At 46.5% G+C, this 57671-nt stretch carries 54 protein-coding genes, 1 tRNA gene and 1 pseudogene (1 of these 56 only partly in view); 50 read left to right on the forward strand and 6 right to left on the reverse strand.

The genetic code is table 11. The features are described 5' to 3' along the window. Window positions 1-117 precede the first annotated feature (117 nt). The 11 genes from H8R94_RS11635 to H8R94_RS11685 all read left to right on the forward strand — a co-directional run bounded on the left by H8R94_RS11635 (window position 118) and on the right by H8R94_RS11685 (window position 11162). Window positions 118-297 (forward strand): hypothetical protein, encoded by a 180-nt coding sequence (locus H8R94_RS11635; RefSeq protein WP_004613323.1) that lies wholly within the window; start codon window positions 118-120, stop codon window positions 295-297. Window positions 298-303: 6 nt separating this feature from the next. Then, the gene (gene mobV, locus H8R94_RS11640) at window positions 304-1269 is read left to right on the forward strand and encodes a MobV family relaxase (protein ID WP_002596256.1); all 966 of its coding nucleotides are present in this window, start codon (window positions 304-306) and stop codon (window positions 1267-1269) included. Window positions 1270-1277: 8 nt separating this feature from the next. Beyond that, entirely contained in the window at window positions 1278-2132 is an 855-nt protein-coding gene (locus tag H8R94_RS11645; protein ID WP_002596257.1) for a ParB/RepB/Spo0J family partition protein, read from the forward strand. Between the two features lie 45 nt (window positions 2133-2177). Further along, entirely contained in the window at window positions 2178-2408 is a 231-nt protein-coding gene (locus tag H8R94_RS11650; RefSeq protein ID WP_002596258.1) for a YdbC family protein, read from the forward strand. Window positions 2409-2478: 70 nt separating this feature from the next. Further along, window positions 2479-2670, forward strand: coding sequence for a hypothetical protein (locus H8R94_RS11655; RefSeq protein ID WP_002596259.1), 192 nt, complete (start codon window positions 2479-2481; stop codon window positions 2668-2670). A gap of 54 nt (window positions 2671-2724) precedes the next feature. Then, window positions 2725-4587: a recombinase family protein gene (locus H8R94_RS11660; RefSeq protein ID WP_186854726.1), complete on the forward strand. Its 1863-nt coding sequence runs from the start codon at window positions 2725-2727 to the stop codon at window positions 4585-4587. Then, window positions 4584-4970 (forward strand): alpha-L-rhamnosidase C-terminal domain-containing protein, encoded by a 387-nt coding sequence (locus tag H8R94_RS11665; RefSeq protein ID WP_186854727.1) that lies wholly within the window; start codon window positions 4584-4586, stop codon window positions 4968-4970. Before H8R94_RS11660 ends, H8R94_RS11665 begins: the two co-directional genes overlap by 4 nt. Window positions 4971-4978: 8 nt before the next feature. After that, window positions 4979-5791, forward strand: coding sequence for an SGNH/GDSL hydrolase family protein (locus tag H8R94_RS11670; RefSeq protein WP_118281818.1), 813 nt, complete (start codon window positions 4979-4981; stop codon window positions 5789-5791). Between the two features lie 103 nt (window positions 5792-5894). Next, complete coding sequence (locus H8R94_RS11675; RefSeq protein ID WP_186854728.1) at window positions 5895-7271, forward strand: MFS transporter; 1377 nt, start codon at window positions 5895-5897, stop codon at window positions 7269-7271. 23 nt (window positions 7272-7294) lie between these two features. After that, window positions 7295-9550, forward strand: coding sequence for a beta-glucosidase (locus H8R94_RS11680; RefSeq protein ID WP_186854729.1), 2256 nt, complete (start codon window positions 7295-7297; stop codon window positions 9548-9550). 418 nt (window positions 9551-9968) lie between these two features. Continuing rightward, the gene (locus H8R94_RS11685; protein ID WP_186854758.1) at window positions 9969-11162 is read left to right on the forward strand and encodes an ATP-binding protein; all 1194 of its coding nucleotides are present in this window, start codon (window positions 9969-9971) and stop codon (window positions 11160-11162) included. 200 nt (window positions 11163-11362) lie between these two features. Here H8R94_RS11685 and H8R94_RS11690 read toward each other — a convergent pair whose 3' ends face one another. Together H8R94_RS11690 and pyrB are read right to left on the reverse strand one after the other, a co-directional pair. Further along, window positions 11363-11791, reverse strand: a complete 429-nt coding sequence (locus H8R94_RS11690) for an aspartate carbamoyltransferase regulatory subunit (RefSeq protein ID WP_118281822.1) — start codon at window positions 11789-11791, stop codon at window positions 11363-11365. Further along, complete coding sequence (gene pyrB / locus H8R94_RS11695) at window positions 11785-12705, reverse strand: aspartate carbamoyltransferase (protein WP_118281823.1); 921 nt, start codon at window positions 12703-12705, stop codon at window positions 11785-11787. The genes H8R94_RS11690 and pyrB overlap by 7 nt, the downstream gene beginning before the upstream one ends. Before the next feature lie 204 nt (window positions 12706-12909). Here pyrB and H8R94_RS11700 point away from each other — a divergent pair, with 204 nt between their 5' ends. The 12 genes from H8R94_RS11700 (at window position 12910) to H8R94_RS11755 (ending at window position 26185) form a co-directional block, all read left to right on the forward strand. Then, complete coding sequence (locus H8R94_RS11700) at window positions 12910-14382, forward strand: UDP-N-acetylmuramoyl-L-alanyl-D-glutamate--2,6-diaminopimelate ligase (RefSeq protein ID WP_186854730.1); 1473 nt, start codon at window positions 12910-12912, stop codon at window positions 14380-14382. 24 nt (window positions 14383-14406) lie between these two features. After that, window positions 14407-16635 carry a replication restart helicase PriA gene (priA, locus tag H8R94_RS11705; protein ID WP_186854759.1) on the forward strand — a complete coding sequence of 743 codons (2229 nt, stop codon included), beginning with the start codon at window positions 14407-14409 and terminating at the stop codon, window positions 16633-16635. Between the two features lie 24 nt (window positions 16636-16659). Further along, entirely contained in the window at window positions 16660-17136 is a 477-nt protein-coding gene (gene def / locus H8R94_RS11710; protein ID WP_186854731.1) for a peptide deformylase, read from the forward strand. A 12-nt stretch (window positions 17137-17148) separates the two neighbouring features. Further along, a complete protein-coding gene (gene fmt / locus H8R94_RS11715) occupies window positions 17149-18105 on the forward strand; it encodes a methionyl-tRNA formyltransferase (protein WP_118281826.1) in 957 nt (318 codons plus the stop codon). A 38-nt stretch (window positions 18106-18143) separates the two neighbouring features. Further along, window positions 18144-18857: a zinc metallopeptidase gene (locus H8R94_RS11720; protein WP_178010095.1), complete on the forward strand. Its 714-nt coding sequence runs from the start codon at window positions 18144-18146 to the stop codon at window positions 18855-18857. Next, complete coding sequence (gene rsmB, locus H8R94_RS11725; RefSeq protein ID WP_186854732.1) at window positions 18850-20130, forward strand: 16S rRNA (cytosine(967)-C(5))-methyltransferase RsmB; 1281 nt, start codon at window positions 18850-18852, stop codon at window positions 20128-20130. The genes H8R94_RS11720 and rsmB overlap by 8 nt, the downstream gene beginning before the upstream one ends. A gap of 8 nt (window positions 20131-20138) precedes the next feature. Further along, window positions 20139-21179 (forward strand): 23S rRNA (adenine(2503)-C(2))-methyltransferase RlmN, encoded by a 1041-nt coding sequence (gene rlmN, locus H8R94_RS11730; RefSeq protein ID WP_118535974.1) that lies wholly within the window; start codon window positions 20139-20141, stop codon window positions 21177-21179. A 14-nt stretch (window positions 21180-21193) separates the two neighbouring features. Continuing rightward, a complete protein-coding gene (locus tag H8R94_RS11735) occupies window positions 21194-21931 on the forward strand; it encodes a Stp1/IreP family PP2C-type Ser/Thr phosphatase (protein WP_118281830.1) in 738 nt (245 codons plus the stop codon). A gap of 2 nt (window positions 21932-21933) precedes the next feature. Beyond that, window positions 21934-23892, forward strand: a complete 1959-nt coding sequence (gene pknB / locus H8R94_RS11740; protein ID WP_186854733.1) for a Stk1 family PASTA domain-containing Ser/Thr kinase — start codon at window positions 21934-21936, stop codon at window positions 23890-23892. Window positions 23893-23901: 9 nt separating this feature from the next. Continuing rightward, on the forward strand, window positions 23902-24780 hold the full coding sequence (gene rsgA, locus H8R94_RS11745) for a ribosome small subunit-dependent GTPase A (protein ID WP_186854734.1): 879 nt from the start codon (window positions 23902-23904) through the stop codon (window positions 24778-24780). Between the two features lie 34 nt (window positions 24781-24814). Then, the gene (gene rpe, locus H8R94_RS11750) at window positions 24815-25462 is read left to right on the forward strand and encodes a ribulose-phosphate 3-epimerase (protein WP_118281833.1); all 648 of its coding nucleotides are present in this window, start codon (window positions 24815-24817) and stop codon (window positions 25460-25462) included. A 66-nt stretch (window positions 25463-25528) separates the two neighbouring features. Then, complete coding sequence (locus H8R94_RS11755) at window positions 25529-26185, forward strand: thiamine diphosphokinase (protein ID WP_118281834.1); 657 nt, start codon at window positions 25529-25531, stop codon at window positions 26183-26185. Window positions 26186-26304: 119 nt separating this feature from the next. Here H8R94_RS11755 and H8R94_RS11760 read toward each other — a convergent pair whose 3' ends face one another. After that, window positions 26305-28740 carry a GH36-type glycosyl hydrolase domain-containing protein gene (locus H8R94_RS11760; protein WP_186854735.1) on the reverse strand — a complete coding sequence of 812 codons (2436 nt, stop codon included), beginning with the start codon at window positions 28738-28740 and terminating at the stop codon, window positions 26305-26307. Window positions 28741-29151: 411 nt separating this feature from the next. Between H8R94_RS11760 and H8R94_RS11765 the strand changes: the two genes are divergently transcribed. The 19 genes and pseudogenes from H8R94_RS11765 (at window position 29152) to H8R94_RS12235 (ending at window position 46905) form a co-directional block, all read left to right on the forward strand. Then, window positions 29152-30171 carry a LacI family DNA-binding transcriptional regulator gene (locus H8R94_RS11765; protein WP_118281836.1) on the forward strand — a complete coding sequence of 340 codons (1020 nt, stop codon included), beginning with the start codon at window positions 29152-29154 and terminating at the stop codon, window positions 30169-30171. Window positions 30172-30251: 80 nt separating this feature from the next. Further along, on the forward strand, window positions 30252-31646 hold the full coding sequence (locus H8R94_RS11770; RefSeq protein ID WP_186854736.1) for a hypothetical protein: 1395 nt from the start codon (window positions 30252-30254) through the stop codon (window positions 31644-31646). Between the two features lie 66 nt (window positions 31647-31712). Next, entirely contained in the window at window positions 31713-32705 is a 993-nt protein-coding gene (locus tag H8R94_RS11775; RefSeq protein ID WP_118281838.1) for a carbohydrate ABC transporter permease, read from the forward strand. Next, window positions 32695-33567, forward strand: a complete 873-nt coding sequence (locus H8R94_RS11780; RefSeq protein ID WP_118281839.1) for a carbohydrate ABC transporter permease — start codon at window positions 32695-32697, stop codon at window positions 33565-33567. The genes H8R94_RS11775 and H8R94_RS11780 overlap by 11 nt, the downstream gene beginning before the upstream one ends. A gap of 5 nt (window positions 33568-33572) precedes the next feature. Beyond that, entirely contained in the window at window positions 33573-34217 is a 645-nt protein-coding gene (locus H8R94_RS11785) for a DUF624 domain-containing protein (RefSeq protein WP_118281840.1), read from the forward strand. A 65-nt stretch (window positions 34218-34282) separates the two neighbouring features. Continuing rightward, window positions 34283-34429, forward strand: a pseudogene (locus H8R94_RS12460) (fumarate hydratase C-terminal domain-containing protein); the annotation flags it as partial. A 146-nt stretch (window positions 34430-34575) separates the two neighbouring features. Beyond that, on the forward strand, window positions 34576-35409 hold the full coding sequence (locus H8R94_RS11795; RefSeq protein ID WP_186854737.1) for a TrmH family RNA methyltransferase: 834 nt from the start codon (window positions 34576-34578) through the stop codon (window positions 35407-35409). A 100-nt stretch (window positions 35410-35509) separates the two neighbouring features. Next, window positions 35510-37000 carry a methyl-accepting chemotaxis protein gene (locus H8R94_RS11800; protein ID WP_186854738.1) on the forward strand — a complete coding sequence of 497 codons (1491 nt, stop codon included), beginning with the start codon at window positions 35510-35512 and terminating at the stop codon, window positions 36998-37000. A gap of 387 nt (window positions 37001-37387) precedes the next feature. Further along, window positions 37388-38485: a redox-regulated ATPase YchF gene (gene ychF, locus H8R94_RS11805; RefSeq protein ID WP_118281842.1), complete on the forward strand. Its 1098-nt coding sequence runs from the start codon at window positions 37388-37390 to the stop codon at window positions 38483-38485. A 68-nt stretch (window positions 38486-38553) separates the two neighbouring features. After that, the gene (locus tag H8R94_RS11810; RefSeq protein ID WP_118281843.1) at window positions 38554-38808 is read left to right on the forward strand and encodes a YlmC/YmxH family sporulation protein; all 255 of its coding nucleotides are present in this window, start codon (window positions 38554-38556) and stop codon (window positions 38806-38808) included. Between the two features lie 112 nt (window positions 38809-38920). After that, complete coding sequence (gene nrdR, locus H8R94_RS11815; RefSeq protein WP_118281844.1) at window positions 38921-39373, forward strand: transcriptional regulator NrdR; 453 nt, start codon at window positions 38921-38923, stop codon at window positions 39371-39373. An 84-nt stretch (window positions 39374-39457) separates the two neighbouring features. After that, on the forward strand, window positions 39458-39853 hold the full coding sequence (locus H8R94_RS11820) for a hypothetical protein (RefSeq protein WP_186854739.1): 396 nt from the start codon (window positions 39458-39460) through the stop codon (window positions 39851-39853). 172 nt (window positions 39854-40025) lie between these two features. Then, entirely contained in the window at window positions 40026-40565 is a 540-nt protein-coding gene (locus H8R94_RS11825; RefSeq protein WP_178010261.1) for an isochorismatase family protein, read from the forward strand. Window positions 40566-40591: 26 nt separating this feature from the next. Further along, window positions 40592-41035 carry a ribose 5-phosphate isomerase B gene (gene rpiB, locus H8R94_RS11830; RefSeq protein ID WP_186854740.1) on the forward strand — a complete coding sequence of 148 codons (444 nt, stop codon included), beginning with the start codon at window positions 40592-40594 and terminating at the stop codon, window positions 41033-41035. A gap of 13 nt (window positions 41036-41048) precedes the next feature. After that, window positions 41049-43346: a GGDEF and EAL domain-containing protein gene (locus H8R94_RS11835; RefSeq protein WP_186854741.1), complete on the forward strand. Its 2298-nt coding sequence runs from the start codon at window positions 41049-41051 to the stop codon at window positions 43344-43346. A gap of 147 nt (window positions 43347-43493) precedes the next feature. Then, the gene (locus H8R94_RS11840) at window positions 43494-45263 is read left to right on the forward strand and encodes a methyl-accepting chemotaxis protein (RefSeq protein ID WP_186854742.1); all 1770 of its coding nucleotides are present in this window, start codon (window positions 43494-43496) and stop codon (window positions 45261-45263) included. A 91-nt stretch (window positions 45264-45354) separates the two neighbouring features. After that, entirely contained in the window at window positions 45355-45912 is a 558-nt protein-coding gene (gene efp / locus H8R94_RS11845) for an elongation factor P (RefSeq protein ID WP_118281850.1), read from the forward strand. A gap of 15 nt (window positions 45913-45927) precedes the next feature. Next, entirely contained in the window at window positions 45928-46137 is a 210-nt protein-coding gene (locus H8R94_RS11850) for a hypothetical protein (RefSeq protein WP_118281851.1), read from the forward strand. Window positions 46138-46218: 81 nt separating this feature from the next. Further along, the gene (locus H8R94_RS12235; RefSeq protein ID WP_186854743.1) at window positions 46219-46905 is read left to right on the forward strand and encodes a lytic transglycosylase domain-containing protein; all 687 of its coding nucleotides are present in this window, start codon (window positions 46219-46221) and stop codon (window positions 46903-46905) included. 51 nt (window positions 46906-46956) lie between these two features. Here the strand turns inward: H8R94_RS12235 and H8R94_RS11860 are convergent. Beyond that, window positions 46957-47029, reverse strand: a tRNA-Thr gene (locus H8R94_RS11860). A 149-nt stretch (window positions 47030-47178) separates the two neighbouring features. Here H8R94_RS11860 and H8R94_RS11865 point away from each other — a divergent pair. The 3 genes from H8R94_RS11865 (at window position 47179) to larC (ending at window position 50366) form a co-directional block, all read left to right on the forward strand. Next, complete coding sequence (locus H8R94_RS11865; RefSeq protein ID WP_186854744.1) at window positions 47179-48726, forward strand: ASKHA domain-containing protein; 1548 nt, start codon at window positions 47179-47181, stop codon at window positions 48724-48726. A gap of 67 nt (window positions 48727-48793) precedes the next feature. After that, complete coding sequence (gene larB, locus H8R94_RS11870; protein ID WP_118281854.1) at window positions 48794-49534, forward strand: nickel pincer cofactor biosynthesis protein LarB; 741 nt, start codon at window positions 48794-48796, stop codon at window positions 49532-49534. A 22-nt stretch (window positions 49535-49556) separates the two neighbouring features. Next, window positions 49557-50366, forward strand: a complete 810-nt coding sequence (gene larC, locus H8R94_RS11875; RefSeq protein ID WP_186854745.1) for a nickel pincer cofactor biosynthesis protein LarC — start codon at window positions 49557-49559, stop codon at window positions 50364-50366. Here the strand turns inward: larC and H8R94_RS11880 are convergent. Then, window positions 50363-51592 (reverse strand): DUF4317 domain-containing protein, encoded by a 1230-nt coding sequence (locus H8R94_RS11880; RefSeq protein ID WP_186854746.1) that lies wholly within the window; start codon window positions 51590-51592, stop codon window positions 50363-50365. The genes larC and H8R94_RS11880 overlap by 4 nt on opposite strands. Window positions 51593-51729: 137 nt before the next feature. On the opposite strand from H8R94_RS11880, the gene asnS reads away from it, so the two are divergent. The 4 genes from asnS (at window position 51730) to H8R94_RS11900 (ending at window position 55147) form a co-directional block, all read left to right on the forward strand. Then, window positions 51730-53112 carry an asparagine--tRNA ligase gene (gene asnS / locus H8R94_RS11885; RefSeq protein ID WP_118535938.1) on the forward strand — a complete coding sequence of 461 codons (1383 nt, stop codon included), beginning with the start codon at window positions 51730-51732 and terminating at the stop codon, window positions 53110-53112. A 70-nt stretch (window positions 53113-53182) separates the two neighbouring features. After that, window positions 53183-54193 (forward strand): aspartate--ammonia ligase, encoded by a 1011-nt coding sequence (asnA, locus tag H8R94_RS11890; protein WP_118281858.1) that lies wholly within the window; start codon window positions 53183-53185, stop codon window positions 54191-54193. Window positions 54194-54211: 18 nt separating this feature from the next. Continuing rightward, window positions 54212-54508 (forward strand): YerC/YecD family TrpR-related protein, encoded by a 297-nt coding sequence (locus H8R94_RS11895; RefSeq protein ID WP_118281859.1) that lies wholly within the window; start codon window positions 54212-54214, stop codon window positions 54506-54508. A gap of 3 nt (window positions 54509-54511) precedes the next feature. Continuing rightward, a complete protein-coding gene (locus H8R94_RS11900; protein WP_118281860.1) occupies window positions 54512-55147 on the forward strand; it encodes a DUF1836 domain-containing protein in 636 nt (211 codons plus the stop codon). A 79-nt stretch (window positions 55148-55226) separates the two neighbouring features. Here H8R94_RS11900 and H8R94_RS11905 read toward each other — a convergent pair whose 3' ends face one another. Then, the gene (locus tag H8R94_RS11905; RefSeq protein WP_158573070.1) at window positions 55227-56069 is read right to left on the reverse strand and encodes a lipase family protein; all 843 of its coding nucleotides are present in this window, start codon (window positions 56067-56069) and stop codon (window positions 55227-55229) included. 289 nt (window positions 56070-56358) lie between these two features. On the opposite strand from H8R94_RS11905, the gene pcrA reads away from it, so the two are divergent. Next, window positions 56359-57671: the 5' portion of a DNA helicase PcrA gene (gene pcrA, locus H8R94_RS11910; protein ID WP_186854747.1), read on the forward strand. It continues 925 nt past the right edge of the window; 1313 of the gene's 2238 nt are visible here — the first part of the coding sequence; its start codon is at window positions 56359-56361; its stop codon lies off the right edge, out of view.

The raw sequence follows: 57671 nt of genomic DNA on the forward strand, positions 1-57671 counted from the left end.
ACACACTACACTTTGCCCTGCAAAGTCGTGTGCCAGACGTTCCCTCTGGACTCCCTTATGGCAGGTCTTACGCCCTGCTTATCCTACGCTCCACGCTTCGGATAAAAGAATGGCAGCATGACGGTGACGGCTCTTGCGAGGGGGTATTCCAAAAACACCGTCATCATCGACATGACCGTCATGCAGGGAATAAGGGTGACAGTTGAGGCAGTCGGTAGGGGGTATCCCAAAACTGCTGTCACCGCCGTCACCGCTGTCACCCAAAGGGCAGTTTACCCGCCGAAGAAAGGAAGATGATGAATTATGCCCTATGCAATCCTGCGTTTCCAGAAACGCAAAGCGGGCGGCGTTGCGGCTTGCGAACGCCACAACGAGCGTAAAAAAGAAGCCTATAAAAGCAATCCAGATATAGATATGGAACGCTCGAAAGATAACTACCATCTTGTGAATCCGCCGAGGTACACCTACAAGAAAGAGATTAACCGCATGGTAGCCGAAGCAGGGTGCAGGACGAGGAAAGATAGCGTGATGATGGTGGAAACGCTTATCACGGCTTCGCCAGAATTTATGAACAGCCTGCCGCCCAAAGAACAGAAAGCGTATTTTACGATGGCTCTGGATTTCATTTCAGAGCGTGTCGGGGAGAAAAATATCCTCTCCGCAGTCGTCCACATGGACGAGAGAACGCCGCATATGCACCTCTGTTTTGTGCCGATTACACCAGACAATAAGCTGTCTGCCAAAACAATTTTAGGCAATCAAAAGAGCCTGTCCGAATGGCAGACCGCCTACCATGAGCGGATGTCCTCACGGTGGAATCAGCTTGAAAGAGGTCAGTCCTCAATGGAAACGAAGCGGAAACATGTCCCCACATGGCTCTATAAGTTGGGCGGCAGGCTTGATAAACAGTATGAGGAAATTGTGTCTGCACTGTCCGACATCAACGCCTTTAATGCAGGGAAGAAGCGTGACAAGGCTCTGGAACTGATTGCGGCATGGCTCCCAGACGTGGAGAAATTCTCAAAGGAAATCAGTAAGCAGAGTGCCTATATCAATAGCCTAAAGGAGCAAATCGGGCAGGAATCAGACTATGCGGGGCGTATGCGTGATGAAAAGTATGAGCAGGAACTAAAGGTGCAGAAAGCGAACCAGAAGATATTTGAGTTGCAGAGAACCAACGAGCAGATGGGGCGGCTGCTCTCAAAGATACCGCCCGAAGTGTTGGAAGAATTGCAGAAAAACCATAAAAGCAGAGCGAAAGAAAGGTAGATATGTGAATGAAGAAACAGGATTTTAAGGTGTTAAAGACCAAAGACTTGTACCCGTTTCCCGACAATCCGTTTCATGTGGCAGAGGATGAAACGCTGTCAGAATTAGCGGAAAGCATCAAGGAATTTGGCATTGTCACGCCGATAATCACACGCCCGAAAGAGGACGGGAACGGCTATGAAGTGATTGCAGGGCAGCGGCGTGTCCGTGCGTCTGAACTTGCAGGGATAAATACCGTGCCTGCGTTTGTCCTGCCCTTAGACCGTGACCGAGCCATCATCACCCTTGTAGACAGTAATTTACAGCGTGAGAATATCCTGCCATCAGAGCGGGCGTTTGCCTACAAGATGAAATCCGAAGCCATGAAGCGGCAGGGTTTCCGCACAGACTTAACCTCGTCACAAGTTGTGACGAAGTTGCGGACGGACGACAAGGTGGCACAGGGCTTCGGCGTAGGCAGGATGACCGTACAAAGATTTATCCGTTTGACGGAACTGATACCGCCGATTTTGCGGATGGTGGACGAGGGGAAAATCGCCCTCACGCCTGCGGTGGAACTGTCCTTTTTGAAGAAAGACGAGCAGGAAAACCTCTTTGCCACGATGGAGAGCGAAGAAGCAACGCCCTCACTCTCACAGGCACAGCGGATGAAAAGCCTAAGCCAGAGCGGGCGGCTTGACATGGATACGATATTTGCAATTATGACGGAGGAAAAGGGAAACCAGAAAGAAACCTTGAAAATCAACACAAGCAAGCTGAAAAAGTATTTTCCGAAGAACACAACGCCGAAGCAGATGGAGGAAACCATCATTAAACTTTTGGAGCGTGAATTGCAGAGGAAACGGGGCAGGGACAGCCGCTAATCTTCTCTTTTCGGGAGGTAAATGCAGAAAATTGAGGTATGAAGAATGAAAGAAATCCAGTATGAGATTGTAAAGGAAATCGCCGTATTGTCTAAGGGCGACAGCGGCTACACAAAAGAAATCAATCTTATCTCATGGAACGGAAGAGAGCCGAAATATGACATCCGCAGCTTTTCCCCGAACCGTGAGAAGTGCGGAAAGGGTATCACGTTGAACGCTGATGAAGCAGCAGCACTCCTTGAAGCATTACAGAAAGAAGTAAACAGCGGGGATTGATGGTATCTGATTGACAGGGCGGGGCGTTTCCAGACGTTCTCCTGCCCTGTCTGGAAAGGAAGATTTAAGTATGGGCGAGGATAAGAAAGCAGATAAAAAGAGAAAGCGTATCGTGCCGAAAGCACCAGTTCAGATGATAATCAGCCGTGAATATGTCGGCACGCAGACAGTCACAGAAGCGTTTATCCCGATTATTTCCGAGGATATTCGGAAGAAGATTGCCGAGGGCGACACCTTCGACAATGAGGGGCTGTCCGCTTAGAATGTACGCAATGGAACATGAAAACAGATAGGACAGATATGGAGGTTTTACAGTATGGCAGGAATAAGAATGGAGAACAAGATTTATGAAGTCGGCATGTACTGCCGCTTGTCAAAAGACGATGGCACGGATAACGAGAGTGCGAGCATTGCGACACAGAAATCCATCCTCACGGATTATGTGAAAAAGCAGGGATGGCACTTAGCAAAAACGTATGTGGACGACGGTTACTCTGGTACAAATTTCCAAAGACCAAGTTTCCAGAACATGATTAAGGACATTGAAAGCGGTCTGATAAACTGCGTTATCACGAAAGATTTATCTCGTCTGGGGAGGAACTATCTTGATTGCGGACTGTATCTGGAAGTGTTTTTCCCAGAGCATAATGTGAGGTATATAGCGGTCAATGACGGCGTGGACACGCTCAATAAATCCGCTATGGACATCACGCCTTTCCGCAACATCCTAAACGAAATGTATTCCGCCGATGTGTCGGTCAAGATAAAATCGGCGTACCGAGCGAGGTTTCAGCAGGGGAAATTCATGGGGACGACAGCACCATACGGTTACGTCAAAGACCCCGCCGACCACAACCATCTGCTGATAGATGACAAAGTTGCCCATGTGGTAAGGGAAATATTTGACCTTGCGTTAGCGGGCAACGGAATCGCCAAAATCCGCAAGCACATCAACAAACAGCATATCTTACGCCCCGCCGCTTATGCGGCGGAGCAGGGGGCAACAGGCTATGAGAGGTATTTTGAGGAGAATGAGGAGAACCGTTATATTTGGAGCGAGAACAGCGTAAGGGGCATTTTAAGAAGCCCGATATATGCGGGAAACCTTGCAGGCTACAAGCGGATTGCCGCCAACATGAAAAGCAAGAAACGCCCCTCTAAGCTGCCCGAAGAATGGGAAGTGATACCAGACACCCATGAGGGGATAGTCACGCAGGAGGAATTTGATACCGTACAGCAGCTTATTACAAGCCGCAGATTACCAGAAAACAAGGGCGGCTTTGAGAACATCTTTGCAGGCGTTATTAAGTGTGCGGACTGCGGCTATGCGATGCGGGCTATGAGTGCCAACAGGAGGAAACGCCCCGACATCATCGACTGCGTACAATATTCCTGCAATAATTATGGCAGATACGGTAATATCATGTGTACCGCACACAGCATTGAAGCGAGGGACTTGTTCAACGCTGTCCTCACCGACATCAACCGATTTGCGGATATGGCAGTCAATGATGAAAAGGCAGTGAGGGCGATTGAAAAGCGGCTCACGGAAACAGACCAGAGCAAGGCAAAGGCACTGGAAAAGGAGCAAAGAAAACTGAACAAACGCCTTGCAGAACTGGACAGGCTGTTTTCCTCACTCTATGAAGATAAGGTGATGGAGCGTATTACCGAGCGGAATTTTGAGATGATGTCGGGAAAATACCAGAAAGAACAGCTTGAAATTGAAGCAAGGCTGAAAGAGGTAACGGAAACGCTCAGCGACAGCTATGAGAAGACGCAGGGTGTCCGTGATTTCCTCTCCCTAATCCGCAACTATCAAGGCATTAAGGAACTGGACGCAACCATCATAAACGCACTTATAGACAAGATACTTGTTTCGGAACGTGAGAAACTTACAGACGGAATGGTGCGGCAGGAAATCAAGATTTATTATAAATTCATCGGCTTTGTCGGTGAATTACATATCACACCGACAAAGCGGTGGACTGCGTTAAAGCCTAAGAATTGTACGGTGTGCGGTGTTGAATATGTTCCCCGCTCTGGCATATCGAAGTATTGTCCTGCTTGTGCCAAGAAGATACAGAGGGAGAAATCAAACGAGAGCAAACGCAGGAGCAGGGAGCGAAACAGACAGGCATGTATTGAACTGTCCGCAAAAAATGACCGACTGAGGTGAAGCAGGGAGCGACAACAATTTGGGAAAACTACATTTCTTACAAGGAGGACGGGTCTCCGGTTATGACAAGCCTGAACCATTATGCCTTTGGATGCGTGGACGATTGGATGTTCCGGAAGATAAGCGGCATTGATATGGCTGCTCCCGGATTTAAGAAGATTGTGATTGCGCCGGAGACGGATGAGGCGTTTACCAGTGCAAAGCGTACCTATATGAGTGAGTACGGTAAAGTACGGACAGAGTGGAGCGTGGAAGAGGGAAAATTTGAGTTGAAGGTGGAGATCCCCTGCAACACGACTGCCACTGTAAAGATGCCGGATGGCAGATTGTATGAGGTAGGAAGTGGAACATATGAGTTTGAATGTAAGAAATTTATAGAATAGGAGAGATTATGAAAAAGAAAATATTGAAGATTATCTTAAGAATCGTTTTAATTGTGATTCTGGTCGCGGGAATCGGCCTGACATATTTAGTAGGAGCAGTAGGCGGTGGAGGACCGTTTGATTTTGTCTGGAAGAACAAACTGAAAAAAATGCCGGGAAACGCAGAAAAATACAGTCTGGAAAATATAGAACCGTTAGAAAACAGCCCTCTTAGAGGGAAGCGTATCTGCTACCTTGGATCATCTGTAACCTTAGGTCTGTACTCAATGGATGTTTCTTTCGCAGATTATATCTCTTACAGAAATGGCTGTGAGTATGTAAAAGAAGCCGTAAGCGGTACTACTTTAGTGGATAACGGAAAGACGTCTTATATCCAAAGGATGAAAAATAATATCGGTACAGATGAGAAATTCGATGCATTTGTCTGTCAGCTTTCCACGAATGACGCGTCGAAGGAAATGCCGATGGGAGAAATCAGCAGTTCAGAAAATCTGGAGGATTTTGATACACAGACGATAACAGGAGCAATGGAATATATCATTGTATATGCAAAGCAGACATGGAATTGTCCCGTGATCTTTTATACCGGAACAAAATATGACAGTAAACAGTATCAGCAGATGGTAGATGTATTGTTTGAGCTTCAGGATAAATATGGAATAGGCGTGATCGACCTTTGGAATGACGAGGAGATGAATGACGTTTCTGAAAAAGAATATGAAGTTTATATGGCAGATCCGGTTCATCCGACGCAGGCAGGATATCTGGAATGGTGGACGCCTAAGATGGAAGAATACTTATATCAGTTTTTAGAAAGATGATTATTATATTAAGTTTCGTCGGTAAACTGCTTATATATCGTTGGTGATTTGCCCTTTGGAATTATTTATAATTGAATCAAACAATGAAAGGACGGATAACGAAATGGAATATTCAGTTACAAAAAGAGAAAAAATCAGTTATGGTTTGTATTTTATGGGACAGAATGTATTCTACGGACTGGTAGGATATATGACTACATATTTTACAGATATCGGCATAACGGCAGCATTGGTTGCAATCGTGGCGCTTATCACGAAAGTGTGGGATGCCATCAACGATCCGATCTTCGGTATGATCATGGATAAGGTGAATTTTAAGAAAGGGAAATTCCTGCCGTGGCTTCGAATATCTGTCATAGCGATTCCGGTGGCAACTATTCTTCTTTTTATAATACCTACCGGGATTTCCATGACGGCTAAAATCATATGGGCAACACTCGCTTATATGTTATGGGATACAGCCTATACCCTTTGCGATGTACCGATTTTTGGTATTGTTACCACGATGACAATAGACCAGAAGGAACGTGTTTCACTAAACAGCATAGGAAGAATGTTTGCTATTTTTGCAGGTATTGTTACAGGAATTGTCCTGCCGTTGGTACGGCAGCGGTTAGGCGGCTGGTCAACAACAGTAATTGTGTTATCTCTTTTGTCATGTGTTATGATGATTCCGATTTGTCTGTTCGCAAGGGAGAGAGTAATTGAAAAAGAAAGAGTCCTGAATGACGGGGCAGAAGAAAGTTATACATTGCGAGATATGGTAGAATGTCTGCGGAAGAACAAATATTTATTGATTTTCTTTGCGGCTCCGCTCATCAGCAGCCTGCTTAATGTTGGTGCAAATTGGGGCTTATACGTTGCTCGGTACTGCCTTGGCGGTGAAGAAGCTGCCTCATATGTTTCGATGGCGGTAATTATTCCGACCTTAATCGGTGCGGTTATGGCAGTAGAATTATGCAAAAAATATGATAAATTTAAAGTCTTCTATATTTCATATGTTTTCGCTTTACTTCTGGGAATTGTAAGATTCATAGCCGGGTATGAGAATATGACGGTGTTTATGATTTTAAATGCTTTAGGAGGAATTCCGCTGGGAATAGCAGTTATACTGCAGTATCAGTTTACGCCGGACTGCTACGAGTATGGACAGTACAAGACAGGATTAAAAATGCGTGGTGTAACGTTTGCAGCGCAGACATTTTTTACAAAATTAAATGGAGCGATCGCAACAGCAGTCAGTGTGTTTGCGTTAACTTTAATCGGCTTCCGAGAGGGAGAAGGCGTTGTTCAGGCGGCAGGATTTGCCGATAAATTATGGACATTCAGCTGTCTTGGCGGCATTATCGGGGGTATTTGCACTCTGCTTATACTTCGTCTTTACAAGCTTAATGACCATGATGTCCAGCTGATGGCAAAATGCAACAATGGTGAGATCAGCCGTGAAGAGGCAGAGGCACAGATGATCAATCAGTATTAAGAAAAGTATGGAGGACTTTTGCGATGGACAGAATAAAGGAACTGATTTCTGAAATGACGCTGGAAGAGAAGGCAAGTCTCTGTTCGGGCGCTGATAACTGGCATACGAAAGAAATCAAACGATTGAACATTCCGTCAGTTATGATGGTGGACGGTCCTCACGGACTGAGAAAGCAGGAAGGGGAAACGGATCATCTGGGATTGAATGAAAGTGTGAAGGCCGTTTGTTTCCCGGCAGCCTGTGCAACAGCCTCCAGCTTTGATGTTGACCTGATGGAACGGATGGGAGAGACGCTGGGAGCGGAGTGTCAGGCCGAGAATGTAAGCATACTGCTTGGCCCGGCGGTGAATATTAAAAGGAGCCCGTTATGCGGGCGGAACTTTGAGTATCTGTCGGAGGATCCATATCTGGCAGGTAGGATGGCATCGGCATATATCCGCGGAGTACAGAGTCAGGGTGTGGGGACAAGCATTAAGCACTTCGCACTGAATAACCAGGAAACACTCCGTATGACGATATCTTCCGAGGTGTCAGAACGTGCGCTCAGGGAAATCTACCTGCCTGCGTTTGAGGAAGCGGTGAAAGAATCAGCTCCAAGAACCGTCATGTGTAGCTACAACAAAATAAATGGAGAATATGCTTCAGAAAACAGATATCTTCTGACAGATATCCTGAGAAAAGAATGGGGATACAAAGGCTGCGTCGTTAGTGACTGGGGCGCTGTAAATAACCGTGTGAAAGGACTGCAGGCCGGACTGGATCTGGAGATGCCTTATTCCGGAGGATACAATGACAGACAGATTGTGCAAGCAGTACAGGAGGGAAGACTGGACGAAGCTGTGCTGGATGAAGCGGTGGAGCGGGTATTGAATGTTGTATTTGCCGGTGAAGAGCAGCATCGTCCGGAAGTTATATCTGATAAGGAAACAGATCATAAAAAAGCAGCTGATATTGAGACGGAATGTGCGGTCCTGCTGGAAAATAACGGTATACTTCCGCTGAATACAGACAGAAAGGTTGCCTATATAGGGGAATTTGCCGAAAAGCCGCGGTATCAGGGCGGCGGCTCCAGCCATATCAATCCGTTCAGGGTTGTTTCGGCATTGGATGCTGCCGGAGAAAAAGGGCGTAGCGTGACTTATGCAAAAGGATTTTCTATGGAAAATGACGCGATGACGGAACAAGAGCTGGAAAAAGCGCTTCGGACTGCTGCAGAAGCAGACGTCGCGGTAATCTTTGCCGGGCTGCCTGAGATATTTGAGTCGGAAGGGTATGACAGAACATCCATGAAGCTGCCCAAATGCCAGGACCGGCTGATCGAAGAAGTGTTGAAAGTACAGCCTAATGTTGTAGTAGTACTCCACAATGGAAGTCCGGTAGAACTGCCATGGGCAGACCGGGTAAGCGCGATCCTTGAAATGTATCTGGGCGGTCAGGGCGTTGGCGAAGCCTGCGACCAGCTGTTATTCGGGGAAGCGAATCCGTCCGGCAGGCTGGCGGAGACATTCCCGTACCGGCTGGAAGATAATCCGAGCTACCTTCATTTTCCGGGAAATGGAAAGCGGGTGTTATATGGTGAGGATATCTTTATCGGATACCGCTATTATGATACAAAGAAGGTTCCGGTACGGTATGCATTCGGCCATGGGCTGTCTTACACGGAATTTGCTTATGGGGATCTGACTTTGTTATCGGCTCAAATGACGGACGAGGATATCCTGACAGTCTCTCTCAAGGTGAAAAATACAGGACAGACAGAAGGAAAAGAAGTCGTACAGCTGTACGTAGCTGACCTGTGCGGCACACCGGAAAGACCGGTCAAGGAATTGAAAGGATTTGCCAAAGTTCATCTCCTGCCGGGAGAGGAGAAAACGGTATCGATGGAAATTTCGGCGAGGGATCTTTCCTATTATGAAGAACGTCTCGGGGACTGGTATGCGCCATCCGGAACATATCGGATCCTAATTGGCCATGCTTCTGATGACATCCGATTACATGCGGATATTGTGTTTGAAACAAAGAAAAAACTGCCTCTTCGCGTAGATTTCACAACAACGTTCGGAGAATTATTGGATCATACGAAAACCGCTCCCGTTATTACGGAACTGCTGGCGCCATTGGCAGCAGCGGCCGCATCAGCAGAAGGGATGAGTGACGAATACAAGAAGCTGGGAGAGCAAGTTATCCGGGAAATGCCGCTGAAATCTCTGCTGGGGCAGATGCCGGGAGAGCAGGTGGAACAGCTGATCGGGCAGCTGAATTGTTTACTTGCACAATAGGATAATTCACGAGATAATTGAGATGAAAAGGTGTTGTGCCAGAGAGCAGTGCCTTATGAGCTTTATAAGGGTTTGACATTTACCACAATCTGGCTAGAGGTTAATCCTCGAAAGAAAATGTTAGAAGGGCTCTGCTTATGCAGAGCCTTTCTTAATCTAAGGAGCAAGTGGTCGATATCTGTAGATGGTTACGAGAATAGTATCAAACAAAGGGCGTTCCTTTTTGTAAGGGAGCGTCTTATTTACGTTCTGTATTAAGCGCTTGCCTTTACCTCAGTAGTGATACCAAAAAATGAATGATTTTCAAAAAGTGGGAATAGAATAATGACAGAAGGAACAGAGTATGGTAATATCAGCCTATAAAATATATTACCGAAAAATGAAAATAATTCAAAAAGTGGGAATAGGAGATTTTGCCATGCAGATTATCGTAAGAAAAAAGTATTTAGATGAACTGATTGAATTGTATGGAACACCGGATATAAAAGTAATTACGGGCATTAGACGAAGTGGTAAATCGGTATTGCTGCAAGAGTTTGTCTCTTACCTACAGTCATTAGAGGAACCGATAAATATTGTTATGATAAACCTTCAGGAGTTAGAGTTTGATCATTTGTTGGAATATCATGCGTTGCATCAGTATATTCTGGATCAGTACAAAGAGGGAATGGCGAATGTTTTACTAATTGATGAGGTTCAGTTGTGTCCACAGTTTGAACTTGCAATTAATAGTATTTATACAAAAGAAATTTATGATATTTATATTACTGGTTCAAACGCATTTTTATTAAGTTCAGATTTAGCAACGCTTTTTACTGGAAGAACGATGGAAATAAAAGTATATCCATTTTCTTTTGTGGAATATCTAACTTATTATGGAATTACAGATAGATATGATGAAGCTTTTGATCGTTATGTCCGAACTGGTGGTATGCCTGGATCTTATGTATATAGGATTGAGGACAGACAATATCATTACGTTAAGGATGTGTATGCAACCATTCTTATCAGAGATTTGGTTGAAAAGTATAAGATAAGAAATAAATCAGAGTTCACCAACATATCTGAATTCATGATGGATAACATCGGTAATTTACTTTCGCCTAATAATATCAGCAAAACTTTAAAAAACGACCAGAGCGAGATAACCAGAAAGACGGTATCAAAATACATTGGTTATTTGGAAAATGCATTTCTGTTCTATGAGGCAAAACGATACGATTTAAAAGGGAAAAAATATCTGGCAAATAATAGTAAATATTATCTTTGCGATACATCATTTCGTTATGCAGTCAATGGTACGCGAAACATGGACTTTGGAAGAACTTATGAAAATATTGTTTATCTGGAGCTGCGTAGGAGAGGATACGAGGTATATGTGGGAAAACTTTATAAAAAGGAAGTGGATTTTGTAGCGAAGAAACGTGAGACTCAAATATATATTCAGGTAAGCGATAATATTTCAGATGAAAAAACATTTGAAAGAGAATATTCGCCTTTGCTTGCAATAAGAGATGCATATCCTAAAATGATACTTGCAAGAACACATCATGAAACATATGATTACAAAGGAGTGCAAGTGGTTGATATCTGTAGATGGTTACGAGAATAGTATTTTTTACGTTTTGTATTAAGCGCTTGCGCGACGGCAGACTGTGTTATGAAAAAACGTCATAAGATTCTGTGTCTCTTTCGAGAGACACGACGAATCTGATTCCAATCTTTTTTCATAACACAGTCTGCCGTCACGCAAGCGTTAAACATAAATGCAAATAAAAAGACGCCCCTACAAAAGGAGCGCCCCTGTGATGATTATTTTCCGTTGTATTTCTCTTCACAGTACTTGCAGCGATACACTTCATTTTCTTCATCCGTCAGAATAAAGATCTGATCTAATTCCTGTTCGATCGAAGTAATGCATCTTGGGTTCTTGCAGGAGATCACATTCTTGATCTGACGAGGAAGGGTCAGAACCTTTTTATCTACGATCTTATCGCCTTGAATGACATTGACCGTGATATTGTGATCGATATAACCAAGGATATCAAGATCTAAGGCATCGATCGGACATTCTACTTTGATGATGTCCTTTTTTCCCATTTTGTTGCTTTTGGCATTCATGATGATGGCAACGGTGCAATCAAACTGATCTAAGTGCAGATCATGATAGATCTTCATGCTCATGCCTGCCTGAATGTGATCGAGAACAAATCCCTCGTGAATTCCACTGATATTTAACATGATCCCACCTCCAATAATGTATAGATAAGTGCCATTCGGATATAGACGGCGAATTGTGCCTGCTTAAAGTAGGCTGCCCTTGGATCATCATCGACTTCCACAGAAATCTCATTGACTCGTGGCAGTGGATGCAGGACGATCATATCCTCTTTGGCAAGAGCCATCTTATCGGCATTTAAGATATAGAAATCTTTCATGCGCAGATAGTCTTCCTCGTTGAAGAAACGTTCCCTCTGCACGCGGGTCATATAGAGAATGTCGAGTTCCGGCATGGCATCTTCCAGTTTTTCAACCTCTACATATGGAATGTGTTTTTTGTCTAAGACATCTTCACGGATATAACTTGGAACACGCAGTTCCTCCGGTGAGATCAATACAAATTTAATATTGGGATAGCGTACCAGTGCATTGATCAGAGAGTGCACGGTTCGTCCAAATTTTAAGTCGCCACATAAGCCAATGGTCAGATTATCCAGTCTTCCATGTAAAGAACGAATGGTATATAAATCTGCTAATGTCTGTGTGGGATGTTGGTGACCACCATCACCGGCGTTGATAACGGGAATACTGGAATGAGAGGAAGCTACTAAAGGAGCACCTTCCTTGGGATGACGCATTGCACAAATATCTGCGTAACTAGAAATAACACGAATGGTATCGGAAACACTTTCGCCTTTGGAAGCGGAAGAAGAATCAGCACTGGCAAAACCAAGAGTGGAACCACCAAGGTTGAGCATGGCTGCTTCAAAACTTAAACGAGTACGAGTGCTTGGCTCGTAGAAACAAGTGGCCAGTTTTTTGCCATGACAGGAATCCGCATATTTGTCGGGATGCTGTCTCATGTCATCGGCCAGATCCATTAGTTGCTCGATTTCCTCTGTTGAAAAATCCAGAGGGTTCATAAGATGACGCATAACAAACCTCCGTTTTTGGTATTTTTTCTATCATATAATAGCGGACTGCAAAATTCAACTCATAAGTGATTTTCAGACTATTCAGACGATAGTGCCGCAGGGACACTCCCTGTGGCAAAAGGAACGTCCCTCTAGCACATTTGGTCTGAATTTGCTATACTAAAGGTTATGAAAAAATCAGTGGAAAGCGGAAAGGAAATAGATATGAAGTGTGTTAGAAATTTACTGGAAAAACTGGATTATGAACTGCTACAGGGAAATCTGGATCAGGAGATTTCAAGCCTTGTTTATGATTCCAGAAAAGTAGAAAAGGATGCCATGTTTGTCTGCGTAAAAGGAGCCGCAGTGGATGGGCATGCGTTTGCGAAAGAAGTGGTGGAAAAAGGAGCCAGTGTTCTTGTGGTCTCAGAAGATGTAGAGGTCGGAGCGGACGTGACGGTCATCAAAGTGGCAGATACCAGAGAGGCACTTGCTTATCTGGCAGCAGCATATTTTGACCACCCGGCAGACACCTTAAAGGTCATCGGTATCACAGGAACCAAGGGAAAGACGACGACCACCTACATGGTCAAGTCCATCATGGAAAATGCAGGTTTTAAAGTTGGCCTGATCGGTACCATCGAAGCCATCATCGGGGATGAAAAGATCCCTGCCAATAATACGACACCGGAATCCTATGTGGTGCAGGAGTATTTCCGCAAGATGCTGGATGCCGGCTGTGATTATGCGGTCATGGAAGTATCTTCCCAGGGACTTATGATGCATCGCGTGGATGGCTTTACCTTTGATGTCGGCATCTTTACCAATATCGAACCGGATCATATCGGACCAAATGAGCATGCATCTTTTGAGGAATATCTGCAGTGCAAGTCCCTGCTTTTCCAGAAGTGCCGTTTGGGTATTGTCAATGCGGATGATGCCCATGTGGAGGCTATTTTAAAGAACCACACCTGTCAGGTGCAGACCTACGGATTTTCAGAAAATGCAGACATTCGTGCAACCGATATGAAATTGGTGCGAAAGGGCGGTCACCTAGGCGTTGCTTATCATGTGAGCGGTCTTTTGGAGGGGGATATCGAGACCAGTGTACCGGGACGCTTTAGTGTTTATAACTCGCTGACGGCAGTGGCTATCTGCAATCATTACGGGGTGGATATGGAAGTCATGAAAAAGGCACTTTTGAATGCTTCTGTCAAAGGACGTATCGAACTGGTGCATGTATCTGATGACTTTACGCTGATGATCGACTACGCCCACAATGCCATGAGTCTGGAAAGCCTGCTTACGACCTTAAAAGAATACGAACCGGGCAGACTGGTATGTCTCTTTGGCTGCGGCGGCAACCGTTCCAAATTGCGTCGGTACGAGATGGGCGAGGTGTCCGGCAAGTTGGCAGATCTTACGATCATCACATCCGATAATCCGCGTTTTGAAGAACCGCAGGCGATCATTGATGACATTAAGACCGGTATCGGCAAAACCGATGGCAAGTATATCGAGATCATTGACCGGAAAGAAGCCATCCGCTATGCGATCTCACACGGACAGCCGGGGGATATCATTGTCTTAGCTGGCAAGGGACACGAAGATTATCAGGAGATCAAGGGCAAAAAGTACCCGATGGATGAACGTGTTCTGATCGCGGAAGTATTGGAAGAATTAGGCTGGACAAAATAATTTTTACAGAAGGAAAGACAGATGTTGTATGGTGACGTGATAATCGACATATCACTGGAAAAACTGGATAAGACCTTTCAATATGAGATTCCGGAACATTTGCGGGAAACCGTACAGATTGGAAGTCGTGTCGTGATCCCCTTTGGCAATGGCAAAAGGCGCATTACGGGATATGTGGTCGATATGTCCACGGAGCCAAAGATTGATGCCGGGCGGATCAAACCCATTCTTGGTGTGTCAAAGGACAGCATTGCCGTGGAATCGCAGTTGATTGCGCTGGCTGCTTGGATCCGCCGCAATTATGGATGCACCATGAACCAGGCATTAAAGACGGTCATCCCCATCAAGAAAAAAGAGGCAGGCAAGGAAAAAAAGACGGTCACCTTTCTTCTGACGCAGGAGCAGGCACGGGACGAACTCTCTACCTTGCTTGCCAGAAAAAGGCATAGTCAGGCAAAGGAGAAACTTTTGCGGACTTTGATGGAAAGGTCTACCCTGCCATGGGAGGACATCACAGGCAAAATGCAGATCCCGGCGACTGTCATCCGTGATTTTGAAAAAAATGGCTGGGTGCGGATCGACGCCGAGCGTGCCTATCGAAATCCTGTGCCCATGACTTTGGAAAAGGAAAGACCGATCGTCCTCAGTCCGGCGCAAAGTGTAGCTGTTTCGCGTATCACGCAGGATATGGAAGCAGGCAGGCTGGGAACTTATCTTTTGTATGGGGTAACCGGCAGCGGAAAAACGCAGGTCTATATGGAACTCATTGCAAAGACTCTGGCGGACGGAAAAAGTGCCATTGTCCTGATCCCGGAGATTGCACTGACCTATCAGACCCTGATGCGTTTTTATCAGCGCTTTGGCAATCAGGTGTCGATCATGAATTCCCGCATGTCGCCGGGAGAGCGTTTTGACCAGTACGAGCGGGCAAAAAAAGGAGATATCCGCATTATGATAGGCCCGCGGAGTGCTTTGTTCACACCTTTTTCCGATTTAGGGATTATCATTATAGATGAGGAACACGAACCTTCCTATAAGAGTGAGACCGTTCCAAGGTATCATGCAAGGGAGACGGCGATCGCCAGGGCAAAGATGCAGGGGGCGAGCGTGGTCTTGGGATCCGCGACACCATCGGTGGAGTCTTTCGCCAAGGCAAAAAGTGGGGAATATACCCTTTTGACCTTGCCGGATCGTATATCGGGACGGACGCTGCCGACTTGTGAGATCGTTGACCTGCGTGCGGAACTGCGGCAGGGCAACCGTTCGATCCTATCGCGCAGATTACAGGAACTGATGGCAGACCGTCTGCAGAAAAAAGAGCAGATCATGCTTTTTGTCAACAGGAGAGGGCTGGCAGGCTTCGTTTCTTGCAGAGCCTGTGGGCATGTGATAAAATGTCCCCATTGTGACGTTTCACTGAGTCTGCACCGCGGGGATGTCCTGCGCTGTCACTATTGTGGCTATGAGACGAGAAAACCGGTGGTCTGTCCGTCCTGTGGCTCCAAATATATCGGCGGCTTTAAGGCGGGCACGCAAAAGTTTGAGGAGGTCGTCAGACAGACCTTTCCGATGGCGCGCGTTCTGCGTATGGATACGGATACGACACGCGGAAAGAACGGACATCAGGAGATCCTGGATGCCTTTCGCAGAGGGCAGGCGGATATTTTGATCGGGACGCAGATGATCGTCAAGGGACATGATTTTCCAAACGTGACTCTGGTCGGTGTGCTGGCAGCAGACCTATCGCTCAATTCCAGCGATTTTCACAGTGGAGAGCGTACCTTTCAACTTTTGACACAGGCAGCAGGCAGAGCGGGCAGGGGCGACATTCCGGGCAATGTCGTGATGCAGACCTACCAGCCGACCCATTACAGCATCCTTGCTGCAAAAGATCAGGATTACGAGGCATTTTATGAGGAGGAGATCGCCTACCGCGAGTTGATGGACTATCCACCGGCGGCGCATATGCTTTTGATCCTCATCACTTCCGAAAAGGAAGAAGAGGCTGACCGATGTGCCAAGGCACTGGCAGACCTGATCGAAGACAAGGCACCGCAGATCCGGTGCTTGGGTCCATCCGATGCCGTCGTGGCAAAGGTCAGGGATATATACAAAAAAGTGATCTACTGCAAGCACAAGGACTATGAGCAGTTGATCGAGATAAAAGATCGCGTTGCGCAGACCATACAGGCGGATGCGGGATTTGCAAAAGTAATGGTCTGGTTCGATTTTGATCCAATGAATCAGGCGTAATTTTATAGAAAGAGGGATAATTTTATGGCAATCAGACAGATTAGAGTACAGGGAGACGACGTTTTGACAAAGGTATGCCGTCCGGTAAAGGAGATCACACCAAGGATCGCAACCTTGATCGAGGATATGGTCGATACCATGTATGAATACGATGGTGTAGGTCTTGCAGCACCGCAGGTGGGCGTTCTGCGCAGGATCGCAGTGATCGATGTAGGGGACGGTCCGATCGTTTTAGTCAACCCGGAAGTGCTTGAGACATCCGGTTCGCAGACAGGAGAGGAAGGCTGTTTATCTCTTCCGGGCAAATCCGGTCAGGTTACCCGTCCGAATTATGCCAAGGTGCATGCTTTCAATGAAAATATGGAAGAATATGAGGTGGAGGGCGAAGAACTTTTAGCCAGAGCCCTTTTACATGAGATCGACCATCTGGACGGACATATGTATACCGAAAAGGTAGAAGGCAATCTGCATGATGTAAATTATGAAGAAGAGGAAGCATAGAGGAGAAGGGGAATGAAAGTTGTTTTTATGGGAACACCGGATTTCGCGGTAGCAACGGTGGATGCCATTGCAAAGGCAGGACACGAGATCGTCATGGTGGTGACGCAGCCGGATAAGCCAAAGGGCAGAGGCAAGGAGATGCAGTTTCCGGCAGTCAAGACCTGGGCAGTGGAACATGATATTCCGGTCTACCAGCCAAAGCGCATCCGCGAGCCGGAGGCAGTGGAAGTCCTGAAAAAACAGGATGCGGATATTTTTATCGTAGCAGCCTTTGGGCAGATCCTTCCAAAGGAAGTCTTGGAGATCCCCCCACTTGGCTGTGTCAACGTGCATGCTTCGCTTTTACCAAAATATCGTGGCGCAGCCCCGATCCAATGGGCGGTCATGAATGGCGATGAAGTCAGCGGTGTGACGACCATGCAGATGGGGGTCGGCTTGGATGATGGCGACATGCTTCTAAAAGAGGAAGTCAGACTTGCAGCCGATGAGACTGGTGGAAGCCTCTTTGATAAATTGGCGATCGTCGGTGGAGAACTTTGTGTTAAGACCATGGAAGGGCTTGCAGCAGGCACGATTACACCGGTTTCGCAGGAGGAAGCGGAAGCGACTCATGTCGGCATGATCAAAAAGAGCATGGGAAATCTTGATTTTACAAGAAGTGCTGTCGAACTGGAGCGCCTGGTCAGAGGCCTGAACCCTTGGCCGAGCGCTTATACCCATCTGGGAAATAAGACACTGAAGATCTGGAAGGCACGCGTGGAGAAAAATATCGTCCCGGATGCCGTGCCGGGACAGGTGGTAGCGGCAGATGCTGATGGCATCGCGGTAGTCACCGGGGACGGACTCTTAGTGATGGAAGAGATCCAGTTGGAGGGCAAAAAACGTATGCCTGTCGCAGATTTCCTGCGAGGCCGCGATATTCCGGCGGGCACGATTCTAGGGGAGCAGGAAAGTATGACGCAGGCATAATTGCTGATACACAATATATTTATTTAAGGAGCAAAATTATGTACGGATATTATGGATTTTACTGGGACCCGACCTATTACCTGGTCGTCATCGGCGCCATCATCTGCCTGATCGCATCAGCGCGGGTCAAAGGAACCTTCAACAGATACAACCGCGTGCGCAGTGCCTCCGGTATGACGGGCGCACAGGCGGCAGAGCACATGCTTCGCAGATCCGGTATTTATGATGTGACGGTGCAGCATGTATCCGGCAATCTGACGGATCATTACGATCCGCGCAACAAGACCTTGAACTTATCCGATCCGGTCTATAATTCTACCAGTGTGGCAGCCATCGGCGTGGCGGCGCATGAGTGCGGGCATGCCATCCAGCACCAGCGCAACTACTTTCCATTGACTTTGCGCAGTGCCATTGTCCCGGTAGCAAATTTAGGATCCACCCTGTCCTGGCCACTTATCATCATCGGACTGCTCTTTAACAGCCGTATGGGGCAGACCCTGATCATGGCAGGCGTGATCGCATTTTCTCTGGCAGTTTTGTTCCAGTTGGTGACACTTCCGGTCGAATTTAATGCGTCTGCGAGAGCACTTCGCTTTTTAAATGATACAGGCATGTTATCCCATGAGGAACTCAAAGGAACGAAAAAGGTCTTAAAAGCAGCAGCACTGACCTACGTTGCAAGTGCAGCAGCAGCAATCCTGCAACTCTTACGGCTCTTGCTCCTGTTTGGAGGAAATAGACGCGATGACTGATCCAAATCAAAGAGAAATCATTGTCGCCATCTTAGAAGAAGTACTGGAAGAAGGAAAATATTCCCATCTGGTACTGGGGGCGACCTTGGAAAAATATCAATATCTGTCTAAACAGCAGCGTGCTTTTATCACGCGTGTGACGCAGGGGACCATTGAGCGGCTTTTACAGATCGATGCCATTCTAGGACAGTTTGTAAAAAAGCCTAAAGTGCCAAAGATGAAACCGCTCATCCGGACAGTCCTTCGCAGCAGTGTCTACCAGATCGTTTTTATGGATGGTGTGCCGGATGCGGCGGTCTGCAACGAAGCCGTCCGTATCGTGAAAAATCATGGACTGGGCGGCCTTTCCGGTTTTGTCAATGGTGTGTTGCGCAATATTTCAAGAAACAAGGATAGCATCACTTACAAGGGTCTTTCAGAAGCCTATTCCATGCCACAATGGATCATTGATGCGTGGGAAGAACAGTTTGGCGGGGAGACCACAAAGCAGATCCTAGAGGAATTGTTAGAGGAAAAGAAAACCTGTATCCGTGTCAATACCGGCAATATTTCTGTGGAAGAGTTGACAAAAAATCTGCGGGCGCAGGGGATCACGGTAGAGCCTTGCGAGGAGATCCCATATGCCCTTTATATCAGTGGCTATGACTATCTGCGCGGTATCCCGGAATTTCTTGCCGGAGATTTTTATATCCAGGATTTTTCCTCTATGATGGTGGCACACAGTGCCGGTATTCAGCAAGGGGATCATGTGATCGATGTCTGTGCGGCACCCGGTGGTAAGAGTCTGCATGCGGCAGAACTTTTGGCAGGCACGGGACTTGTGGAAGCAAGGGATCTTTCGGATCACAAGGTTTCCATTTTGGAAGAAAATATCAGGCGTATGGGGCTTGCCAATATTCGGGCAGAAAAATGGGATGCGACCATCTTAAACGAAGAATCCATCGGGCAGGCGGATGTCGTGATCTGCGATGCGCCTTGCTCCGGGCTTGGTGTTGTGGCAAAAAAGCCGGACATCAAGTACCACATGACAAAAGAGACCCAGAAGGAACTGGCGATATTGCAGCGTCAGATCCTGGATGTGGTCTGCGCTTATGTCAAGGCAGGCGGGACGCTTATGTATTCGACCTGTACGATCTCGTCTCAGGAAAACGAGGATAATGTGACATGGTTTTTAGAGAAGCACCCGGACTTTTCGTTGGAAACAGAAAAGCAGTTTTTGCCAAAAGCAGGTAAGCAGGACGGTTTCTTTTTGGCAAAGATGAAAAAGAGATAGGAAGAAAGATGGAAGAAAAAAGAGATATCAAGTCTTTATCATATGAGGAAGTCTTGACCTTTGCAGAAGAACTGGGAGAAAAGAAATTCCGCGGCAAACAGTTGTATGAATGGATGCATGTACATAATGTGGCATCTTATGATGAGATGACAAATCTGCCAAAGAAATTCCGGGAAGTTTTAAAAGAGCAGACGACCTATACGGCATTGGAACAGATCGATTGTCAGATTTCAAGGGAAGACGGTACGCGCAAGTATCTCTTTGCTCTAGCGGACGGCAATATGGTAGAAAGCGTTCTGATGCGCTATCACCATGGAAATTCGGTCTGTGTTTCCTCACAGGTGGGCTGTCGCATGGGCTGTCGCTTTTGTGCATCGACTCTGGATGGGCTGGTCAGAAACCTGACACCATCGGAGATACTAGATCAGATCTATGCCATTGAGCGGGATACAGGGGAAAAGGTTTCTAATATCGTTGTGATGGGGACCGGAGAACCTATGGATAATTACGACAATCTCATACGTTTTATCCATCTGCTGACCGATAAACATGGTAAAAATCTGAGTCAGCGCAATATCACGGTCTCTACCTGTGGCATCGTGCCAAATATGCGCCGTCTGGCGGAGGAAGGTCTGCAGATCACACTGGCTTTATCTCTGCATGCACCAAACCAGAAAAAGCGTCTGGAACTCATGCCGGTTGCCAATAAATACGATATCCATGAGGCGGTGGATGCCTGCCGCTACTATTTTGAAAAGACCGGGCGACGCGTGACCTTTGAGTACAGCCTGGTGGGCGGTGTCAATGACAGCGAGGAAGATGCTGCGGAGTTGTGTGCGCTGACAGAGGGGATCAACTGCCATATCAATCTGATCCCGGTCAACCCGATCAAGGAGCGGGACTATGTGCAGTCGGGCAAGCGGGCGATCGAGACCTTTAAAAACAAACTTGAAATATACGGGAAAAATGTTACTATTAGAAGGGAAATGGGCAGAGATATTGATGGAGCCTGTGGACAATTAAGACATAGACATATTTCCGAGACATAAGAAAGGTAAAATACATGAACTATTCTGTTTTGACGGATATTGGACGTATGCGTTCGCAAAATCAGGATGCAGTGTTTGCCACGGAAGAGACCATTGGCTCTTTACCGAATCTCTTTGTGGTCGCCGATGGAATGGGCGGCCACAAGGCAGGAGAATACGCATCCAGCCAGGCAATCGCACTGGCAAAACGTGAGATCGCGTCCGATACGGGATCTGAACCGGTTCAGATTATCAATCAGGGAATTACAGCAGCAAACAAGAGCATATACGAGGAAGCGACACAGGATGAGGACAAATATGGCATGGGTACGACCATGGTTGTAGCAACGCTTTTGGAAGATCATCTTTGTGTGGCAAATGTTGGTGACAGCAGGCTTTATGTATATAGGGACGGACAGTTGAGCCAGATCACGCAGGATCATTCCGTGGTCGGAGAGATGGTGCGCAAGGGCGAGATGCCAAAGGAAGAAGCCAGAAGCCATCCAAAGCGCAATCTGATCACAAGAGCAGTTGGCGCGGAGGCAGAGGTCCGTGTTGATTTCTTTGATGAGACCCTGCAGGCTGGAGATCTGGTACTTATGTGTACGGATGGACTGACATCTATGGTCGAGGAGAGCGAGATCGAAGAGGTCTTGGCGGGATCCGGTCAGGTGGCAGATAAAGTAGCAAAATTGGTCGATCTGGCGAACGATCATGGTGGTAAAGATAACATTACGGTAATAGTAATAGAACCATTTTCTGATGAGGTGTAAAAATGTTGACAAAAGGAAATTATATAGCAGATCGTTATGAGATCTTAGATAAAATCGGTACCGGCGGCATGTCCGATGTCTATAAGGCAAAGGATCATATCTTAGGTAGAGAAGTAGCAGTAAAAGTACTCAAACAGGAGTTCGCAGAGGATGTTACCTTTGTGACAAAGTTCCGCTCAGAAGCACAGTCAGCGGCAGGCTTGGAACATGCCAATATTGTAAACATTTATGATGTCGGCAGTGAAAATGGCATGTACTATATCGTTATGGAATATGTCGAGGGTATCACCCTAAAGACCTATATCGAGAAAAAGGGACAACTCAATTTTAAAGAGGCGATCAGCATCGCCATTCAGGTAGGTCGCGGTATTGAGGCAGCCCACAATAAGGGCATTATCCATAGGGATATCAAGCCACAGAATATCATTATCTCCACGGAAGGTAAGGTCAAGGTTACCGATTTTGGTATCGCTAGGGCCACCACTTCCAACACCATTCATGCGGATGTGATGGGATCTGTGCATTATGCATCACCGGAGCAGGCGAGAAATGGTTATGTGGACGGCAAGAGCGACATCTATTCTCTGGGTATCGTTATGTATGAAATGGTGACCGGACGTGTACCGTTTGACGGAGATACCACCGTTGCCGTAGCCTTGCAGCATTTACAGGAAGAAATGGTCGCACCGAGTGCATATGCACCGGAACTGCCGATCAGTTTAGAAAAGATCATTTTAAAATGTACCATGAAGAGCCCGGATCGCAGATACGCTACGATCGAAGATCTACTTTTGGATCTGAAAAAAGCACTTGTCAGCCCGAATGAGGATTTTGTGACGATCGGTTCCGCAGATGATGTGGAAAAGACCCGCGTGATCTCACCGGAGGAGCAGGAGCAGATCCGGGAAGGACTTGCCGAGGGCGAGGAAGTCGATGAGGGCGAACTTTTAGAGGATGAGGAAGACGAGGAAGAAGATGGTCCGGTCAATCCAAAACTCGATAAGGCGATCACCATTATGGGAATCGCGGCAGCCGTTATCATCATTGCCATTGTGATCTATATTGTGGGCAGTTTCTTTGGACTTTTCCATTTTGGAACCAAGAAGAGCGACAGCGATAAGGACAGCAAGACACAGGCAGAGCAGGTAGAAATGATCAAGGTTGTGGGCATGACCGAGGATGAGGCAGTCGCAGCCTTAAAGAAGGCAGGCATTTCTTACGAGATCGTTTATGAGTCTTCCGATGATGCAGAGGAAGGCGAAGTCATCAAGCAGAGTGCTGATGAGGGCGACAAGGTCTCTACTACAGAAAAGGTCAAGATCACCGTTTGCAAAGAAGGAGATCTTGAAATACCAAGCGTGGTAGGCATGAACGGCGATGCAGCCATTCAGACCTTAAAAGATAAAGGATTTAAGGCAAACCGTACCTTTGAATACAGTTCTGATGTAGCAGAGGGGCAGGTTATCAGCCAGACACCGACCGGTGTTGGTAAAAAGGGTGATACTGTGACGATCGTTGTCAGTGCAGGCATCCAGTCCGTACAGGTACCGTCCCTGACCAATAAGACACAGCAGGAAGCAGCCAATGAACTTGCAAGTGTCGGCTTACAGGTTGGAAATGTGACAACCGAATACAGTGATAATTATGCGGCAGGCAGAGTTATCCGTCAGGGTATTACACAGGGCAAGACGGTAGATGCCGGAACCGCAGTTGATCTGGTGATCAGTGACGGCAAAAAACCGGAGTATTACAGTTATTCCGGCAGCGTCAGCAATACACATGATGTACCGGTATCCGTTGTCTTAAAGGATGCGGAAGGCGTTTCCATTGCGTCATGGGATCTGCAGGCAAACCAGTCATTGAATATCAGTGCAAAAGATATTGCAACTTCATCTGGAACAATCGAAATTACTGGTGATGGTGTAAACGAGACAAAAACGGTTACATTTACAAAGCAATAAAGGATGCACATGACAGGCAGGATAGTAAAAGGAATTTCCGGATTCTACTACGTTTTCGTAGCAGGATCCGGAATTTATGAATGTAAGGCAAAAGGTGCCTTCCGAAAACAAGGGTTAAAGCCTCTGGTTGGCGATCAGGTAGAAATCGATGTGCTGGATGAGGCAGAACATCTGGGAAACGTAGTCAGGATCTTACCGCGCAAAAATGCCCTGATCCGTCCGGCAGTTGCCAATGTCGATCAGGCACTTGTTATTTTTGCGACCGATTCTCCAAAACCCAATCTCAACCTTTTGGACCGCTTTTTGGTCATGATGGCTTATCAGGATGTGCCGGTGCAGATCTGCTTTAACAAAGAAGATCTGGGAAGCCGGGCGGACAAGCAGGTCTTAAAGGAGACCTATGAACTGGCAGGCTATCCGGTACATTTTACCCAGGCGATCACCGGGGAGGGCAGAGAGGAGATCAGGACACTCTTGCAGGGCAAGACGACTACGGTGGCAGGACCGTCCGGTGTTGGCAAGTCGTCGCTGATCAATGGATTGCAGGATCATACCCTGATGGAGACCGGTGCCATCAGCCAGAAGATCGGGCGTGGAAAACACACGACCAGACACAGTGAACTGATTCCCATTGGCGGGGATTCCTTTATCATGGATACACCGGGCTTTAGTTCCATGTATGTACCGGAGATCGAGGCAGGGGGTCTATGGGAATGTTTCCCCGAATTTGTGCCACATGAACCGGAATGTCGTTTTCAGGGCTGCGCCCATATAGGAGAGCCGGATTGCGGGATCAAAGAGGCGGTAGCACGCAAGCAGATCGCGCAGAGCCGCTATGACAATTACAAGTTATTGTATGAAGAACTCGTTCAGGCAAGAAAATATTAGTGCCTGGCGGAAACAGAGTAAACAGGAGAGAATCATGAATTGTTTGTCACCTTCGATTTTATCTGCAGATTATGGTAAATTGGCAGAGGAGATAGAGAGAATTGATGAGGCGGGAGCACAGTATATCCACATTGATGTCATGGATGGTATGTTTGTGCCAAACATCACACTTGGCGCACCGGTGGTCAAGTCTTTGCGTAAATACACAGACCGCATTTTAGATGTGCACCTGATGATCGAAGAACCGGATCGCTATGTGGAGGATTTTGCCAAGGCAGGAGCCGATATCATTACGGTGCATGCGGAGGCCTGCCGCCATTTGGATCGTACGGTAGCGCATATCAAGGAACTGGGGACCATGGCAGGCGTTGCGATCAATCCGGCAACACCGATCGAGGTTTTGCGCCATGTCATAGATCAGGTAGATATGGTACTGATCATGACGGTAAATCCGGGCTATGGCGGACAGAAACTGATCCCATATACCCTGGAGAAGGTGACAGAACTGCGTCGTATCTTAGGAGAGCGTGGCATCAAACTTGACATTGAGGTGGATGGTGGCATTACCTTGGATAATGTCGATCAGGCACTTATTGCCGGTGCCAATATCATTGTGGCTGGCAGTGCCGTATTTTCCGGGGATGCAGCAGCCAATGTAGAAGCATTTTTGACGCATATGTAGACCACAGGGACGTTCCTTTTGGCTTATGGAGTGTCCCGAATGGCTTGGTAGTATAGAGGTTACAGCATGAAAAACGAAGAAGTAACACTGATTTTGGCAGGGGGTAATTTATCCCTGCCTTTTTTGGAAAATGTCATAAAAGAACATGCGGGGGCTACGATCATCGCTGCGGACAGAGGCCTGGAAGCCTGCATGAAATTGCAGATTGAGCCGGACTATGTCATAGGAGATTTTGATTCACTGGATGAGCAGGTCAAGGATGCCTTTCTGGCAGACCGTCGCAATGTAACAAAACTCAATCCCATAAAGGATGATACAGATTCGGAAGCGGCGCTGCATCTGGCGTTTGAAAAGACAAAGGGTGATATCTTTCTTTTGGGAGGAACCGGAACCAGACTGGATCATGTGCTTGGCAATATTGCCATTTTAGGACAGGGCTTTGTACAGGATCGCCATATTTTTCTTTTGGATGAACATAACCGGATCCGTCTGATCCAGAAGGAGTGCCGGATCAAAAAGGAAGAACAGTATGGAAAATATGTATCCGTGGTTTCTTTTTGCGGCGTTGCAAGAGGTGTAAGCGAGAGCGGCGTATTCTATCCGCTGGATCATGTAGATCTGCAGCCGTTTACATCCTTAGGCATCAGTAATGAGATCGTGGACGAGGAAGCCGTGATCACGGTGGAGGATGGAACGCTGATTGTGATTGAGTCCAAGGATTGAGCACGGAGACAGGCACAGATAAGGACAAACGGATAGGTGCCTGCCCATTTGTCCTTATCTGCGCCTGTCTCAGAAAGCCAAAAGGGACGCTCCTTATGGCAAAAGGAACGTCCCTGACGTCAGCCGAGTGTGACCTCGACCTGATATTCTTTTTTACCTCTTACATAAGGAATGACATTGCCTGCAATTTCCTGTCCATCGACACGCAGACTGACCACACCTTTTTCTACCTGTTTCGGATTTCTCACCTGAATATGGTAGGTTCCTTCACGGAACTTTCTTGTTAGTTCAAAATCCCCAAAATCATGCGGAATACACGGATCTACCGATAAGCCCTCATGGGTTGGCAGAAGCCCTAAGATATGTTGGGATATGTTGACAAAAGTCCAGGCAGCCGTTCCGGTCAGCCAACTGTTCTTTGCTTCTCCAAAGAAGGCGGCATCGCGTCCGGCGATCATCTGTGAGTAAACATAAGGCTCTGTCCGGTGTATCTCACTGAATTCCTCCACATAGGCAGGGCAGGTCTTTTGGTAGATCTCAAAAGCACGGTCGCCCCTGCCGATCACGGTCTCGGAAATGGAAACCCATGGGTTGTTATGACAGAAAATACCCGCATTTTCCTTATATCCCGGTGGATAAGAAGTGATCTCGCCCAGTTCCAGATGATATCTGGTGTAGGCAGGCTGGAGCAGGACGATACCGTATTTGGTGTCCAGTCGTTCCTTGACAGAATCCAGCGCTTCTTTGGCAAGACCTTCCTTGACGCCGACACCGGCGAGAGGGCAGAAGCCCTGTGTCTCGATATAGATCTGTCCTTCCTCACATTCATGGGAGCCGACCTTCTGCCCGTGGGCATCATAGGCACGCAGGAACCATTTGCCATCCCAGCCATCCTTTAAGATGACATCATAGATCTTGGCAACTTCTTTCTCTGCCCGCGTGGCCTCGGACGTATTCCCGGTTAGCCGGCATAACTTGGCATAGGCATTTCCGTATTTGACAAACATGGCTGCAATAAAGACAGATTCCGCTACCGGTCCCTCACTTGGACCAAAGGTCTGGAAGGATTCACCCGGATGTGCGGAAAAGCAGTTTAAATTCAGGCAATCGTTCCAGTCGGCACGCCCGATCAGAGGCAGTCCGTGAGGCCCCTTATGGTTTACGATATAGTCAAAAGACCGGTGCAGATGTTCCATGAGTGGCGCGGCAAGACTGACATCATTATCAAATGGCACGGCTTCGTCTAAGATGGAAAAATCGCCTGTCTCGCGGATATAGGCATCTGTTCCAGCGATCAGCCAGAGGGGATCATCATTAAAACCACTGCCAATATCGGAATTTCCTTTTTTGGTCAGCGGCTGATACTGGTGGTAGGCACTGCCGTCGATAAATTGTGTTGCGGCAATGTCTAAGATACGCTCTCTGGCACGCTCCGGTATGAGATGGACAAAACCAAGCAGATCCTGACAGGAATCGCGGAAGCCCATACCGCGTCCGATACCGGATTCGTAGTAGGAGGCAGAGCGTGACATATTAAAGGTCACCATACACTGATACTGGTTCCAGATATTGACCATGCGATCGACTTTTTCATTGGAAGATGTGACATGATATTTGGATAGCAGGTCTTCCCAATAGGCAGCCAGGGCGGATAGAGCCTGCTCCACCTGTGCATCGGTCTGGTATTTGGCAAGGATCTCTTTCGCCGGTTTCTTATTGATGATGTCGGGCGCAGACCATTTCTCCGCAAGGGGATTTTCGGCATAGCCCAGAACAAAGATCAGCGATTTTTCCTGACCTGGAGCAAGGGTCAGATCGATCTGGTGGCAGGCAATCGGAGACCAGCCGCTTGCTACGGAATTGGAGCAGGCGCCTTTTTCTACAACTTGTGGATGGTCATTGCCCCGGTAAGCACCAAGAAAGGCATCCCGGCTGGTATCAAATCCGTCGATCGGTGCATTGACCCCATAAAAAGCAAAGTGATCGCGGCGCTCGCGGTACTCGGTCTTATGGTAGATGACCGAATCTTCAATCTCGACTTCGCCGATACTCAAATTTCTCTGGAAGTTCTTCATATCGTCATCCGCATTCCAAAGACACCATTCCACATAAGAAAAGAGGGAAAAAGTCTTAGGCGCATCGCCATCATTTTTTAAATGCAGCCACTGGAGCTCACAGTTATCTTCCAAAGGAACAAAGAAGAGAACCGATGCCTGCAGGTTCTTCTTTTTCCCGGTAAAACGGCTATAGCCCAGGCCGTGGCAACATTCGTAAAAATCTAGGTCCGTCTTGGTCGGCTGCCAGCCTGGATTCCAGATGCAGTCCCCATCTTTGATATAAAAGTATTTGCCGTTAGTATCGCAAGGTACGTCGTTATAGCGGTAGCGAGTCAGGCGCAGGAGTCTGGCATCCCGATAAAAGGTATAGCCGCCGCAGGTATTGGATATGAGGGAGAAAAATTCCCGGTTTCCCAGATAATTGATCCAGGGAAGTGGTGTTTTCGGTGTAGTGATCACATATTCCTTATGTTGATCATCAAAGTAACCAAATTTCATAATAACCTCCGATTTTTAACTATAAAATTGAATGAAGGTGGTGCAAAGAATTTAAGAAATACCTGGTAAGCGCTGCACCATACTGAAAACGATTAAGAGACTGAAAATAATGGAATATTTATTCTTGAGTCAGATTATAATGTATAAAACTTGGAAAATCAACAGGAAATCAACGAAAATACTACGAAAACCACAGGCTTTTTATGGGCTTTCCTTATATAAAATAATTACGAAAATGTAGTTTCGTAAAAATGGGCAAAACAAAAGTCCTTAAACTGTGAAACCTTGCCAAAAATAGGTGAAAACATCAAAAAAGGCTTGCAGACCATATCAAATTGATGTACATTCAACTTACGAAAACGATTAAGAGATTTTTCTTCAAAACAAATTACAAAGTCGAGAGGAGAAAGGATGGTATCACTCAAGGATATTGCAAAGGCTTGTCAGGTTTCCGTGGCAACCGTCAGCAAGGCACTCAACGATCACAATGATATCAGTGCTGAGACAAAGGAACGGATTCGGCAGGTGGCAAAAGACATGGGATATTTTCCAAACTCTGCGGCAAAGGCACTCAAGACAAATCGTACTTATAATATCGGTGTTTTGTTTGTCGATGAAGCACGTAGCGGTTTGACACACAATTACTTTTCACATGTGCTTGACAGTTTCAAGCAGACAGCGGAGCAGCAGGGCTATGATATGACTTTTATCAACTGTTGCAAGACCCGTCCCAACCGCATGACCTATCTGGAACATGCCAGATACCGTGGATTTGATGGCGTGGTGATCGCCTGTATCGATTTTAACGACCCGGAAGTGATAGAACTTGTAAAAAGCAACATTCCGGTAGTGACGATCGATCACCTTTTCCACAATCGCATCGCCATCATGTCGGACAATGCAAAGGGCATGGAAGACCTCTTTTCCTATGTATATGAAAGAGGACATCGGAAGATCGCTTATATCCATGGCGCAGATTCCGCAGTTACCCAGAGCCGCTTATCTACCTTTTACCGGATGGCGGAGCAAAAGGGCTTATCCATCCCGGATGCTTACATCAAGGAAGCGGCATACCGCAACGCGGATGAGGCATATGAAAGAACCAGAGAACTTCTGGCATTGGAGGATCGACCGACCTGCATCTTATATCAGGATGATTTCGCCAGTTTCGGCGGTATCAAGGCAATCCGACAGGCTGGACTCAAGATCCCGCAGGACATTTCCGTAGCCGGTTATGACGGTATACGGATCGCCTATCAGTTGGAGCCGCAGTTGACGACCTTAAAGCAGGACACGGACAGCATTGGACGATTGGCAGCAGAGCAGTTGATCAGTCTGATCGAGGAACCAAAGACAACGCTGATCCGTCCATACATTGTCGAAGGCTATGTGGAAAAAGGACAGTCCGTAAGGGACATCAATCATACCTAGTGCACAATTACAGTGGCGATGACTACTGTGGTTAGCAATAAATATTTATATGTAATGTATTTAAAAAGGAGGAAAACGAAATGAAAAAGAGAAAAGTGTTAGCGATGTTGTTGGCATTTGCCATGACGTTTTCGTTGGCAGCCTGTGGAAGTTCTGGGGGGAACGACGATCAGGCAAACAGTGATGCAGACACGGAGAGTGGTTCCGATGAGGATGCCATTCCGGATAATGAGATCACAGGTGATCCGAGTGCAAAAGATGCTTTTGTTGTCTGGGCGTGGAACACAGATTTTACGACCTTGCAGGACCTATTAGTAGAAAAATACCCGGATCTCAAGGATAGACTGGTATTTGTAAACTGCGGTGGTTCCAGTTACTATCAGGACAAGATCGATGCTTTGTTAGACGATCCGAGCAACGAACTTTATCCTGACATGATGCTTTTGGAAGTTGGTTATGTGCAGAAATATGTGCAGTCTGATTATCTGATGAGCCTTAAGGATCTCGGCATCACAGATGCTGATACAGCAGACCAGTTCTCTTACAATATCGAACTTGGTTCTGACAAGGATGGCGTTCAGAAGGCTTCTTTCTGGCAGGCAACACCCGGATGTATCCAGATCCGTGCTGATCTTGCAGAAAAGTACTTGGGCACGACCGATCAGGCAGAACTTGAGAAGACCTTCTCTAGTTGGGATTCTATCTTAGAAGCAGCAAGAAAAGTCAATGATGCTTCCGGCGGAAAAGTAAAACTCTTCTCCGGCTATGATGATCTGAAGTACATCTTCTTAAATGGTGCCCGTACCGTTGGCTGGTATGATGACAATGATGTGATCCAGATGGATCCTGCCATGGAAGAATACATGGAATACTCAAAGACCTTATATGATGAAGATCTTACCTTTAATACTACTATGTGGGGGACAGACTGGGCAGCATTAAAAGATGGCGATGGCGAGAAGTCAGAAGCATGTATCGCATTTGCAGGATGCCCATGGTACACCTATTGGAGCCTGACTGATACATGGGATAAGAACACCATCCTTGTAGACGCACCGGTTCAGTTCTATTGGGGCGGTACCGGACTTGCAGCAACCGCAAAATGTGCTGATACAGACGTTGCAGCAGAGATCATCAAGTCCTGCACTTGTGACAAGGACTTCATGACAAGCATTTATAAAGCAAATGGTGACTTTGTAAACAACCAGAAGGCTATCTCTGATATCGTAGCAAACAATTTAAAGGGTGCTTCTACCTTTAGCCTTTACGGCGACCAGAACATTCCGGAATTCTTCTCGACAAGAGGACAGAATGTAGATGTATCTTTGGTTACAGCAGAAGATATGACGATCAATGAGACCCTGTTCCCGGCAGCAGTTACCGCATATGCGACCGGCGAATCTGATAAGGACACTGCCATCAAGGACTTCAAGGCAGCCGTACATGACACATATTCTTATTTGAAAGTAGAGTAGTAAAAATCCTTTGCCCGGAGCAGGACTTGGGCTCCGGGCAATCATTTTAAATGAGGTGAAAACCATATGAAAGCAGGAAAAAAAGAAACAAAACCAAAGACGGTCAGTTATGGGAAGTATGGTTATCTCTTTATTGCACCGTTCTTTATCGTATATCTGGTTTTCTCCCTGTGGCCGCTGATCAATACCTTCTATTACAGCATGTTTGAGTACACCACCAGAAATCTGCGGACAACGATCACTTTTACAGGACTTCAGAATTATCTGAACGTGCTGGGTATTGCAGATGGTGAACAGGGATATTTCCTAAAATACCTGGGCAATACGCTTCGTCTGTGGTTGTTAAACTTTGTACCCCAGATCTTACTGAGCCTTTTGGCAGCCGCATGGCTGACCAATAATCGTGCAAAATTAAAGGCAAGAGGCTTTTACAAGGTTGTTCTTTACATGCCGAATATTATTACAGCGGCATCTATTTCCCTTCTCTTTTGTGCCCTCTTAAGCAAGTATGGTCCGATCATGTCGACACTGCGCAGTCTGGGTTGGATCTCACAAAATGCGGATATTATGATGAGCAAGTGGGGAACCGGCATATCCATTTCCATGATCCAGGTCTGGATGTGGTATGGCAATACTATGTTACTTCTGATTGCAGGTATCATAGGTATCAGTCCTGATATTTACGAAGCCGCCGAGTTGGATGGGGCGACAGGCAGACAGCAGTTCTTTTCGATTACCCTTCCGCTGTTAAAGCCGGTCATGTTGTATGTACTTGTGACATCAGCCATCGGTGGACTTCAGTTATTCGATATTCCGGCACTCTTTAATGTAGGGCAGGGCACAGGCTATGTGGGAGGACCAAACGATACTTCAACAACTGTGACCATGTACATTATGAGACTGCACAATACAGATACCGGAAGGGCGGCGGCAGTATCCGTACTTCTCTTTATCTGTACCCTGATCATTAGTTTGATCTTCTTCCGCGTCATGCAGACATCCGATGCATATGGCGGAGGCGGAAAAAAGAAGAAAGGGGGCAAGCGTCATGGAAAGTAATCAGCCATTGCAAAATAAGACAAAAGCCGTACGCAGGCAGAAGATCTTTCGGAACATCATTATGATCCTGCTTTGTCTGATCAGTTTGATCCCATTTTATCTGATGTTCGTCAATGCAACACGCACGTCGACCCAGGTACAGAGCGGTATATCACTTCTCTTTGGATCAAATTTAAAAAACAATATCGCAAATTTCGACAAATCCCAACAGGGTCTTGGTGTTACAGTCTTACAAAGCATGTTCAATTCCTTTAAGGTGGCTGTTCCATTTACCGTATTGTCCGTATATTTTTCTTCTATGACAGCATACGGCATCCACAACTACTCCTTTAAAGGTCGCAAAGCAGCATGGGCATTTATCATGGGTGTCATGATGGTGCCGACGCAGGTTTTTGCCATTGGTTTCTACCAGTTCATGATGAAACTGAATCTGCTGGATACATATTGGCCGCTGATCATCCCGGGTATTACTACTCCGGCGGTCGTATTCTTTATGAAACAGTACATGGAGGGAGCGCTTTCCCCGGAACTGGTAGAGGCGGCCCGCATCGACGGTTGCGGTGAGATCCGTATCTTTAACACGATCGTCGTACCTTTGATGAAACCGGCGATCGCAACACAAGCGATCTTCCAGTTTGTGGCTAGTTGGAACAATCTGTTCATGCCGACACTGATCATCAGCAGTTCTGAGAAAAAGACACTGACCATGTTTGTGCAGATGCTGACAAGCGAATCCTTCCGTACCGACTATGGTGTTGTATTCTTGGGACTCTCCATTACAATCTTGCCAATGCTTGTGATGTACTTCCTCTTATCCAGATTTATCGTGGAGGGCGTATCACTCGGTGGCGTAAAGGGGTAAAAGAAATGTTGAATTTTACATCTGAGAACAAAGTTATATGGATCTTGGGAAAGATTGGGCAGTTTGTACTGCTCAATTTTCTCGTGCTTTTGGGCTGTATCCCGATCGTGACGATCGGGGCATCGCTCAGCGCCGGGGCACGTTGTATGAAAAAAATGAAAGAGCCGGAGGGCGGTATTTTGACGTTAGAGTTTTTCCATGCCTTTGCCGCTGACGTTAAGCAGGCGACCGGTGCGTGGCTGGTCCTTGCTAGCGTCATGGTCTTGGGCGCTGGGGATATATATTATGCCATCAGGATCGCAGAGCCTGTCAATATGTTCTTTTTATTCTTTGGCGGCGTGCTTTTCTTTGTGGCAGTCAGTATGCTCTTTTGGATTTTCCCACTGGTAGCAAACTATGACAACCGGGTCAAAGGGCATCTGACCAATGCTTTTTTGTTTGCTTTTGGCAAACTGCCGGCGACCCTTTTGCTCTGGGGTATCTGGGGCAGCCCTGTCATTTTATGTTATTTTAGACCGGTCTTTACCAGCCTGGTCGGCTATATCATTGTTTTCTTTGGCGTGGCACTGCAGCTTTGGCTCTCTCATCTAATTTGGGATCATACACTTTGCCGGGAAGAGACTCTGGAAGTTCACAGCGTTGGCAGATAAGGTGTGATGTCGTAACCGGAAGCAAAGTCAATAAATTTGGAAGTACGAAGGGGCGTGAAAGAGAAGACGGTATCCTGCATGCAGGTCCGATCATCCGTCCGCTGGGTGATGAAAAATACGAAATGGTATCGGTTGGACCGACCACCTCTATGCGTATGGAGAAATTCGAGTACGAATTTGTCAAAGAGACAGGCGTGCGCGTTGTTGTCGGTATCAGGAAAGACTCTTGTGCAGGTGTGCACAGGAGTTTTTCTGTTTTACAAATCTCATCTTTTCGTTTATCTTAGAGGAAGAAAAAACAGAACCAAGGGGACACTCCTTGTGGCAAAAGGAACGTCCCTTATGGCAAGGAGAGCGTATGATCGAGATCACAGACCTGCATATTCCACAACTGGATATGTATATAGATAAGAAGGAAGCACAATTATTACATTATTTTGAGCCGGAGCCGGGTCTTTTTATCGCGGAGAGCCCCAATGTGATCCTGCGTGCTTTAGAGGCCGGCTATGAGCCGATTTCTATTTTGATGGAAAAAAGACAGGTGGAGAAAAAAGCAGGGGAAGTCCTGAAAAAAGTGGGCGATATCCCGATCTATGTGGCAGACCTTTCTGTGCTGACACAGATCACCGGTTTTCAGTTGGCACGGGGTATGCTGTGTGCCATGCGGCGCAAGCCCATGCCGACGGTGGAGAGCATCTGTCAGGGGAAAAGACGTATCGCCATTTTAGAAGAAGTAGTCAATCCGACCAATGTCGGCGCCATCTTCCGGTCGGCGGCAGCCCTTGGCATGGATGGCATTCTTTTGACCCATGGCTGTGCAGATCCTTTGTATCGCAGAGCCTGCCGGGTCAGCATGGGAACGGTCTTTCAGATTCCTTGGACCTATCTTTCCAAAGAGGCGTGGTATGAAGAGACGGGGCATCTGTTGCAGCAGATGGGTTATAAGACAGTCGCCATGGCATTAAAAGAGGATTCTTATGCCGTGGATGATCCAAAACTGCTTGCGGAAGAACGTCTGGCAGTGGTGCTGGGAACGGAAGGCGATGGGCTGGCAAAGGAAACGATCGCTGATTGTGACTACACGGTCTGTATTCCCATGATGCATGGCGTGGACTCCTTAAACGTGGCGGCAGCCAGTGCAGTGGCTTTCTGGGAACTGGGAAAAACCGGTGCGGATCAAAAAAATGTATAAATTTCGACAAAAAGTGGTGGAAAAATGACGCAGATTTTCGTACAATAGAAATGTATGGAAATTTGGGACATTTTGTATATAGGAAAGGATTTGTTGCTTTATGGGATTTAAATATGCAGATCAAGAAGAACAGTTAAAGAGAGCCAATCGCTTTTTGGTATCCGGATATCTTATTTTTTACGCAATCTTAATGATCATTATGTGGGCATGCTATTTCGTAGGCATCCGCTCTAAGGGGCTGACCATGATGGTTTCCGGTATTGTTTTGGTATCCTGTATTGCCATCTTTTTACTGTCCAGAAAGTTTTTGACATCCCAGAAATTAAAAATGATGGCATTGCCATTTTTGCTTGTTGTCTGCTATGTGACAGGATTTGCCTTTACACAGGGATTTATCCAGTTGCTTGGAATCTTCCCTTTGGTAGGATGCGTGCTTTTCTTTGACAAGAAGTTTTCACTCATCAGTGGGATTGCTTATGCAGTCATGGAAGTGCTCGTGACTACGGCCAAGATCGTACAGCATATCAATCTTGAGGGGGATTCTGCCTTAAATCAGATCTTTGTTCTGGTGATCTGTCTGGTACTTTTGGTATTGCTTTATTGCGTTACCAGCATTGCGGAGCAGTTTAATAAAGATACTTTAGGCGAAGTACATGAAAAGAATGCCAAGATGCAGACCATGCTTGACGATGTGATTGGCGTGGCTACTGAGGTGCGCAAGGGTACGGAAAGTGCCATGGATATCGTCAATGACCTCAATGGTTCTTCCGAGGTCGTAAACGGTGCAATGAAGAATATTTCGGAAAGTACCTTGTCGACCGCAGAAAATATCCAGACACAGACGACCATGACTGCCAATATCCAGCAGTCGATAGAAGATACTTTGACAAGTTCTGAGACTATGGTAGAGATCGCCAAACAGTCCGGTCAGATCAACCGGCAGTCTATGGATGTGATGAATCGCTTGAAGGAGCAGTCTCAGGTAATCTCCAATACAAATCAGGATGTGGCAAAGGCAATGGAAGCCTTGCAGGCCAAGACGGAAGAAGTACGAAACATCGCGGATACTATTCTTGGAATTTCCTCCCAGACCAATCTTTTGGCATTGAATGCCTCTATTGAGAGTGCCAGAGCCGGTGAGGCTGGCAGGGGATTTGCTGTGGTTGCGGATGAGATCCGCCAGTTGGCAGAGCGTACCAAGCAGGAGACAGAAGAGATCAGCAAGATCTCTGATGATCTGACAGAGAATGCGACCAGGGCAGCCAATGCGGTTTCCCAGTCTGTTAGCGCAACGGATGCACAGGACGTCATGATCACAGAAGCATCCGAGAGTTTTGAGGCGATGAATGATAATGTGACAGAATTGATTACCCATATCGAAAATATCGATGATCGTCTGAGCAGACTTTCCGAAGCCAACAATCAGATCGTAGATAACATTACCAACCTATCAGCAACGACCGAGGAAGTGACCGCATCTTCCAACCAGGCAGCTGAACTTTCCAATGCCAATATGGAAAATGCGGAGAGCGCGAAGAATCAACTGACAGGTGTATTGGATGTGTCACATCAGTTGGATAAATATTTGTAAAAGAGGCAACAACAGGCTAATAGATTAGGAATGTGAAAGAAGATTTGGACCGGCGAGAGTTGGTCCTTTTTTCAATTGCGTCATTATGAATTTTATTTCGTCATTTTTGGTAAAATGACGAAATTGGACTTGGAAATCTAACCGCCTACCGTGTATGGTAGAGATGTTTACTGATCTGACAGTATGGATGGGAATCAAGAAATTTATCGACCAGATAAATGCTAATGCAGTAGCGTAAATGATATCCTCCCCCCAAAAAAAAGAAAGAAATGTACATTCCTCCCTAAATGTGATAGACTAGATATTGCTGTATCAGGGCTTTTAAGAAGCATGACAACGGAAAAGATTTTAATAAAATCAATACTTTTCAAAGGAGAAATATAAATTATGAAACTAGGAATCGTCGGACTGCCGAACGTAGGCAAGTCTACTTTATTTAATTCGCTGACCAAGGCAGGCGCACTTGCAGCCAACTACCCATTCGCAACGATTGACCCAAATGTGGGCGTGGTCAGTGTGCCGGATGAGAGACTGAAAAAACTGGCAGATCTTTACCAATCAAAAAAGGTGACACCGGCTGTTATTGAATTTGTCGATATTGCGGGTCTTGTAAAGGGAGCCAGCAAGGGAGAGGGACTTGGCAACCAGTTCCTTGCCAACATCCGTGAATGTGATGCGATCGTACATGTAGTACGTTGCTTTGAAGATACCAATATCGTGCATGTGGATGGAAGCATTGATCCGCTCCGTGATATTGAGACCATCAATCTGGAACTTCTTTTCTCCGATTTGGAGATTTTGGAGAGAAGATATGCAAAGACTTCCAAGGCTGCCCGTATGGACAAGTCTTTACAAAAGGAAGCCGCTATGCAGGAACGTCTGAAAGAGCATATGGAAGCAGGTAATTCTGCTCGCACTTTTGAACTTCTGGATGAGGATGAGGAAGCCTACTTCAAGGAGTATGGACTTCTTACTGCAAAGCCGGTCATCTATGCTGCCAATGTATCCGAGGATGAGGTGGCAAATGACGGCGCAGACAACGCAGGTGTTGCAGCCGTTCGTGAGTTCGCGGCAAAAGAAGGAAGTGAAGTCTTTGTGATCTGTGCGGAGATCGAGCAGGAGATCGCAGAACTGGATGATGACGAAAAAGCGATGTTCTTAGAGGAACTCGGCATGAAGGAATCCGGTCTGGATAAACTGATCAAGGCTAGTTATTCTTTATTGGGCTTGATCTCTTATCTGACTTCCGGCGAGGATGAGACACGTGCATGGACCATCACCAAGGGAACCAAGGCTCCGCAGGCAGCAGGAAAGATCCATACCGACTTTGAGCGTGGCTTTATCAAGGCTGAGGTCGTAAACTTCCAGGATCTTTTAGATTGCGGCAGCACTGCAGCAGCCAAGGAAAAAGGTCTGGTGCGTGTAGAGGGCAAGGAATATGTCGTACAGGATGGCGATGTGATCCTTTTCCGTTTCAATGTATAATTTCAAAGTGTGACTTATCAAGGCTTTCTACATATACTGTAGAAAGCCTTATTTTGTGGTGGACTGCCATGCTTTTGTGTGAATTACAGACAAAAGATGTGATCAATGTATGCACAGCCAAATGCCTGGGACGTGTGATGGATCTGGAGATCGATGAAAAAAGAGGCTGTATCTGCACCCTGATCGTACCATCCAAAGGAAAGATCTGCGGCTTCTTTTTACATGAGTGTGAATACTGGATCCCCTGGTGCCAGGTCTGCCGTATCGGTTCGGATATGATCCTGGTGGATGTCAATGAAAAGGAAGTCATGCACAAACCATAAGACATGTCGAAAATAGTGCGAATTGCTTGACAATTCATACAAAATCCGTGTAATATAAATCTATATATTGTGGTTTAGGCGAAGCGGATTCGCTAAGAAATGGAGGGAAGGCATGAAGTGTCCTTTTTGTAGTAGTGAGAATACCAGAGTAATTGATTCCAGACCGGCAGATGACAACAATTCTATCCGCCGCCGTCGTATGTGTGATGAATGTGGCAAGCGTTTTACGACCTATGAAAAGGTAGAGACGATCCCTTTGATCGTGATCAAGAAAGACAACAACCGTGAACAGTATGATCGTGCCAAGATCGAGGCCGGTGTGCTCAGAGCCTGCCATAAGCGTCCGATTTCTGCCAACGACATCAACAAACTGATCGATGAAGTGGAAACAGAGATTTTCTCCAGAGAGGAAAAGGAGATCCCGAGTGACGAGATCGGCGAGATCGTTATGGATAAGATCAAGGATCTGGATGATGTTGCTTATGTCAGATTTGCCTCTGTTTACCGTGAGTTTAAAGATGTCAATACATTTATGAGTGAATTAAAGAAAATGTTAGACAAATAAAAGGGTTAAGATTTTTTTACATGATCCGATATATTTTGTGTAAGGAACAAGAAGTTTTCGTGAGAGCGAAATTAGGAGTATAAGATGAATATATCAGGTATCCGACCAGCCGTTGGATTTTATGATTATAACAGCATAAAGCAAGTCGAGAGTGTACCGGTCGCATCCCAGTCTATTTATATAGATGGTACGACCAAGGTATCCGGCAAGGTCGCCGAGGCAGGCACACAGCAGGATGCATCAGCCAGAAGCAGACAGACCTTTGGAGCATACGACTATGCCAGCCAGTACGAGCCGAAGGCAACCTATGATCTCAAGGGCGCTGACAGCGATATCCGATCATTGGATGTGGCAAAGGCAGTCTCTGATATGCAAAAGGATGAATTGATCCATCAGTATCAGTACTTTGTAGGTCAGGATCTGGCAGTGGAAGCATCCCAGACACCATCTATGCGCGGCGCAGAAGACTTCTCACTCTAGGACAGAAAGACAGATTACATAGAGATTCTCATTTGTGGATGAGGATCTCTTTTTGTTTTATGGAAAATTCCCTTTTACTCATTTTTTCATGCGGGAAAACATTGTCTTTTACAGGTAATTTGCCTATAATTAAATTGGTATATTTTTCAACAACAGAAAGAGGTATAAGAAGATGAGAATAAAGGCAGAAGATACATTTGCGATCGTCATTGATTATCAGGAAAAGATCTTGCCGGCAATGAGCGGGCAGGAGGAACTGCTCCGCAAGAGCCAGATCTTACTGGGCGGCTTGAAGGCACTGGAAGTACCAATGATCCTTACCACACAGTATGCCAAGGGATTGGGCAATAATATCCCGGCGATCACAGATGCCATGGGTGTGACAGAAGCGATCGACAAGAATACTTTCAGCGTATATGACAATGAGAGCGTCCGACAGGCCATCCCGCATGGCAAAAAGAATGTCATCCTGTGCGGTATCGAGGCGCATATCTGTGTCTTACAATCTTTGATGGATCTGCAGGCAGCAGGCTATCAGACCATTCTGGTGGCAGACTGTGTAGCCAGCAGAAGCGACAGAGATCTGGCATTTGCCTATGAGAGAGCAAAGCAGGAAGGTGCGATCATCACGAGCGCAGAAGCCATCCTTTACGAATTGGCAGGATCTTCCAAGCATCCTGCATTTAAGACGATCTCTGCCTTAGTAAAATAAAAAGAAATGATGAATGGAGAAAAGAAATGAAAATAGGAATTGGAAACGATCATGCAGCAGTTACTATGAAAAATGAGATCAAGGCATACTTGGAGGAATTGGGACACGAGGTTGTAGACTTTGGTATCTCCAAGGAGGAAAGTTGCGATTATCCGGTATATGGAGAAGCCGTGGGACGCGCTGTTGTATCCGGTCAGGTGGAATGTGGCGTACTTATTTGCGGTACCGGTGTTGGGATTTCCATTGCAGCCAATAAGGTGCCGGGCGTGCGTGCAGCAGTATGTTCCGATACGACAACAGCCCGTCTGGTAAAAGAACACAACAATGCTAATATCATTGCTTTTGGTGCCCGCATCGTTGGTATCGAAGTGGCAAAAGATATTGTCAAAACATATTTAGATGCAGAGTTTCAGGGCGGACGCCATGAAAAGCGTATCGCTATGATCCACGATATCGAGAATAAAAGATAAGGAAATATAGCCTATGCCAAAGATGATTTATCTGGGAATCTTGTTTGTGCTGACACTTCTGGTGGTAGCATTCGCCGGTATGATCCGGGAAAAACAGGATCGGGTCAGTAAAAGCATATTTACACTTTTTGTTGCAGTCGTTGTTGCCGTTGTAGCCAATGGCATCTTTATCATGACAGATGAGAAAGCAATCGCTACGGTTTCTCACTCTGTCTTTTTGGCATGCATTGACTGGCTGCTCTTGTTCATGCTCCGCTATGTCTATTTTTACACGGACAATGAGGAAAAACAGGTCAAATGGATGACACCGTGTTACCTCGTGGCTGGTTTGGAAACGGTTAGTATGCTGCTCAATCCTTGGCTGCATCATGTCTTTATCTTAAAGGAGGCTTTTTCAAAGTCTTACGGGGCATATTTTTATCCGACAGGTTATTCCGGTATTTTTTATGTGCATTTGGCTTATTGTTATGGACTGGTTGCCTGGATCGTGCTTCTGTTGATGGTAAAGATCCGCCATACGGCGCGTTTGTACCGCAAGAAATATACATCCATCCTGGTGTCTTTTCTGGCAATCATCATATGTGATGCAATCGGACTGGCGCTCAATCTGCCAATCGATATTTCCCTGATCTTTTATGGGGCAGCGGCACTGATCATCTGCTTTTTTACCGAGTTTTATGTGCCACAGGCTATGCGTGACAAGATCCTTGCCAATGCGGTACAGATCGCAGAGATGGGCGTAGGCTGTTTTGACATCAGTGGAAAATGTATCTATGTCAATCGGCGTGGAAAGGACATGTTCTACCGCTACAAGCATCTTGCCCTGGACGAGGATTTAAGCGTTGCAGAGCAGTATTTTGAGGGCTGGCTCAAGCGGCATTGGAAAGAGGAATGTAGCGAGCAGGTCTATATGGAGCATTTTGAGGCAGATGATAAGACCTTCAATTATGAGTTTACCGTACAGCGTCTGACGGACGAGGAAGATGTATTCTTGGGCTATTTTATTACCTGTATTGACCGGACGGAAGAGACGGAGAAATACAGGGAAGAACATTTTCGTGCAACGCATGACCTTTTGACAGGTATCTATAACGAGCAGTATTTTGAGGAAAGGGTGACAGAGACCCTGCGCACGGCGGGCAAGCCTTACGTCATGATCACTTCCGATATCAAGGATTTCAAATTGATCAATGATATATTGGGAACCCAGCGCGGTGATGAGATCCTCAAGATGCATGCGTACTTTTTCCGGGAGCGTGCCAAGGAAGATGATCTTTATTGCCGTCTGAACGAAGATCAGTTTGCCTTTTGTATGCCCAAAGAGCGTTTTACGGAAGAACTTTTCTTAGATGTCATGGATCGTCTGGTCGACACCTTTGCAAACGAATACTTCCACTTGCAGATCTATATGGGCGTTTATGAGATAACGGATGTGACAGAGCCTGTTTTTGTCATGGTGGATAAATGTAATCTGGCGATCAACACGATCAAGGGAGATTATGCAAGGCGTGTGGCATATTTCGATGATGCCCTTTTGCAAAAAAAACTGGAGAAGAACCTGATCATCAATGAATTTGAGCAGGCATTGGAACTGGGGCAGATCCGGATCTATCTACAGGCACAGACGAGAAGAGACGGCAGTCTGCTTGGGGCAGAGGCACTTGCCAGATGGATCCATCCGATCAAGGGACTGATCGCACCGGATGAATTTATACCGGTCTTAGAGTCGGCAGGTCTGGTACACAAGTTAGACCTTTATGTATGGGATTTAGCCGCCAGACAGTTGGCAATCTGGCGGGATCAGGGACGGGATGATCTGTATCTTTCGGTCAATATTTCCGTGCAGGATCAATATTATCTGGATGTTTATGATGTCTTTACCCGTCTGGTCGAAAAATATGATCTCGACCCACACAAGTTAAAACTAGAGATCACGGAAACGCTTTTTGTGACGGAAATGGAAAATCACAGATATATGCTGGAAAGATTGCAGGCGTATGGATTTGAGATCGAGATCGACGATTTCGGCAGTGGCTATTCTTCTTTGAATATCTTAAAGGATATCAAGGCGGATGTGATCAAGATCGACATGGAATTTTTACAGGAAACGGTCAATGTCGACCGGAGCTGGTCGATCTTATCGGCGCTGATCCGCCTGATCGGGCAGTTACATATGGATGTGATCACAGAGGGTGTTGAGACAGAGGAACAGGTGGAAGCATTGGCGCAGATGGGATGTCAGCATTTCCAGGGATATTATTTCTGCCGCCCGATGCCGGTAGACCAGTTCGAGAAAAAATATCGTATCTGAGAGTTATGAAAAGAAAAATATCGTATGTGGACGAAAAGTTATCGAAATTTTGATAATTTTCGCTATTTTTTATATATGAAGAAAAAGCAATTATGGTAAACTTGGCACGGAAAATATTAAGATAGGAAACTTATGGAGGCATGAGAGATGGAAAAGAGGTCAAAGGATACAAAAAATACGACAAAGAATAACAAGAAAAAAATGTCGGGAATGATGGCAAAGATCGTTACACCGGTTGCGGCAATGGCATTGGTGACACTGGTTACCGTTTCGGGGCTGCGCATGGCAGTACAAAATCTGTATAATCAGGGAATGATGATTTCGGAGCAGATTGTATCCTGTGTGGATGCAGCAGGTGCGTTAGATACGGATTACACAAAGATGCAGAGTTATACCTCAAATGTAATTCATGAGCCGAGCGAACAGACCATAGGTGGATACTCAGATGCACTCGATCAGGCCTATGGACGTATGGTCAAAAACATCGAAGTATTCAAAAAATACGCAAATGCTAGCAAGGAAAAAGAAACGGTTTTGGATCTGCATGAGAAGTTAAAGGGTATGTATGACTATCAGCAGGCGCAGATGCAGAATGCTGTTTATGGCACAGAGATCCCGGAAGAAGTATTGGCGGCAGAGAGTGGATACAATACGGGTATTTTATCTGATATTTCGGAACTGGAGAAGATGATACAGGCGGATGAAAAAGAGGCGAAGGCAGCCTTGAAGCAGGCAAAGATCCTGTCTAATATAGTGATCGCCGGTTCGATCGCCTTTACGGTACTGATCTTTATTATTGTTGTATTGATCAGCGTGCGACTGATCGTGACACCGGTCAAGAAATCTTCCAAGGAACTTGGCGATATGGTGGATGAGGTCAACAATGCAGCAGCCGATCTGACCAAGCGAATTTCAGTCAACCAGAAGGACGAGATCGGTAGTCTGGTCGAGGGCGTCAATACTTTTATCGAGGCATTGCAGAATGTGATCGCCAAGATCCGCGACTCTTCCGTACATTTGAATTCTACCTTTGCGGCAGTGACTGACAGCGTGACGTCCGTCAATGGCAATGCGACGGATATTTCTGCCGTCATGGAAGAACTTTCTGCAACCATGGAGGAAGTTTCTGCAACATTGGCAAACGTCAATGAGCGTGTGGAAAAGGCGGGAACGGGCATGGATCGAATTTCCGAACAGAGCGAACATATACTGACCTATGCGACCGAGATGCAGGATCGTGCGACACAGTTGGAAGATACGGCAGTTTCCAACAAGGATACGACTTCTGCCATGATCCAGGAGATCCTTGGGACCTTGCAGCAGGCGATCGAGAATAGCAGGAGCGTAGAAGAAGTCAATGCGCTGACGGATGAGATCTTAAACATTTCTTCCCAGACCAATCTTTTGGCACTCAATGCTTCCATCGAGGCGGCAAGAGCCGGAGAGGCAGGCAAGGGCTTTGCGGTTGTCGCAGATGAGATCCGTGTCTTGGCAGACAGCAGCAGAGAAACGGCGGGCAACATCCAGCAGATCAATGCTAAGGTTGTTGCAGCGGTAGGAGATCTGGCAAAGAACTCTGAAAATATTGTTACCTATATTAATGAAAATATCTTGAAAGATTATGACGGATTCGTAGAGTCCGGTCATAAATATCGCGCAGATGCTGATTATATCAATGAAGTGATGACATCCTTTACGGAGTCCGTCGATCATTTGCGCCAGACCATGGATGAGGTCGTAGAAAACGTAAATGATGTATCCACCGCGGTAGAACAGGGCGCAGAGGGCGTGACCAACGCGGCAGAAAATACATCACAGTTGGTAGGCGAGATGGATACCATCATGAAGGAGATCGACGAAAGTAATAACATTATTTCCGAACTTTCGACCCAGACAAACCGCTTTATCAACGTCTGATCGTACTAATACTTGAAATATGTGGCAAGATATATTAAAATATAGAGCATAAGTGGGCTCGGGTCCATAGAGTATTAAGGAGGAAGAAAGAATGATTTCAGCTGGCGATTTTAGAAATGGCGTTACCATCGAATTGGAAGGCAACGTTTACCAGATCATCGAATTTCAACATGTTAAGCCTGGTAAGGGTGCGGCATTTGTTCGTACAAAGTTAAAGAATATCAAAAACGGTGGTGTTGTAGAAAAGACATTCCGTCCGACAGAGAAGTGTCCACAGGCACACATCGATCGTAAGGATATGCAGTATCTTTACAATGATGGAGATCTCTACTACTTCATGGACGTAGAGAATTATGAGCAGATCGCGCTCAGCACAGATGATATCGGTGATGCATTAAAGTTCGTTAAGGAAAATGAAATGGTTAAGGTATGCTCTCACAAGGGAAGCGTATTTGCAGTAGAACCACCACTTTTCGTAGAACTTGAGATCACAGAGACAGAACCGGGATTCAAGGGAGACACAGCAACAGGTGCTACAAAGCCTGCTACCGTTGAGACAGGAGCAACTGTTTATGTACCTTTGTTCGTTGAGCAGAACGATGTGATCAAGATCGACACCAGAACAGGGGAATACTTATCAAGAGTATAAGTAGAGACTAGACGTATGGATTTCAAGAAATTACCTTTTTCACAAATGTTACAGGACCGCAGGGTGTTTGGCATTTTTGATGATGTATTTCAACAAGGAACTTGGCTGAATGTTTCAGCACTTTTAGCCAGTGAATCATGTATTGAGGATGCTTACGCAGATGGCACGATTCCGAGCGAGACTTTAGATCTGATCGTGGAGCGCTTGGAAGATCTGCAGGCGTAGACTCATATTACAGGACGAAGACAGGATGTATCGAGAGATACATCCTGTTTGATATACATTACAGACCCAAAGGAGTTACCAATGAAGATATCTATCATAAACGGGGATGGCACGACCACCTATGTAGAAAATATGACTCCGGTTACCAGCCTTGAGGAATTTTCCGATTCCCTGACCAGTGCAACCCAAGCCTTAAATGATAGTCAGACAGAGACAAACGCGACTTTTGCCGGGACAAGTCTTACGGTACCGACAGATCTGATGAGCATTTTTGAAGAAGCAGCCGATACCTATGGCGTGGATGTCAATCTTTTGACTGCCATAGCCAAGCAGGAATCCAATTTTACAGCAGATGCCACGAGTTCCAGTGGCGCTATGGGCATTATGCAGCTCATGCCTGCCACTGCGCAGGGGCTTGGCGTATCGGATGCCTATGATCCATATCAAAACATCATGGGCGGTGCAAAATATATCGGTCAGTTGCTTTCCCGCTATGACGGGGACGTATCACTTGCGCTTGCCGCATACAATGCCGGCAGTGGGAATGTAGCAAAATATGGCGGTATTCCACCTTTTGCCGAGACACAGAATTATGTTTCAAAAGTGCTTGGTTATTATCAGAATGGAGTCGACATTCCGTCACAGACCAGCAGTGCACAGGCAAGTGCTACAGATACGGAAGGGCTGTCCGCAGATGAAAGGCAGAATATTTACCGGCAGATGCTCAGTCTGACCAATCAACTGATCTTAGATAAATTAGAAGCCTAAAGAAATAGCATATAGAAAAAAGACATCAGATCAACTGATGTCTTTTTTTAAAGCTAGCGACGAGAGTTGAACTCGTGACCTCCTCACTACCAATGAGGTGCGCTACCACCTGTGCCACGCCAGCTTGTCGTTTACCGACCTGTATAATATACTATAAAGCCATGAGCGTGTCAAGAGACTTTTTGCAATAATGTTTTGACCTTTTTAGTTGGGGGAATTGCGCAGGCTGGCATAGAATGATAAGATACAAAAAGAAAGTCTTGGAGGAAAGATATGCGGATCGGGATCAGTGCAGGCGTAGGAAAAAACAAAACAATCAGAGATGCCTTGCAGGAGCAGGGACTGAGTCTGGATTATGTCTGTGGCGGAATCGGCAGATGCGGAAAATGTGCGGTGCGCGTCATTTCCGGGCATGTGCCTGTTACAGGGGCCGACCGGGCATTTTTTTCAAAAGAGGCATTAGAGCAGGGCTGGCGTCTTGCCTGTCAGATGCAGGTGACAGATGATATAGAGATAGAAGTGGCAGAGGATCTGGTCTGTCAAAAAGAAGCCGGCATACAGGTCGCTGGTCTTTATCCACAGGATGAAAAAACAGATCAGGGGGTGCCAACAAAGGCTGCCTATGGCATTGCTATTGACCTGGGTACGACTACGATCGGCTTTTCCCTGGTCGATCTTGCTACAGGACAGGTCGAGTCATGCCTAAGCCGCATGAATTCCCAGCGGATCTACGGAGCGGATGTCTTGTCCCGTATCCAGAGTGCAAATGAGGGACATGGGGATGACCTGCGCCGGTACGCAGAATCGGATCTGACGCAGGGGATCAAAGACCTTTGCAAAAACCGGATACAAGTGTCTGATATCCGGCATATCGTCATTGCCGGCAATACGACCATGTGCCATCTGCTGCGGGGCTATTCCTGTCAGACCTTGGGCGTGGCTCCTTTTCAACCGGTTAGCATCAAACAGGAAGATTTTGTGCAAAAGGGGATCGCGGTAACGATCCTGCCGGGGGCATCCGCTTTTGTCGGAGGAGACATCATATCCGGTATCTATGGGATCCGGGAGCATATGGATGCTGACGAGCCATGGATGCTTTTGGATTTCGGAACCAACGGAGAGATGGTCCTTTGGACGGGAGAGGAGTATTTTGCCACGGCGGCTGCGGCTGGACCGGCATTTGAGGGCGGGAATATTTCCTGCGGCTGTGCCAGTATTCCGGGGGCAATCAGCAGCGTTATGATCGCCGGACGCAACTCGCATACCAGGACGATCGGCGGCCTCCCGGCGATCGGTATCTGTGGCAGCGGGATTTTGGAGGCGGTCAGCGGCATGAAAAAAGGGGGGATCGTGGACGAAAACGGCACCTTTGCGGCGGATAGCCCGGAGGATGGATTTGCCCTAAATACGCCGGGCAGTCAGGAAAAGATCTCTTTGACACAGGAAGACATCCGGCAGTTTCAGATGGCAAAAGCGGCGATCGCCGTGGGGCAGAAGACCCTGTTAAAAGCGGCTGGTATGGAGGCTTGGCAGGTAAAAAAGGTATATCTGGCAGGCGGCATGGGTACCTTTTTAAATGTGCGCGCAGCGGTAGAGACCGGTCTGGTGGAAAAAAGTTTTTTGCCGGTGGCAAAAGCCGGAGGGAATACTTCTTTACAGGGGGCAGTTTCCTATCTGAAAAAGACCGGACAGGAGCAGATTTTAGAAAAGGATAAATTAAAGGAAATCACGGAGAAAATGCAGGTTCTTATGCTTGCGGATATGCCGGACTTTGCGGATGCCTACATTTCGCATATGGCATTGACAGAGTTTAAGGCATGAGGCACAATAGGTGCGGTAACTTTGGCAGAGCATAGGATGTAAAATAGACGACAAGGTGGGACCGAAGATGGATACCAGAGAAATTCTTGAACAACTACAGAAGGAACAGATCACTTTGGATCAGGCAGATCACCTGCTGCGCAGGCAGCCTTACGAGGAACTGGGCTATGCGAAGTTGGATATGCACCGGAAAGTACGGTCGGGCTGTGCGGAAGTGATCTTTTGTCAGGGGAAGGCAGACGATCATCTGCTTTCCATTTTTTCACACTTGTATGAAGCAGATGGCGAAGTCTTTGGTACGCGGGCAAATGAGCACCAGTATGCCCTGATCCGGGAAAAGTTTCCTCAGGTTTCCTATGATGACAAGTCTCACATCATAAAGATTGAAAAAGAGGACAAAACGCACATTGGCAGCATAGCGGTATGCACAGCGGGGACGGCAGATATCCCGGTAGCGGAGGAAGCGGCGCAGACGGCAGAATATTTCGGTTCCCATGTCGAGCGTATCTATGATGTCGGAGTCAGCGGCATCCACAGATTATTTTCCCAGTTGGATCTCATACAGTCAGCAAATTGTGTGATCGCGGTAGCGGGCATGGAAGGGGCGCTTGCCAGCGTTTTGGGCGGACTTGTAGACAAGCCGGTCATTGCCGTGCCGACCTCGGTCGGTTATGGTGCCTGTATGGAAGGGCTGTCGGCACTGCTTACTATGATGACCTCCTGTGCCAACGGGATCGCGGTCGTCAATATTGATAATGGATATGGGGCAGGCTATATTGCTAACCAGATCAATCATTTGGCAAAATAGGACAGAAAAAAGGAGACATAGAATGGGAAAGCAGTTATATTTTGAGTGCGCAAGTGGTATCAGCGGGGATATGGCAGTGGCGGCACTGCTAGATCTGGGTGCACCGGAGGCACAACTGCAAGAGACACTTGCGACGCTTCCAATCACGGAAGCATATGAGATCAGGATCAGCCGGGTCAAAAAGTCGGGCTTGGATACCTGCGATTTTGATGTAATTCTGCCAAAAGATCTGGATACCCACGATCACGACATGGCATATCTGTATGGACATCTGCAGGAAAAAAACACTGCCCATGAACACCATACGCACCGCGGACCTAAAGAGATCGCAGCCATCTTTGATGCATCTGCCATGACGACAGGTGCAAAAGAGACCGCCCACCGCATTTTAGATATTTTGACAGATGCGGAGGCAAAAGCACATGGCATCGCGCGTAACCAGGTGCATTTTCATGAAGTGGGGGCTGTGGACTCCATCGTGGATATTGCAGCCTTTGCCATTTGCTTTGACGCTTTATGCCGGAAATACGCAGTGAAGGACTGCATCGTAAAAGAGATCACGGAGGGCTGCGGCACGGTACGCTGTCAGCATGGGATCTTACCGATCCCGGTTCCGGCAGTTGTCAATATTGCGGCAGCCGGAGGACTTCGTCTGCACATGACACAAGTGGCAGGAGAACTGGTCACGCCGACAGGGGCAGCCATAGCAGCAGCCGTAAAAACAAAAGACCAACTGCCTGCATCCTGTCAGATAGAGGCTGTTGGTCTTGGCGCAGGAAAGCGTGTCTATGAGACAGCCGGCTTCCTGCGGGTATTTTTGTTGGATGATTAAAAACTCATGGTCTCGCCGTTGATCTTGGCTTCCTCGTCCTCTTTCATAGGAATGACGAGGCAGCGCTTGCCATCGACGAAAGCCGTATGTATTTCTTCGACTTTCTCCGGTGTGACCTTTACGACAACATCAATATCGGTGCCGTCAGATGTGATGACACCGGCATCTTCTAATTTCTTGGTAAGATCTACGACTTTTTCCTGTAATTGTTTTTTCTCAACGCGGACTTCGTTGTTCTTGATCGCCTTGGCGTCCAAGAGTTCCTGCGCGTCCGGCAGGGTGTCCTCAAAGAAAGACTCATAGGAAGCCGTGATCTTTTCTGCCTTTGGCTCGGAAATGCCGGCATCGGTCAGGATCTCTGTGATCATCTCCCCATCCAGAAGGATCGGTTCATCCTTATCGACTTTTTCTTTTTCTACTAAGATAAAATCATTCAGATTTTGCTGCACATCAAGGACGGTGTCCTTGGTCTCTTCGTCATCCGGCCCCAAGGTCTGTACGACCATGTTTTCAAAGGCATCGCGCTTCTGGGTCGCAGTGCGTTTTGTCCCGCAGCCAAGTCCGTTTGCCCAGAATTCCGCATGCGGTTCCTTGGCATTTTTGGTATAAACTAAGGTAGAGTGGATATCTGTGGCACGTCCGTTAAAGGCTGGAAAAAGAAAAGCGGTATCCGTAGGACCAACAACCCAGTCCCGGATTCTGGCACCGATGCGGTGCTCGCCTTCCAAATAGCCCAGCCCCGGCTTTGACAGAGCGACCGGACAGATACAGCAAAGCAGGTATTCGTAGACTTCGTCCGACTCGTCCATTGCCAGTTCATCCGTTCCCTTGAGAGGAACATCATAGACATCATAATATAAGGTGATGAGATAATTGCCGACATAATCATAAGAATCAATAATAAGATCATAATAGGTGTCGAGCAGGGCATCATCCTCTAACTTACTGGCACGCAGAGCCATCAGGATCTGCTGCCTGCCGCCAACGGCTTCCTCATCGATCGGAAACTCGAGTTCCAAAAGATTGTTTCCAAGGGTACCGGAGAGTGCTTTTCCGGCGATCTCCAAGTATTTGTAGAACTCGTCCTCCTCCAGATTTAAGAATTTCTGGGAAAAGGTGACTAATTTATTCTTTTCAGCATCGACATAGCAGCCGCACATGTGCTGAATGGTGCAACTTTCTTTTTTTAACCGACGTTTGATCTCTGCAACTTCTTTTTTATTCATAATGCATTCCTTTCCAAATTTGTGAGCACTTCTTATTATATCGAAAAAAAGAAGTCGTGCAACACCTTGATTTTCACACTTTAGTGAGGTAAAATAAGGAATAGTTTTGTACGATAGATTTTGGAGGAATTAGGAAAATGATCAACATTAGAGATTTACATCATAACTACAAAGATTATGATGGCAAGGTCGTCACCATTGGAGGATGGGTTCGCAGTATCCGTGATTCAAAGACATTTGGATTCATGGTCGTAAATGACGGTACTTTCTTTGAGCCTGTGCAGGTGGTTTACGCAGATAAATTAGACAACTTTGAGACCATCTGCAAGTTGAATGTAGGTGCAGCCGTGATCGTGACTGGTCAGGTCAAGGTTACACCGGAGATGAAGCAGCCATTTGAGATCCATGCCGATGAAGTCGTGATCGAGGGCGAGTCTACACCGGATTATCCATTGCAGAAAAAGCGTCATTCTTTTGAGTATTTGAGAACTATCAGCCATTTACGCCCGAGAACCAATACTTTTCAGGCAGTTTTTCGTGTGCGTTCTCTGACAGCATATGCTATCCACAAGTTTTTCCAGGAGAGAGATTTTGTCTATGTGCACACACCACTCATTACCGGTAGTGACTGTGAGGGCGCAGGCGAGATGTTCCAGGTCACCACTATGGATCTAAGCAATGTGCCGACTAAGGATGGCAAGGTGGATTATTCACAGGATTTCTTTGGTAAGCCGACCAACCTTACTGTGAGTGGACAGTTAAATGGTGAGACTTATGCCATGGCATTTAAGAATATCTATACTTTTGGACCGACTTTCAGAGCGGAGAATTCCAACACGACCCGTCATGCAGCAGAGTTCTGGATGATCGAGCCGGAGATCGCTTTTGCAGATCTGACAGACGATATGATGCTTGCTGAGAGCATGTTAAAATATGTGATCTCTTATGTGCTGGAGCATGCACCGGAAGAGATGGCTTTCTTCAACCAGTTCGTTGACAAGGGACTGATCGAGCGTCTGGAGCATGTGGTTAATTCTGATTTTGGACGCATCACTTATACAGATGCGATCACAGAATTGGAAAAGCACAACGATGAATTTGACTATAAGGTATATTGGGGATGCGACTTGCAGACAGAGCATGAACGCTATCTGACCGAAAAGATCTTTAAGCGTCCGGTCTTTGTGACCGATTATCCAAAGGAGATCAAGGCCTTTTATATGAAATTAAATGAGGACGGCAAGACTGTTGCTGCCATGGATTGTCTGGTACCGGGTATCGGCGAGATCATCGGCGGCAGCCAGAGAGAAGATGATTATGAGGTCTTAAAGAACCGTATGGCTGAGTGTGGTCTGAAGGAAGAAGATTATGAGTTCTATCTGGATCTTCGTAAGTATGGATCCGCACGTCATGCCGGATTTGGTCTTGGATTTGAGAGATGCGTTATGTATCTGACCGGAATGGGCAACATCCGTGACGTGATCCCGTTCCCAAGAACCGTAGGAAACTGCGATCTATAATTTTGGCAGTGACTGTGCATATGCGAAAGCGTGTGCACAGTTTGAATTGTGGAAGGGAAGGAAGATAGAAATGAGCAAAATGTATATCCCGGAGGATTATGTGCCGGCTCTGAATTTAAAAGAGACACAGATCGCCATCAAAGAGGTCAAGGATTTCTTTCAGAGACAGATCACGGCAGAACTCAACCTGCATCGTGTATCTGCGCCGCTTTTTGTCACACCGGAATCCGGTCTGAATGACAACTTAAATGGTGTGGAGCGTCCGGTTGCCTTTGGTATCAAGGAGCAGGATGACCGCGAGGTCGAGGTCGTACATTCTTTGGCAAAATGGAAGAGAATGGCACTGGGGCGTTATGGCTTTTCTGTAGGGGAAGGCTTATATACGGATATGAACGCCATCCGTCGTGATGAGGATACCGACAATATCCATTCCATCTATGTCGATCAGTGGGATTGGGAAAAGATCATCACCAAAGACCAGCGCAATGTACAAACTTTGCAAAGCGTTGTTAAGTCTGTATATGATGCTCTCCGCGTGACGGAAAAGTACATGGCAAACAAATATGATTACATAGAATGCATTTTGCCGGAACAGATCTTCTTTATCACTTCGCAGGAACTGGAGGATATGTATCCGGACAATACGCCAAAGGAGAGAGAGTACAAGATCTGCAAACTGCATGGTGCGGTCTTTATCTCACAGATCGGTGGCAAACTGGCATCCGGGGAAAAGCATGATGGACGTGCGCCGGATTATGATGACTGGTCCTTAAACGGCGACATTCTGGTCTACTATCCGATGACGGATATTGCACTGGAATTATCCTCTATGGGTATCCGTGTGGATGAGGATTCGCTAGTCAGCCAGTTGGAATTGGCTGGCTGCAAAGAGCGCCTGGAATTGCCTTTCCAGAAAGCCGTATACGAGAAAAAACTGCCTTATACCATTGGTGGAGGTATCGGACAGTCCCGTATCTGTATGTTCTTCCTGCGCAAGGCACACATCGGTGAGGTACAGGTATCTGTATGGCCACAGGAAGATATCGATTATGCCAAGAGCAGAGGTGTTATTATTTTATAGAAAGCATGGGGAAAGACTATGAGCAAAAAAATTCGCAGTGAAGAGATGGACCGCCTTTTGGAAGGTATCCTTCTTTTGAAAGACAAGGAAGAAGCATATCAGTTCTTTGAGGATTTATGTACGGTCAATGAAATGGTATCTTTGTGCCAGCGTTTTTCTGTTGCGGCAATGCTTCGTCAGGAAAAGACCTATCTGGACATTGCTGAGCAGACAGGGGCATCTACAGCGACGATCAGCCGCGTGAACCGTGCCCTCAATTATGGCAATGACGGTTACGATATGGTGTTGCGCCGTCTGGAAGAAGCAGGAGAGTAAAAGATGCAGTCAGAAATGCGAAAATCGCTGAATTTGATATTGAAGCAGTTCTCAGAACTTGATTATGTGCACCCGGAAGACATACCCAACATCGATCTATATGTCGATCAGGTCACGACCTTTATCGAGTCGCAGTTGTCGTCCTTAAAGCGTGATGAGGATGAAAAGATCCTGACCAAGACCATGATCAACAATTACACCAAGAATCATGTCTTGCCGTCACCGGACAAGAAGAAGTATTCCAAGGATCATGTGTTGACGCTGATCCTGATTTACTATCTCAAGAGTTTTCTGTCGATCAAGGATATCCAGACCCTCTTGGAGCCGATCACAGACAAATACTTTGGCACGGAGTCAGAACTGTCTTTTTATGAATTGTACGAAGAACTGGTGGCGCAGGGCAATGGACAGTCCAAGGCATTGATCAAGGATGTGATCGCCAAATATAATGCCATGCAAAATGCTTTTTCCGATGCGCCGGAGGAAGATCAGGAGTTCTTGCGTAACTTTGGTTTTATCTGTATGCTGAGTTTTGATGTCTATATCAAAAAGATGATGATCGAGACTTTGATCGATTTTAACAGTCAGCAGAGAAAAGCGGCAGCCGATCAGGCGAAGGAGAAAAAGGATAAATCATAAATCAGGCAATGCATAAGCCCGGAGGTCATATGACCTCCGGGCTTATTTTATCATACATATCTTAGGTTAAAAATAGTGACTAATTATTGACGGTAACCGGTGAATAATAGAAACGGGTCGTTGCCATATTCAGTGTCAGTGTAGCCCCACCGTTCTTGGTGCCTGTTACGTCATATGCGCCCCAGACATCGGCACGATTGTAACTTTCGCAATGTGCACCAAGCAGGTTGGTGCCGTAGTTGCCGCTCTCCTTATTGAGTCCGGCAGACTGCCAAACGATATTGGTAAAGGTCGTCAAACTGAGATATGGTACCGGATCGGATGTGTCACCCAGACGTTTTACGGTGCCTTCTCTCTGGAAACCGTTGATCAAAGGAGAACCAAAGGTCACGGTGTTTAAGACATTGTAGTTCTTTTTGATGGTGCTGTCCGCAGCAACCTGCTGTGCGACCATACCGCCTAAACTGTGTCCGGTAACGACAAGGTTGGACCCCTTTGGAACGTTGGAAACGATAGCGTTTCTGACATTCTGGATGTATTTGTTGTCCTGCTCAAAGCCGACCAGAAGATCTGTCCAGTAACCGGTGGACTGATTTTTGACATCAGTATCCGTACCGGATAAGGCGATGACATAGACTGCCTTGGATGACTTTTTGCCAAACCATTTCTTTGTTGTCAAAGTGCCCTGTGTGATGGAGAAAGGTCCCTGATGCTGTGGCTGGTTACATGCATAACCCAACTGCACGAAACGGGAAAGTTCGGATGCATTGGTGTAGGTGTAAGTACCACGGGATGCCAACTGCTGATAGGTGGCATTAACGAGAGCCGTGTTGGAATCGGAAGCGAATACCGTGCCGCCGAATGCCATGGCAAGAACGAGTGACAGTGCCAGAATACGTCTGACTTTTGTAAATCTTTTCATGATTAACCCCCTTACATGAAATGTGATGATCGCTGACTTACGGACGGCGATCATGTTTCAATAAAAACCCTATACACATATTGTAGAATGGAAACTCTTTTGCAACAACAGGTTTATCGACAAAAAAGTCACCAAAATTTGAAATCCTAATTTATAAAAAATGATGGTAAAAAAGTGGGGAGTGAATCTGGGGCTGACTTATGGTATAATGCTAAAGAATGTTGAAAAATCAAGGGAAATCGGAAACTTTGCAACAGGTGTTGCAAAAAATTATTATAGGAGAAATGGCATGAATACATACGATTCGTTAAATGAACAGCAGAAACTGGGCGTTTTTACTACAGAAGGACCGGTGCTAATTTTAGCAGGTGCTGGCTCGGGCAAGACCAGAGTTTTGACCCACCGTGTGGCATATCTGATCGAGGAAAAAGGTGTCGCACCATATCATATTATGGCGATCACTTTTACCAACAAGGCAGCGGGCGAGATGCGTGAGCGTATTGATTCCATGATCGGCATGGGATCGGAGAGTATCTGGGTATCGACTTTCCATTCTTCTTGTGTACGGATCCTACGTCGGTTCGCGGATCGTCTTGGCTATGATAATTCATTTACCATTTATGATACGGATGATTCCAAGACCCTGATGAAGGATATATGCAAACGTCTGGAGATCGACACGAAGATGTATAAGGAAAAAACATTTTTGAATGTCATTTCTTCTGCCAAGAATGAATTGATCTCACCGGAGGAATTTGCACAAAATGCAATCGGCGATTTCAATAAGACCAGACAGGCACAGGTTTATCGTGAATATCAGGCGAGACTAAAGGCAAACAATGCCATGGATTTTGATGATCTGATCATGAAGACGGTGGAACTTTTGAAATTTGACACAGAAGTGCGCAATTTTTATCAGGAAAAGTTTCAATATATTATGGTGGATGAATACCAGGATACCAATACGGCGCAGTTTGAGTTGGTGCGGCTTTTGGCATCCGGCAGGGAAAATCTCTGCGTTGTCGGTGATGATGACCAGTCCATTTACAAGTTCCGTGGGGCAAATATTTACAATATTTTAAATTTTGAAAAACATTATCCCAATGCGACTGTCATCAAACTGGAGCAGAATTATCGGTCGACAGCAAATATCTTAAATGCGGCAAACGGCGTGATCGCCAACAATCGGGGGCGTAAAGAAAAGCGGCTCTGGACAGAGTCCGGGGATGGAGAAAAGATCTATTTCCAGCAGTTTGACAGTGCTTATGAGGAAGCAGATTTTATCGCGAGAGATATTGCAGCTCGCGTGCGCCGCAGTGAATACCAGTATGGGGATTGTGCGATCCTCTATCGTACCAATGGGCAGTCCCGTATGCTGGAAGAAAAACTCATCATGTCGGGCATCCCTTACAAGATCGTTGGCGGGGTTAATTTCTATGCCAGACGCGAGGTCAAGGATCTTTTGAGTTATATGAAGGTGGTCGATAATGCGCAGGATGATCTGGCAGTCCAGCGTATCATCAATGTGCCAAAGCGTGGCATTGGGGCGACCAGCATCGGCAAGGCGAGCGATTATGCCTATCGGATGGGACTCAATCTTTT

The organism is Roseburia lenta, from assembly GCF_014287435.1.
Lineage (GTDB): Bacteria > Bacillota > Clostridia > Lachnospirales > Lachnospiraceae > Pararoseburia > Pararoseburia lenta.

What these genes read in the sequence shown, in the direction of transcription:
- larC (WP_186854745.1), top strand. Translation starts at nt 49,557, where the DNA reads ATGGGAAAGCAGTTATATTTTGAGTGCGCAAGTGGTATCAGCGGGGAT.
- H8R94_RS11660 (WP_186854726.1), top strand. Translation starts at nt 2,725, where the DNA reads ATGGCAGGAATAAGAATGGAGAACAAGATTTATGAAGTCGGCATGTAC.
- H8R94_RS11800 (WP_186854738.1), top strand. Translation starts at nt 35,510, where the DNA reads ATGGGATTTAAATATGCAGATCAAGAAGAACAGTTAAAGAGAGCCAAT.
- mobV (WP_002596256.1), top strand. Translation starts at nt 304, where the DNA reads ATGCCCTATGCAATCCTGCGTTTCCAGAAACGCAAAGCGGGCGGCGTT.
- rpe (WP_118281833.1), top strand. Translation starts at nt 24,815, where the DNA reads ATGAATTGTTTGTCACCTTCGATTTTATCTGCAGATTATGGTAAATTG.
- pknB (WP_186854733.1), top strand. Translation starts at nt 21,934, where the DNA reads ATGTTGACAAAAGGAAATTATATAGCAGATCGTTATGAGATCTTAGAT.
- rsmB (WP_186854732.1), top strand. Translation starts at nt 18,850, where the DNA reads ATGACTGATCCAAATCAAAGAGAAATCATTGTCGCCATCTTAGAAGAA.
- fmt (WP_118281826.1), top strand. Translation starts at nt 17,149, where the DNA reads ATGAAAGTTGTTTTTATGGGAACACCGGATTTCGCGGTAGCAACGGTG.
- H8R94_RS11720 (WP_178010095.1), top strand. Translation starts at nt 18,144, where the DNA reads ATGTACGGATATTATGGATTTTACTGGGACCCGACCTATTACCTGGTC.
- H8R94_RS11810 (WP_118281843.1), top strand. Translation starts at nt 38,554, where the DNA reads ATGCTTTTGTGTGAATTACAGACAAAAGATGTGATCAATGTATGCACA.
- H8R94_RS11865 (WP_186854744.1), top strand. Translation starts at nt 47,179, where the DNA reads ATGCGGATCGGGATCAGTGCAGGCGTAGGAAAAAACAAAACAATCAGA.
- H8R94_RS12235 (WP_186854743.1), top strand. Translation starts at nt 46,219, where the DNA reads ATGAAGATATCTATCATAAACGGGGATGGCACGACCACCTATGTAGAA.
- H8R94_RS11690 (WP_118281822.1), bottom strand. Translation starts at nt 11,791, where the DNA reads ATGTTAAATATCAGTGGAATTCACGAGGGATTTGTTCTCGATCACATT.
- H8R94_RS11880 (WP_186854746.1), bottom strand. Translation starts at nt 51,592, where the DNA reads ATGAATAAAAAAGAAGTTGCAGAGATCAAACGTCGGTTAAAAAAAGAA.
- H8R94_RS11755 (WP_118281834.1), top strand. Translation starts at nt 25,529, where the DNA reads ATGAAAAACGAAGAAGTAACACTGATTTTGGCAGGGGGTAATTTATCC.
- H8R94_RS11850 (WP_118281851.1), top strand. Translation starts at nt 45,928, where the DNA reads ATGGATTTCAAGAAATTACCTTTTTCACAAATGTTACAGGACCGCAGG.
- H8R94_RS11645 (WP_002596257.1), top strand. Translation starts at nt 1,278, where the DNA reads ATGAAGAAACAGGATTTTAAGGTGTTAAAGACCAAAGACTTGTACCCG.
- asnA (WP_118281858.1), top strand. Translation starts at nt 53,183, where the DNA reads ATGAGCAAAATGTATATCCCGGAGGATTATGTGCCGGCTCTGAATTTA.
- H8R94_RS11840 (WP_186854742.1), top strand. Translation starts at nt 43,494, where the DNA reads ATGGAAAAGAGGTCAAAGGATACAAAAAATACGACAAAGAATAACAAG.
- H8R94_RS11780 (WP_118281839.1), top strand. Translation starts at nt 32,695, where the DNA reads ATGGAAAGTAATCAGCCATTGCAAAATAAGACAAAAGCCGTACGCAGG.
- H8R94_RS11795 (WP_186854737.1), top strand. Translation starts at nt 34,576, where the DNA reads ATGATCGAGATCACAGACCTGCATATTCCACAACTGGATATGTATATA.
- def (WP_186854731.1), top strand. Translation starts at nt 16,660, where the DNA reads ATGGCAATCAGACAGATTAGAGTACAGGGAGACGACGTTTTGACAAAG.
- H8R94_RS11770 (WP_186854736.1), top strand. Translation starts at nt 30,252, where the DNA reads ATGAAAAAGAGAAAAGTGTTAGCGATGTTGTTGGCATTTGCCATGACG.
- H8R94_RS11900 (WP_118281860.1), top strand. Translation starts at nt 54,512, where the DNA reads ATGCAGTCAGAAATGCGAAAATCGCTGAATTTGATATTGAAGCAGTTC.
- H8R94_RS11905 (WP_158573070.1), bottom strand. Translation starts at nt 56,069, where the DNA reads ATGAAAAGATTTACAAAAGTCAGACGTATTCTGGCACTGTCACTCGTT.
- H8R94_RS11685 (WP_186854758.1), top strand. Translation starts at nt 9,969, where the DNA reads ATGCAGATTATCGTAAGAAAAAAGTATTTAGATGAACTGATTGAATTG.
- rpiB (WP_186854740.1), top strand. Translation starts at nt 40,592, where the DNA reads ATGAAAATAGGAATTGGAAACGATCATGCAGCAGTTACTATGAAAAAT.
- H8R94_RS11670 (WP_118281818.1), top strand. Translation starts at nt 4,979, where the DNA reads ATGAAAAAGAAAATATTGAAGATTATCTTAAGAATCGTTTTAATTGTG.
- H8R94_RS11700 (WP_186854730.1), top strand. Translation starts at nt 12,910, where the DNA reads ATGAAGTGTGTTAGAAATTTACTGGAAAAACTGGATTATGAACTGCTA.
- rsgA (WP_186854734.1), top strand. Translation starts at nt 23,902, where the DNA reads ATGACAGGCAGGATAGTAAAAGGAATTTCCGGATTCTACTACGTTTTC.
- larB (WP_118281854.1), top strand. Translation starts at nt 48,794, where the DNA reads ATGGATACCAGAGAAATTCTTGAACAACTACAGAAGGAACAGATCACT.
- nrdR (WP_118281844.1), top strand. Translation starts at nt 38,921, where the DNA reads ATGAAGTGTCCTTTTTGTAGTAGTGAGAATACCAGAGTAATTGATTCC.
- rlmN (WP_118535974.1), top strand. Translation starts at nt 20,139, where the DNA reads ATGGAAGAAAAAAGAGATATCAAGTCTTTATCATATGAGGAAGTCTTG.
- H8R94_RS11650 (WP_002596258.1), top strand. Translation starts at nt 2,178, where the DNA reads ATGAAAGAAATCCAGTATGAGATTGTAAAGGAAATCGCCGTATTGTCT.
- H8R94_RS11760 (WP_186854735.1), bottom strand. Translation starts at nt 28,740, where the DNA reads ATGAAATTTGGTTACTTTGATGATCAACATAAGGAATATGTGATCACT.
- H8R94_RS11675 (WP_186854728.1), top strand. Translation starts at nt 5,895, where the DNA reads ATGGAATATTCAGTTACAAAAAGAGAAAAAATCAGTTATGGTTTGTAT.
- asnS (WP_118535938.1), top strand. Translation starts at nt 51,730, where the DNA reads ATGATCAACATTAGAGATTTACATCATAACTACAAAGATTATGATGGC.
- H8R94_RS11680 (WP_186854729.1), top strand. Translation starts at nt 7,295, where the DNA reads ATGGACAGAATAAAGGAACTGATTTCTGAAATGACGCTGGAAGAGAAG.
- H8R94_RS11635 (WP_004613323.1), top strand. Translation starts at nt 118, where the DNA reads ATGACGGTGACGGCTCTTGCGAGGGGGTATTCCAAAAACACCGTCATC.
- H8R94_RS11655 (WP_002596259.1), top strand. Translation starts at nt 2,479, where the DNA reads ATGGGCGAGGATAAGAAAGCAGATAAAAAGAGAAAGCGTATCGTGCCG.
- H8R94_RS11820 (WP_186854739.1), top strand. Translation starts at nt 39,458, where the DNA reads ATGAATATATCAGGTATCCGACCAGCCGTTGGATTTTATGATTATAAC.
- H8R94_RS11825 (WP_178010261.1), top strand. Translation starts at nt 40,026, where the DNA reads ATGAGAATAAAGGCAGAAGATACATTTGCGATCGTCATTGATTATCAG.
- H8R94_RS11765 (WP_118281836.1), top strand. Translation starts at nt 29,152, where the DNA reads ATGGTATCACTCAAGGATATTGCAAAGGCTTGTCAGGTTTCCGTGGCA.
- H8R94_RS11835 (WP_186854741.1), top strand. Translation starts at nt 41,049, where the DNA reads ATGCCAAAGATGATTTATCTGGGAATCTTGTTTGTGCTGACACTTCTG.
- H8R94_RS11735 (WP_118281830.1), top strand. Translation starts at nt 21,194, where the DNA reads ATGAACTATTCTGTTTTGACGGATATTGGACGTATGCGTTCGCAAAAT.
- efp (WP_118281850.1), top strand. Translation starts at nt 45,355, where the DNA reads ATGATTTCAGCTGGCGATTTTAGAAATGGCGTTACCATCGAATTGGAA.
- H8R94_RS11895 (WP_118281859.1), top strand. Translation starts at nt 54,212, where the DNA reads ATGAGCAAAAAAATTCGCAGTGAAGAGATGGACCGCCTTTTGGAAGGT.
- H8R94_RS11775 (WP_118281838.1), top strand. Translation starts at nt 31,713, where the DNA reads ATGAAAGCAGGAAAAAAAGAAACAAAACCAAAGACGGTCAGTTATGGG.
- H8R94_RS11785 (WP_118281840.1), top strand. Translation starts at nt 33,573, where the DNA reads ATGTTGAATTTTACATCTGAGAACAAAGTTATATGGATCTTGGGAAAG.
- ychF (WP_118281842.1), top strand. Translation starts at nt 37,388, where the DNA reads ATGAAACTAGGAATCGTCGGACTGCCGAACGTAGGCAAGTCTACTTTA.
- pyrB (WP_118281823.1), bottom strand. Translation starts at nt 12,705, where the DNA reads ATGCGTCATCTTATGAACCCTCTGGATTTTTCAACAGAGGAAATCGAG.